The following is a 55,024-nucleotide window of genomic DNA, read 5'->3' as shown; positions in this document are numbered from 1 at the left end:
GGCCGCGTACCCTGTCCCCCAACCCATCGCCCTCGCATGAAGTGAGCCCCCGGCCATGCCCACAACTCCGGACATGACGACCGCCAGCGATCCCGGCCTCCTCGACACGCTGCAGCACCAAGTGGCCGTGTTCGCCCGCCGTGCGGAGCAGACCCGCCTCGGCGGCGTAGGACAGGTCCGCAACTCCATGGACCGCGCCGCGTACCTGCTGCTCAACCGCCTCGACAAGGAGGGGCCGATGGGCGTCAAAGCGCTCGCGGCGAGCATGGGCATCGACTCATCGACGGTCACCCGGCAGGTCGCCCCGCTGGTCGACACCGGTCTCGTCAAGCGCACCTCGCACCCCGAGGACGGCCGCGCCGTCGTGCTCCAGCTGTCGCCGCGTGGCGAGGCGCGCCTCAACGAAGTGCGTTCGTCACGGCGTGACCTCATGGCCGAGCTGACCGGCGACTGGTCCCCGGAGGAGCGCGAAAGCTTCTGCACGCTCCTCACGCGCTTCAATTCCGCGCTCTCCGCCCGCCAGACCTCGCAGCCGGCCCCGGACGCGCCCGCCTCGTAAGGCCGAAAAGCTCCGGGGCGCCCGCCTCTTGACCCGGGACACGTGCCTGGCCTCATATGAGACCGGGGGCCCGGTCCCCTCCAGGCGGGAGACGCGGTGCGCGAACGGCAGGCGTTCCTGAACGCCCGCCGGGCCCGGGAGTTCGAGGCGTTCGTCGCGGGCGCGGCAGGGCGGCTGCTGCATGCCGCGACGCTGCTCACCGCCGAACCCTCCGACGCCAACCCACGCGCGCGTGCCCTGCTCACCGCGTCCCTCGCGCACTCGTACGCGACCTGGGACCGGATGCGCGGCGAGGACCCGTACGACCGCACGCGCCAGCAACTGGCCCTGCGCTTCGCACGCGGGGCCTGGCGGCGCCACCGCGGCCACGGCGGCATCCTGGCCCGCCTCACGCCCCAGGAGCGGCTGATTCTCGTACTGCGGCTCTACGAGGGCGTCGCCGAGGAGCAGACGGCGGCGCTGCTCGGCCTGCCCGCCGACCGGGTGGAGGCGATCTGCGTCCGCGCGATGGAGACGGTCCTGCACCCGCCGCGCGGCCCGGCGCCGACGCTGCCCCTGGGAGAGGCGGCCCCGTCATGAACCAGTACGACCGCAAGGCAGACGCCGTCCGCCGACTCCTGGACGGCGGCGCACCCCCCTCGGCCCCGCCGGAGCTCTACGAGGAAGCCGTCCGCCGCGGCAGCCGCATGCTGCGCCGCAGAAATGCACTGCGCCGACTGCTGTGGCTGCTGCTGCTCGCGGCGGCGATCGCCTTCGTGGTCTGGGCGTCGGTCGAGCAGCCATGGGTGGAACCGCCGTCGGAGACGACTCCACCCCTCACCCGTTGGTGACCGGGGGCCGTGGCGCGGCCTAGCCAAGCGCCTGCTGCAAGTCGGCCAGCAGGTCGTCGGAGGACTCGATGCCCACGGAGAGGCGCACCAGATCCGCGGGGACCTCAAGGGCCGAGCCCACCACGGAGGCGTGCGTCATCCGCCCCGGGTGCTCGATCAGGGACTCCACACCGCCCAGGGACTCCCCCAGGGTGAACAGCTTCGCGCGGTCGCAGACGGCGACCGCCGCCTCCTCGCCCCCGGCCACCTGGAAGGACACCATCCCGCCGAACGCCTTCATCTGCTTGGCCGCCGTCTCGTGACCGGGGTGCTCCGGAAGCCCCGGGTAGAGAACACGCGTCACGCGCGCGTGCCGCGTCAGCATCTCGGCGATCTTCGTCGCGTTCTCGCTGTGCCGGTCCATCCGGACGGCCAGCGTCTTGATGCCGCGAAGCACCAGCCACGCGTCGAAGGGCCCGGCCACCGCGCCCATCGCGTTCTGGTGGTACGCCAACTCCTCGCCGAGCTCGGCGTCGTCGACGACCAGCGCACCGCCCACGACGTCCGAGTGCCCGCCCATGTACTTCGTCAGGGAGTGCACGACGACATCCGCGCCGAGCGCGAGCGGCTGCTGGAGGTAGGGGCTCGCGAAGGTGTTGTCGACGACGAGCCTGGCCCCCGTCTCCTTGGCGACCTGCGCGATCGCCGCGATGTCCGTGATGCCGAGCAACGGGTTGGAGGGGGTCTCCACCCAGATCGCCTTCGTACGGTCGGTCACCGCGGCCCGTACCGCCGCCGGGTCGGAGGTGTCGGCGACCGACCACTCCACGCCCCACCGGGAGACGACCTTCGCGAAGAGCCGGAACGTGCCGCCGTACGCGTCATTGGGGATGACCACGTGGTCACCGGGAGCGAGCAGCGTACGCAGGAGGCAGTCCTCGGCCGCCAGCCCCGACGCGAAGGCGAGCCCGCGCCTGCCGCCCTCCAGGGCAGCCAGGTTCTCCTCAAGGGCGGTACGGGTGGGGTTGGCGCTGCGGCTGTACTCGTAGCCACCGCGCAGCCCGCCGACGCCGTCCTGCTTGTACGTCGACACCTGATAGATCGGCGGGACGACCGCGCCGGTGAGCGGGTCGGCGGTGTTGCCCGCGTGGATCGCGGCGGTCTCGAAACTCTGGCTCCTGAACGTGTCACTCATGTGGCCAGAGCCTAGTCCGGGACAGGGAGGAGGCAGACGAGTTCGGGACTGGTTCGCCAAGTGTCAGAGCAGTCTGGTTCGCTTGTACTCATGGAGATTCTCTGGGTGCTGATGGCGGCGATCATGATCGGCGCGGTTCTGGGGCCGTTCCTGCTGCGCAGGCGCGGCGGAATCCGCCAGGTCGCCCCCGGTTCGCCGGACGCCGCGGACCCGGCGAACTACGGCTTCGCGCGCCAGGAGGAGCTGGACATCCGCATGCCGGGCCCGGACCACGACCTCCTGGACGTCCTCGACGTGGTCCAGCAGTCGCAGAGCTGGAAGGCGGCGTCGCAGCTGCTCGTGGGCACGGAGGTGCACGGCGAGGTGCGCTGGCAGCGCGTGCAGGCGTTCGCGGGCGCGGCGTCCCTGGAGCTGAAGGAGAGGCCCGGCGGGGTCAGCGACCAGCCCGGCGGGCAGTGGCTGCGGGTGTGGCGCGCCGAGGCGCCCAAGGACGCGGGCGGCGCCGCGGTGCACGCCGAGTTCCTGGTCCAGCAGGCCTGGCGCTCGTCCCAGCCCGGGACCGACGAGTTCCGGATCATCCTGGAGGAGGCGAAGGCGGCCTGCGCACAGGCGGCGCTCCTCTCCCCCGGCGACCCCGTCCCGTACATCATCGAGCTCTCCATCGCGCGTGGCCTCGCGTACCCGCGCGAGGAATTCGAGCAGCTGTGGCTGAAGATCCTGGACCGCGCGCCCGCGCACATGGGGGCGCATCTGGCGGCCCTGCACTACTGGTGCGAGAAGTGGCACGGCTCGCGCGAGCTGGCCGCCGACTTCACCGAGGCCGCGGCGGCCCGCGCCCCCAAGGGCTCGCTGCTGTCCGCGCTCCCGCTCTTCGCGGTGTACGAGCACATGCCCGAGGTGAATCTCGTCCGCGGCTTCTACGAGAGCGAGGTCGTCAGGAAGGCCATGGAGGGCGCGCTGTACGCGGTGCACTCGGCCCGCCCCGACGACCCGATGCTCGCCCATGTGCGGCACCTCCTGGTGTACTTCCTGGTCCGCAGCGAGCGCTGGGCGGAGGCGATGAACCAGCTGATGCACGTGGACGGCCACATCGGCGCCCTGCCCTGGACCGAGTCCCTCGACCCCGCCGCGGACTACGCGGTGTACCGCGCGCTCGCGGTCGCGGGGTACGAGGCGAACGGCGGCAGCCCGGCAACGCTGTCGCACTGAGCCCGGCCCAGGGGGCGCACCGAGCCCGGCCGAGGGACGCCCTCGCGGCGGCCGAGGGGCGCACCGAGCCCGGCCGAGGAATGCGGCTCGCCCCGCGCACGTTGACGTAAGAGCCGCGCGATCACGCTTCATCCCGCCTCAGGAGGAACGCCCCCATGCTCTTCGGCCGCACGCCCGAGCTTCCCGCCCCCGAGCAGGCCCTCAAGGGCCGAGCGACCCCCGAATTCGAGGTCCCCTCCCGCCACACGGTCCTCGGCAACTCCCTCCTCGGGCCGTACCCCGACGGCCTGGAGATCGCGGACTTCGGGCTCGGTTGCTTCTGGGGAGCTGAGCGCAAGTTCTGGCAGACGCAAGGGGTCTGGACGACGTACGTCGGCTATCAGGGCGGCTACACGGAGAACCCCTCCTACGAGGAGGTCTGCTCGGGCCTGACCGGTCACGCGGAGGTGGTCCGCGTGGTCTTCGACCCGGCCCAGGTCTCGTACGCCGCGCTCCTGAAGCTCTTCTGGGAGTCCCACAACCCCACTCAGGGCTTCCGCCAAGGCAACGACGTGGGCACCCAGTACCGCTCGGCGATCTACACCCACTCCGCCGACCAGGAAGCGGGCGCGGTGGCGTCCCGCGACGCGTACCAGCAGGTCCTCACCGCGGCGGGCCACGGCGAGATCACCACCACGATCCTCCCGGCGGCCCCCCGCCCGTTCTGGCCGGCCGAGGGCTACCACCAGCAGTACCTGGACAAGAACCCGGACGGCTACTGCGGAATCGGCGGCACAGGTCTCCGGCTGGACAGCCCGTCGGAGACGAACTGGGGCCGCGCCTGCCCGACGGGGATCGCTCCTGCCCCGGGGGCGACGGAGTAGCTCACGACACGGAGTAGCTCACGACCCGGGAGGCTCCGGGGTGCCCATCTTGCCGGGCTGACCGCCGTGTCTCGTCTCGTCGTACGGTTCCGTGTCGCGGCCCGGAGTCCTGACGTTGTCCAGCAGCAACTGCCCTTGCTGGTCGACGGTCCGGGTCACGATCTCCTGGAGGATTCCGAAGGCGGCTCCCCAGGCGATGATCTGCGTCGGGGTATCGAGAGCCGTCAGCCCCGGGAAGAACCTGCCGCTGAGCAGGATGATTCCGATGACCGCGGTCAGCGCCCCGACCGGAAGCCGGAGCAGGAGCAGGCTGGTCGCCACGTGGTAGGGGCCGGAGCTGCCGCGCACTCTTCGCAGTGAAACCGCTCCGGCGACCGCCGCCGAGAGCAGCCCGATGAACTCGATGAACCACACGCTTCGCCAGGTCGGCGTGGTCCCGAAGGGACATACTTCCTTCTTGGAATTGGGCTTGTCAGGGTTCTCGGGGAAGCAGAACAGCTCGCCGATGGACTTGTCCAAGAACGCCCACACAGCGAAACCCACGGCGATGAGCGCCATGGCGGTGGCCGCCGCGCACACGATGTGGGTGAAGCTGCGGACCTTCGCTCTCTCCGCCTCCTCCGCCTGGTAGGAAGCGTGCAGAGCGCTGGCGGCCAGCTCCCTGTCGGCTGCGACGAGCGGCGTGTACTTCCCGTCCGGAAGCAGCAGTTCCTCAAGGTGCCGCAAGCGCAGGTCCTCGGGGTCGAGGTGCAAGCGGGCCTGTACGAGTACGGACAGCCCCTTCCAGCGCAGTTCCTCCTGCGGCGCGATGCGCAGGAGCGCGACCTCGGCCTCGTGAACATTCGCCAGCGCCCGGTCGGTCGCCCCGCCGGTGGTCCGCGACCAGAGGCTGCTCTCCTGCAGGGAATCCCTGGCCGCCTTGAGTTGCATCGCGGCCTTGCGGAGGATCTCCGCATCCTGTGGTGAGTTCTCGGCGGCCTGCATGCCGAATCGGTTGATCTGGCCTTGCAGGTCGGCGATGTGGGCCGTGATGCGCTGACACCACGAGTTGTTCCTGTGTACGGCGACGTCGCCTTGGGCATCCGTTTTTTCCTGCATCAGGTCGCCTCTCCGAGGCCGGTGCCCGGCGCCGCGGCTAGTGGCCGCCGCCGCTGGGCTCGAATTGCGTCAGCATTTGTTCCAGGGCCGCCTGGTCCGGGCCCACGAAGGCCGTTTCGCCAGCCGCCGAGCCCAGGGTGTCGATCATCGACCCGGCGATTCCCACCGCCGGCGGCAGATGCGTGGAGAAGATGAACTCAGGTCCTCTGTCCCGTAGTTGCTGGAAGGTGCCGAGGAACTTCTGGGGGTCCACGTTGTGCACCCACGGGCTGTCGACCGTGGCCCACAGCAGCTGCGCCGCACGCAGGTCCTGCGGGGCGACGGCACGGACGTCGTCGGCCTGGGCCAGTTCGGCGCTGGGCAGCGGGCCTCCGAAGCAGTCCGAGCTGAAGCAGACTCCCGAGAGGTCGTCGAAGAAGCCGACGGTGGCCGGGTTGTCGAACAGCGGTGGCCGGAACCCGGTGAGGGTGCGGTCGCCCACGTCCAGGGTCTGGCCCGGGTTGAGCAGATAGACGCGATCCAGCGGCACCGGACGCTCGCAGGACATGATTCCGCAGGCCAGGAACGTGGTCACGAGGCGGGCCTCGGGCGCAGCGGCCAGCAGGTCGAAGATCGCGCCCGTGTGATCGCGGTCCGGGTGCGTGAGCCAGATCCAGCGCACGTCGGCGGGGTCGATGACGGACGCGACCTCGTCCAGGAAGTTCCGGTCGGGCAGCCCGAGGCCGGTGTCGACGACGACGGGCTGGGCGGCGTGCAGCACGAAGGCGTTGACCGGGATGTGCCCGATCCCCGGAACCTCGAGACTGTCGCTCAGGACGCTGACGTCCGGGCGAACCTTGCGCACGACCATGACGCACCTCCGAGCCCCCAGGGGTGGTGATCGCGCCGCGGCCTACCTCTCCATCGTCGGCCCATCCGACGGCCCCCGCATCCGGGCCCATCCGGGCCCATCCGGGCCCTCTGCCGTCAGCGAATCTGCCGCAGGCCAAGAAGTCTTACGCGGCGGGAGGGAGCGCCCGAAGGTGGTGGGACAGGAAAGACCCACCGTCAGGAGGACCCACGATGCCGACCGTCGTCAGTGCCCCGCGAGCAGCCTCCGAGGGCGAGACGCCCTCGACGCGGTTCGACGACCATCTGGCCGCGCAGCTGCTGACCCAGCGGATCATCTTCCTCGGGACCCAGGTCGACGAGGTGTCCGCGAACCGCGTGTGCGCGCAGATGCTGTTGCTCTCCGCAGAGGACCCGCGGACCGACATCAGCCTCTACATCAACAGCCCGGGTGGGTCCGTCACCGCGGGGCTCGCCATCTACGACACCATGCGGCTGATCCCGAACGACGTCTCGACCCTCGCCATGGGATTCGCCGCCAGCATGGGGCAGTTCCTGGTGACCGTCGGCACCGCGGGCAAGCGGTACGCCCTGCCCAACGCGCGGATCATGATGCACCAGCCGTCCGCGGGCATCGGCGGCACCACCGCCGACATCGCCATCCAGGCCGAGAACCTGGAGTTCACGAAGAAGTCCGTCGAGCGGATCACCGCCGAGCACACCGGTCAGTCACCGGAGACCATCTCGCGTGACGGGGATCGCGACCGGTGGTTCACCGCCGAGCAGGCCAAGGAGTACGGGATGGTCGACCGGGTGCTTGATTCGCTCGCCGATGTACGGCCTGCCGCGTCGAAGCCGCGTATGGGACTGGGGGTCTGACCGAGATGAGCCAGTACACGATTCCGACCGTCGTCGAGCGCACCCCTCAGGGCGAGCGCGCCTACGACGTCTACAGCCGCCTTCTCTCGGAGCGGATCATCTTCCTCGGGACCGAGATCGACGACGGCGTGGCCAACGTCGTCATCGCGCAGCTGCTGCACCTGGAGTCCTCGAACCCCGAGCGCGAGGTCGCCATCTACATCAACTCGCCCGGTGGATCGTTCACTTCGCTCATGGCCATCTACGACACCATGAGCTTCATCAGCGCCCCGATCTCGACGTTCTGCGTCGGGCAGGCCGCCTCCACTGCCGCCGTGCTCCTCGCCGGAGGCGACCCCGGCCGGCGGTTCGTCCTTGAGCACTCGCGCGTCCTGCTCGGGCAGCCCGCGAGCGGCGGGCAGCAGGGCACCGTCTCCGACCTCGCTCTCCAGGCCAAGGAGATGCTGCGGATCCGCTCGCAGGTGGAGGACGTCCTGTCCCGGCACTCGGGACACGATGTCGCCACGCTGCGCGCGGACATGGACCGCGACAAGGTCTTCACCGCCGAGGACGCGGTGGCGTACGGCCTCGCCGACGAGGTGCTCAGCCGGCGGATGCTCGCCGCGGCCTGATCCCGTCGGTCAGGCAGCCAGTCGGATGTCCCCCTGGCGCGGGCTCGTGCGCGTCGGCTGCGGGGAGGCGTGCCGGATCAACTCGGTCTGGGCCAGGGAGAGCAGGTCCGCCAGGCTCAGGCCGAGCGCACGGGCGCCGGCCGCGAGGACTTCGGAGGAAGCCTCCTTGCGGCCGCGCTCCAGCTCGGAGAGGTACGGCATCGAGATGCGGGCCGCCTCCGCGACGTCCTTGAGCGTACGTTCCTGGGCGAGGCGCTCGCGGCGCAGCACGTCACCGACCACGTCACGCCACAGGGGCTCTTTCGCCGCCGGTGTCACGGGAGTTGGCACGGGAGTTGACACCGGAGTCGGCACGGGAGTCGTGCGCACGGGGGCGGGGCGCTGCGGCGCGGTCCGCTCCGAGCGCGGGCGCGGGCGCAACGGGATGACGCGGGCCTGCTGCTCGGTCTGCCGGCCCTGCTCCGGTTCGTGGTACCGCTCTTGGCTGCTCACCCTCTCAGCGTAGGAGCCGCCCGGCCCTCCGGGCAGTGATCGGCGTTCCGCCCCCCGCGAACGCCCCCGCGGACGCCCCCGCGGACGCCCCCGCGCGAAGGCCTCACGTCAGCGCCTCCGCGAGCGCCTCGGTCGCCTTGACCACCCAGGCGGGGTCGCCGTGCCGCATCCCCCAGTGCGCCGCCGTCACCGCCCGCGCCTGCGCCCACCTCCTGGCCCGTTCGCGGTCGACCTCCGCCGCGTCGGCGAAGACGGCGAGTCTGCGCAGGGCCGCGGCCCGTGGATCGGGCGCGGTGAGCAGGGGCTCGAAGCGGGTGCGGAGCAGCGTGATCGAGTCGTACGCCGGGTCGCCGACGTAGCCCTTGGGGTCGATGGCGAGCCAGGGGTCGCGCTCCGGACCTTCCGGCCTCTGGCACCCCTCCGGCCTCTGCGACCTCAGTACGTTGGTGAAGTGCAGGTCTCCGTGGATGAGGGTGTCGGGCTGATCCTGGCCCAGTTCCCGCACGGTCCCGATCGCGGCGGCCACCACGCGGGCCGGCAGCGGTGAGCCCAACTCCCGGTCCTCGTCCCGCAGTTCACACTCCCACTCGGCCACGAGCGAGCTCATCCGCGGCAGTTCCGGCGGCGCGGGCACGGCGAGGCGGCGCGCCAGGCGCCCGGCCACGGCCACCGCCTCGTCGGTGTCCTCCACGTCGGCCAACGAACCCCCGCCCGCTCCGGCCGCAGCCCCGGCCCGCTCGAGGAGCATCGCAAACCGCGCGTCGTCCCGCTCGTACAGCCGGACCGCGCCCCGTCCCGACCACGCCGCGAAGGCGTCCGGCTCGTGCACGTTGCCGGGGTGCGGGAAGGAGATCTTCAGGATGGCGGGCGTCCCGTCGTGCGTCCGTCTCACGGGGACGATGATGCCGACCTGCCCGTGCGTGACCGCTTGCGTCGGCTCGCACTTCCAGCGCCGGAGCAGGTCACCGGTCAGCTCGGGAAGTGTCGCGAGCCAGGCCCTGCCCCGCTCGCCCTCCCGCTGGACCGTGCTCAGCGCGAAGCTCTCTGGTACCTCGATGGGTGTCCCGGTCATCCCGGCACCCTAGCGAGGACGGCGGATGGCTACGGTTCACCCCATGCCCTTCGCTGAAGCCGCCGACGGCACCGCCCTGCACTACGAGGTCCACGGCTCCGGCCGCCCCCTGGTCCTGCTCAGCGGGCAGTCCAACAGCCGCCGCTGGTGGGACCCGGTACGGGGTGGCTTCGACGCCGCGTACACGACCGTCGTACTCGACTGGCGCGGCACCGGCGAGAGCGGCCGCCCCGACACCGACAGCTACAGCACGCCCGGCTTCGCCCGCGACGTCGTCGCCGTGCTCGACCACGCGGGGATCGACCGCGCCCATGTGTACGGGACGTCGATGGGCGGCCGGGTCGCCCAGTGGTTCGCCGCCGATCATCCGGAGCGGGTGGACCGGCTCGTCCTCGGCTGTACGTCGCCGGGGGCGCCGCACGGCGTAGAACGCGGGCCCGAGGTGCGCGCCGCCCTCGGGCAGGGCGACGCGGCGGCAGCGCGCCGGGCCCTGCTGGAGCTGATGTACACCCCCGGCTGGCTCGCCCGGCAGGGGGAGCGGCAGGTGTTTCACACCCTCGGCGATCCGGGCATGCCCCCGCATGCCCGCCGGCGCCATCTGCGGGCCAGCGCCCGGCACGACGCCTGGGACGCGCTGCCGCGGATCGCGGCGCCGACACTCGTCGTGCACGGCTCCGACGACGCGTTCAACCCGGCTGCCAACGCGCCCTTGCTGACGGAACGCGTCCCCGGGGCGCGGATGCGGCTCATCCCCGGTGCGCGGCACGCGTACTTCGAGGAGTTCGCGGAGGTCGCGACGCCGCTCGTGCTCGGTTTCCTGGCGGAGGGCGGGTCCTAGCTTCCGCTGCCGTACGGCCTGGTGAGGATCTCCAGGCTGTGACCGTTCGGGTCGTCCCAGTACGCGCCACGGCCGCCGTCGTTGGTGTTGATCTCGCCCTCGACCGTGTGGTGCGGGTCGGCCCAGTAGGTGAGCCCCGCGTCCTTGATGCGGCCGAAGATGGTGTCGAAATCGTCCTCGGAGACCAGGAAGGCGTAGTGCTGGGGGGTGATCGGTCCGCCGCTCTCCATGTAGTCGAGCGTGACGCCGTTCGGGATCTCGACGGGGATGAACGGGCCGTACTGGGGGCTCACTTCGAGGCCCAGGATGTCGGCGAGGAACTGGGCGGACGCCTTCTTGTCCTTGGCGGCGACGATGGTGTGGTTGAGCGCGATGGACATCGTGCGACCTCTTCCCTGCTTCGTCCGAAGTGCCGTGCTGATGTCCACCACCCTAGGCAGGCGGCCTGCCCCCGGCATCGGTCACAGGGCCCCCACCTGGTGCGCAATGCGGCCTAGGGCCGCAGGCCGAGTCGAGTTCCGGCCATGCGGCCCCAGGCGGGAGCGGGCGTGCTCAGATCCGGGCGTGCTCAGATCGTCGAGGTGTCGATCACGAAGCGGTAGCGCACGTCGCTGGCCAGGACACGCTCGTACGCCTCGTTGATCCGGTCGGCGTCGATCAGCTCGATCTCCGAACCCAGGCCGTGCTCGGCGCAGAAGTCCAGCATGTCCTGGGTCTCCTGGATGCCGCCGATCATGGAGCCCGCGAGGGTCTTGCCGCCGCCGATCACGGAGAACAGGTTGAGCGAGACCGGCTCCTCGGGGGCGCCGACGTTCACGAAGGAACCCTCCGGGCGCAGCAGGCCCAGGTACTTGTCCAGGGGCAGCGGCGCGGAGACCGTCGAGAGGATCAGGTCGAACGAGCCGGCGAGCTGCTCGAACGTCGACTCGTCGCTGGTCGCGTAGTAGTGGTCGGCGCCCAGCTTCAGGCCGTCGTCCTTCTTGCGCAGGGTCTGCGAGAGGACGGTGACCTCGGCGCCCATCGCGTGCGCGATCTTGACGCCCATGTGGCCGAGACCGCCGAGGCCGACGACGGCGACCTTCTTGCCGGGGCCCGCGTTCCAGCGGTGGAGCGGGGAGTACGTGGTGATGCCGGCGCACAGGAGCGGCGCTGCGACGTCCAGGGAGAGGCCGTCGGGGATGCGCAGGGTGAAGGCCTCGTCGACGACGATGTGCGTGGAGTAGCCGCCGTAGGTGGGCTCGCCGCTCTTGTCGAGGGCGTTGTACGTCTGGATGTTGCCCTTGGCGCAGTACTGCTCAAGGCCTGCCTTGCAGTTGTCGCACTCGCGGCAGGAGTCGACCATGCAGCCGACGCCGACGCGGTCGCCGACCGCGAACTTGGTGACGGCGGAGCCGACCTCGGTGACGACACCGGCGATCTCGTGGCCCGGCACCATCGGGAAGATGCCCTCGCCCCAGCCGTCGCGCGCCTGGTGGATGTCCGAGTGGCAGATGCCGGCGTACTTGATGTCGATCAGTACGTCGGACGCGCCCACCGGGCGGCGCGGGACGGTGGTCCGCTCCAGGGGGGCCTTGGCGGAGGGCGCGGCGTAAGCGGAGACGGTGGTGGTGCTGGTCTGTGCGGTCATGCCATCCACCGTGCCAGCCTCGCGGGCATCTACCCAGGTCACGGCTTTGCGTACGTCCAGTGGTCCTACTACTGGTGGGGACAGGCTCAGGTGCGTACGACCCCGGATACTGGACTGTATGGACGCCGACCAGCCAGCGCACTCCCCCGCCCCCGGGCCGCCGGAGCCCCTCGACGGCCGCGCCGAGCTCAGCGAGTTCCTGCGCACCCGCAGGGCCCGGCTGCAGCCGGAGGATGTCGGCCTGCCGAACTTCGGGCGCCACCGGAGGGTGCCGGGGCTGCGCCGCGAGGAGCTCGCGCAGCTCGCGGGGGTGTCCGTGGCGTACTACACGCGGCTTGAGCAGGGTAACGGCCGCAACGTCTCGGGCGAGGTCCTGGACGCGATCGCCCGTGCCCTGCGCCTGACGGACGCCGAGCACGCCCACCTGACGCATCTGGCCAAGCCGAAGCAGCACAAGAGGAAGCGCGCGGCACGCCCGCAGCGTGTGCGGCCCGCGCTGCTCCAGCTCGTCGACGCGCTGGACGGCGTCCCCGCGTATGTGGCAGGGCGCCGCACGGACATCCTCGGCTGGAACCGCATGGCCGCCGCGCTCTTCGGCGACTGGGGCGCGCTGCCGCCGGAGGAGCGGAACTGGGCCCGGATCTGTTTTCTGCGGCCCGAGTCGCGCGTCCTGTTCCGGGACTGGGACCAGAAGGCGTCGGACATCGTGAGCTTCCTGCGGATGGACGCGGGCTGCTATCCGAACGACCCGCTGCTCTCGGCCCTGGTCGGCGAGCTCTCCGTGAAGAGCGAGGAGTTCCGGAGCCTGTGGGCCACGCATGACGTGCGGGAGAAGGGCCACGGCGTCAAGCGCCTGCATCACTCCCTGGTGGGCGATCTGACCCTGTCGTACGAGACGCTCCGACTCCCCGACGATCACGACCAGTCACTGATCACGTACCACGCGGAGCCGGACTCGGCATCGGCCGACGCGCTCCGGCTCCTCGCCAGCTGGGGAGCGGACGCCACCCGCGCGGGCGCGGCGGGCGCGGGGAAGTAGCTCTCCCGGGACGCCCGCCGGGCCTACTGCGCTGCTTGTTGGTAGACCAGTACCGGCACGTTCGGTGCGAACGCGGTGACCGCCGCATGAAGCGCCTCTGGGTCTACGCGCCAGAAGGTGATCGGGCGGCTGGCGAGGAGCAGGTCGTACTCCACGTGCGGAGCGACTCTCTCCGCCGATTGTGGCGTCATCTTGCTGTTCGGTCCGGCAAGGCGAGGAGCCCCCGGTCGGCGCCTTAGTCCTATGTGGTTGATTCCTTGACCGGCCGTTTTCTGGTACCAGAGGACCACCGACTCGATGTCTCCCCATGGCGCGAAAGCCGTTTGCTTCTTGTACTGAGCCGGGGCGCCACCGAGCAGGACACCTTCGCTGTCCACCCGAAAGGCCACCAGCTTCTTCCATCCCGCGCCGAACAGCAGTTGGAAAGGAGTGCGGGGGAATGTGGCCTCGTAGACGCGCGGATCATTGTCGGGCATGGGAAAACCTACCGGTGCGTTGATGGGTGTCAGGGCTGGTAAGGCGGCGCCGCTCCCCAGTTCCAGAGGGGGACCGGCTGGTTGGTGGGGCGGGCTGCTGTGGGGGACGAGAAGTGGACCGCCAGACGGGTGCCCCACTCTATGTAGGCGGCGAAAGCGGATCGGAACTCGGCGTCCGTCGGGAGGGACGCTTCGTCTGCCGCGTCCTGCATGAGGTTGACCCAGCGGCGGCGTTGCTGCTCGGTGATGCCCTTGCCGAGGTGCCTGCCGACCATCTCGGCGTGCCCGCCGTGTTCGGTCGAGTACGCGGCCGGGCCGCCGAAGACCTCGCCGAGCCACTGGGCGACGTGCAGGGCGTGCTCGGCGGGCAGGCCGGCGAAGAGCGGGGCGAGGAGGTCGTCTGCGAGCACCTTCTCGTAGAAGATCTCCGTCAGGCGCGCGAGGTTCTCCTCGCCGCCCGCCCACGCGTACAGGGTCGGTGTGGAGGCGCCCGTGCCGCGTACGGCGGTGGGTGTGTAGTGGCGCATCTCCTCGATGTTCTCGACGTACGGGCGGATCTCCGCGAAGAACTCACGGAAGAGCTCCGAGCCCCGGAAGCCCTCCAGGTGGTCCTTCGTCGACGTCCACGTGATGCGGAGGATGAAGTGCTCGAAGTCCTCTTCGCAGCGGGCGAGTTCGTAGTCGACGCAACTGGGGGACGCCGCGAGCGGGACGGCGGCGCGGGTGTACGCGGAGAGGAACTCCGCGGAGCGCTCGGAGGGTATGCGGTAGCGGATGTACTCGACGGTGTGAGCGGTCATGTGAGGTCGGCTTCCTCTGCGGTGGGTGGTGCCGGCACGCGCGCTCCCCAGTCCCACAACGCCTGTAGGACGGGGCCGAGTTCTTTCCCGTGGGGGGTGAGTTCGTAGGTGACCGTGGGGGGCCAGCCGGGTGTCCTGGTACGCAGGACCACACCCGCGGCGACCAGCTGGGCCAGCCGCTCCGTGAGCACCTTGTCCGACAACTCCGGCAGCGTGGCGGCCAGTTCGCTGTACGCGTAGGAACCGGCCCGCAGCAGTTCACGGACGATCAGGGTGGTCCAGCGCCCGCGCAGGGCGGCGAGGGTGATCTCCACGGGGCAGCCGGGGGTGGGTGCCTCGACGCGGGCCCTGGGGTCGTCGGGGAGCCCCTGGCCCGCGCCCTGGCTTACCGTTCGGTGAGTCACGAGGGCGCCTCCTACTGTGCGGTTGTCGAGCCGTCCCAGAAGGGTTGCCCATGCCGAACATTCCCCTGCCCACGCGCGCCGCCGACGTCCCCGCGGCCTTCGCCGAGCGGTTCAACAGCGGGGACCCGGGGGCGGTGCACGAACTGTACGAGGAGAGTGCCGCGTTCGTGCCGGAGTCGGGGGAAGCGGTGTACGGGCTCGCGGACATCGCGCGGGAGAACGGCCCGTTCCTCGCGATCGGACTGCCCATCTCCGTGCGCCCCCGCCGCGTCCACGTGTCCGGCGACATCGCGCTGCTCGTCGTCGACTGGGAGATCGAGGGCGTCGTGAAGTCCACCGCCACGGACGTGGCAAGACGCGGCGCCGACGGGTACTGGCGATACGTGATCGACAGTCCGTTCGGCGCCGCGCCCGGCGTGAGCGGCTAGCTCACGCGACGACCTGCCCGCGGTCTACTTGCCGTAGTAGGCGTTGTAGATCGACAGCGTCGACTTGTTCCCCTTCTTGTCCGTGATCTTGGCGTGGAAGGAGACCCCCTTGCCCGCGGCCGGGTTCTTGACCTTGATCTTGCCGCCGCTGACGGTGGCCTTCGTCCAGGTCTGGCCGTAGTCGTACGACACGTACGCGGCAAGGGACTTGAGGTTGGAGCCCGCGGCCGCGCCCTGCACCGTGACCGGCACGGACTGGGTCTCGCCGGCCTTGGCCCTGCTGCTCAGGTCGACCGCAGCGGCGAACCGCGCCGTGGAGACCGGCAGCTTCGCGTTGTCGGCCTTCTTGGAGCGGAACGTCCAGCTCGCGTCGATGCGGGTGGAGGCGGCCGCCACCTTGACGCTGCGCTTCACGGACGTGGAGAGCTTGTACTCGGCGTCGGCCGCCGGGACCTTGAACGCGGCGCCGCCGGCCACCGGGTCCTCGTTCTCGCCGATCTTGGTGTCGCCCTTGTACAGGGTCGTCTTGACCGACGAGTAGAGCGAGGAGCCCGCGTGCGTCTTGCCGTCGGCGAACAGCGGCAGCGAGCCGATGATCTCGTTGTCCTGCCGGAAGACGCCGTAGTCGCCGCCGACGCGCGGGCCGAAGACGGCCGTGTTGAACGTCTTCTCGTAGCTCTTGCCGGGTGCGAACGTCTGCGCCGCGCCCAGCGAGTAGCCCGCGTCCAGGATCGGCCAGCCGTCCGGGTCGACCCCGGTCTGCTGCTCGAAGGTCAGGCCCCACTTCACGGCGTCGGCCGTGGAGAGGTACAGCGTCCGGGTGGACGGCAGCGGCTGCGGCACGTTGATCGAGGAGCCGCCGGAGCTGCCGGGGAGGTAGCCCAGAGCGCCGATCGTGCCCTTCTTGCCCTTGGCCGCCGCGCCCATGCCCACCTTCACCGTGGCCAGTTCGGACGCCTTGAAGTGCTTGGTGTAGCCGGTCGCGAGCTGCTTGACCTTGCCGCCGAGGACGGTGTCGTACTCGGCGTCGTCACCCTCGGTCCAGTGCCCGTCCCACTGCTGGTGCAGCGAGCCGTCGGTGACCTGCGGGCCCAGGTGCGAGGTCCGGAAGTCGGTGTACGAGTCGAGAAACCAGCCGAAGGAGTAGCCGCCGCCGGCGGTTTCGACCGTGTAGTCGGGCGACGCGAACGACGACTTGGCGTCCGCCGACGGGACGGTCATGTCGACCGGCTTGCCCTTACGGGCGTCCAGCGTCACCGTCGTGTCCTTGGTGACGCTCAGCTTCGGCTGGGCGATCCAGTCGGCGCCCTTGGTGAAGTCCGCCGGGTCGGCGAACATGCCGGTGTTCAGCAGGTAACCGCCCTTGGGGACACGGATCTTGACCGTGCCGGAGGCGTCGAAGGGGTTGTAGGACTTGTCGGTGGCGAGCCCGGAGATCCCCTCCAGGTCGCTGTCGTAGTACTTCGGGGCCTGTCCGTCGCGCCCGATGTGCTTCAGGGTCAGCTCGTACGACTCGACCTCGCGCTCGACCGCGGCGGCCGTGCGCACGGTCTGCCCGCCGCCGGCCGCCACGACGTACGCGGAGTACGCGCCGTCGACCGTGCCGCCGAGCTTGGTGTCGATGGTCAGGTCGACCGAGGCCGTGCCGCCCGCGGGGACCTTCACCGTCTTCGCGCCGAGCTTGAAGAAGCCCGCGGGTGCCGGGGCGCCCTTGGGATTCGTGCCCGCGACGGTCAGGTCGAGGGTGACGTCCTCCTTGCCGAGGTTCTTGTACGTCACCTTCTTCGTGGCCTGCTTGTCGTCGGTGTGCGGCCACTGCTGCGGTGCGAAGGAGAGGGACACCGGCTCGGCGATGACCGTCTGCTCGATGGCCTTGTCGACGGCGATGCGGCCCGAACCCTGCTGGAACGGCGTGTACTTGAACCCGCCGTCCTTGGTGGAAGCGGTCAGCGCGCCCTTGAGCTCGGCGTACTTCCACTCCGGGTGCTGCTGCTTGAGCAGCGCCGCGGCGCCCGCCACGTGCGGGGTCGCCATCGACGTACCGGAGATCGTCAGATAGCCCTCGGGGTTCTGGCCGACCTCCTGGTCGATGACGCTGCCGGGGGCCGCCGCCGCGGTGATGTCCACGCCGGGGGCGGTGACGTCGGGCTTGATGGCGCCGTCGCCGACGCGCGGGCCCTGGCTGGAGAATTCGGCGAGCTTGTCCTTGTCGTCGACCGCGCCGACGGTGAGGGCGGTGTCCGCGCTGCCCGGGGAGCCGACGGAGCCGGGCGCTCCGTCGTTGCCCGCCGCGATCGCGAAGAGGATGCCCTTGTCCGCGGAGAGCTTGTCGACCTGGGCTTCGAGCGGGTCGACACCCGGGGTGTCGCCGCCGCCGAGGCTCAGGTTCACGATGTCGGCGCCCTGCTCGGCCGCCCAGTCCATGCCCGCGATGATCCCGGAGTCGTCGCCGTAGCCGCTGTCGTCGAGGACCTTGCCGTTCAGGAGCTTGGCGCCGGGCGCCACTCCCTTGAACTTGCCGCCCGACTTGGCGCCGGTGCCGGCCGTGATGGACGCGACGTGGGTGCCGTGGCCGTAGCGGTCCTTGGCGTCCGCCGCGGGCGTGAAGTTCTTCTCGCCGACGACCTGGTCCTTGAGGTCGGCGTGCGTGGCGTCGACGCCGGTGTCCAGGACGGCGACCTTGACGCCCTTGCCGTCGAAGCCGGCCGCCCAGGCCTTGTCGGCGCCGATCTGCTTGACGCTCTTGTCGAGGCGCGCCTTGCGTACGCCGTCCAGCCAGACGCGGCTCACGCCGGACGCGGTGGCGGCGCCCTTGTCCGCGATCAGGGCGGACCACAGGTCGCTGGCGTCCTGCTTGGGGGTCGTGATCGCGTCGGCGTTGAGGGACTTCAGGGTCCTGCGGACCGTGGTGTCACCCGCGGCGCGCACATCGGACCTGGCGCCGGCCGCCGCTCCCTGGTAGCCGACGATCAGCTTGAGGCCCTTCTTCTGGGCCCTGCGGTTGTCCTTCTTGCTCAGCTCGGTGATGTCGAAGAGCCGCTGGTCGAGCTTGCCGGTGGCTATCAGGCGCTGCGCGTCGGCCGGGATCACGAGTGTGTGACCGCCGACGCGCTTGGTCAGTACGGGTATCCGCTCGCGGCCCTTGGCCCGCTCGAAGGCGGTGACGCGGCCCTTGGAGTCGGCGGTGACGCGGTCGCCGGTGATGAGGGTGATGCGGTGCGTGGTCTGTCCGGCGCCCTGTCCGGCGCTCTTGAGGCCCGCCGCCTGTGCGGCCGCCGGGAGCGCGTCGGGCGACTGCTTCGCCGCCGACGCCGGGCTGGTCATGCCCGCGGCGAGGGCCACGGCCGCCGCTGTGGCGACCGTGGCCCCAAAGGCTCTCTTCACTTTTCTGCGCAAGTCTCCCCCTGGAGTCAAAGGGGCTCCCGCCCCTGGACGAGGAAGTATTGCCCAGAGCCGAACATCTGCTCAATAGTGCGTCAGAAGTTCAATAGTGCGCCGCAAGGGGCGAGTTGGTCACGGTACGGCCTGCTCCGTGACCTTGATCCGCCCGCCCCGGATCGTGGCGAGGCGCGGCGCCCTGCGGGCGATGGCGCTGTCGTGCGTCACCATCACGAACGTCAGGCCGTGCTCCTTCCAGAGCCCTTCGAGCAGCTCCATGATCTCGTCGCGCATGGACGCGTCGAGGTTGCCCGTCGGCTCGTCGGCGAGCAGCACCTTCGGCCGTTTCACCAGGGCGCGGGCGATGGCCACGCGCTGCTGCTGGCCGCCGGAGAGCTCGGCGGGCAGCTGGCTGCGGCGCTCGCCGAGGCCCACGGACGCCAGGGCATCGGCGGCGCGTTCGCGGCGGTCCGCGGCGCGCAGGCCCGTCGGGACGAGCGCCGTCTCGACGTTCTCCTCGGCGCTGAGCGTGGGAATCAGGTTGCCGGACTGGAAGACGAAGCCGATGGACTCGGCGCGCACCTTGGTCAGGCGCGCCTCGGGCAGCGCGGCCAGGTCGACGCCGTCGAGCTCGACGCTGCCGGACGTCGGCCGGTCGAGCCCGCCGAGCATCTGCAGGAGCGTGGACTTGCCGCCGCCCGTCGGGCCCTGGATGACGAGCCGGTCACCGTCGCCGATGGCCAGGTCCACCCCGGCGAGCGCGTCGACGGTCTCCTTGCCCCTGCGGTACCGCTTGGTGACGTCCTTGAGCTGATACATGCGGTGACTCCTGCGGTACGGCCACGGCGAGGGCCGTCGGCAAGCGTGCGTGTACGCGAAGCTAGGTACGCCCCCTGATGATCGGATAAGGGCGGCTTGAGAGAAGCATGAGAAGCCACAACGGCGGCGGCCCGCACCCCCGTTGAGGGGTGCGGGCCGCCGCCGTTCGTCGTGTGGTCGGCGTCCTAGACGGCCGAACCGGCCTTCCACTGGGCCCAGTCCATGACCCAGCCGTTGAAGCCGTTGTCGGGCTGGACCGTCTTGTCGCCGGTGTTCCGGACGTCCACGACGTCACCGACCATCGAGTTGTCGTAGAACCAGGCGCCCGGGGTGCTCTTGTCGCCCGCGCCCTTGGCGTCCTCGAGGCCGACACAGCCGTGGCTGGTGTTGGCGCCGCCGAAGATGGACTTCGCGCCCCAGTAGTTGCCGTGGATGAACGTGCCGGAGTTCGACAGACGCATGGCGTGCGGCACGTCCTTGATGTCGTACTCGCCCTTGCCGTCGTCGTCCGTGAAGCCGACCGTCGCGCCGTTCATCCGGGTCTCCTTGAACTTCTCGGAGATCACCATCTTGCCGTTGTACGTCTTGTTCTCCGGGGAGCCCGCGGAGATCGGGATGGTCTTGACGACCTTGCCGTCCCGCATGACCTTCATCTGCTTGGTCTTGGCGTCGACCACGGAGACCTGGTTACGGCCGATCTTGAACTGGACCGTCTTCTCCTGGACGCCGGTGACGCCGTCCGCGCCCTCGACGCCGTCCAGGGCCAGCTTCATGGTGACCGTGGAGTTGCCCTGCCAGTAGTCCTCGGGGCGGAAGTCCAGGCGGTTGTTGCCGAACCAGTGGCCGACGACTTCCTGGCCGCTGCTCGACGACACCTTGATGTGGGACTGGACGTCCTTCTTGTTCGTGATCGCCTTGTCGAAGTTGATCGACACCGGCATGCCCACGCCGACCGTGGAGCCGTCCTCGGGCGTGAAGTTCCCGATGAAGCTGTTGTTCGGCGAGACCGTCGTGAACTTCGAGTTCTCGTGCGCCTTGCGGCCGTCGGAGTCCTTGGCGGTCGCGGAGATCTTGTACGTGGTCGCACGCTCCAGCTGACCGCTGGGCTTCCAGCTCTTCTGGTCGGCAGCTATCTGCCCCTCGACCGCGGTGCCGGTCTCGGTCGTCATCGTGACGTCCGTGAGCGAGCCCTTGCTCACCGTGACCTTGGCCGCGCTGTTGATGCTCGCGTTGTCGGAGCCGTCCTTGGGCGCGATCTTGATGTCGGCCTCGGACGTCTTCTTGGCGGCGGCCTCGTCGACCTGGTTCTGCGACTCCTTGCCGCCGCCGGCACTGTTCTTGTCGCCGTCGTCGCTGCTACAGGCCGAGAGCACAAGGACGCCGCCGACCAGAGCGGACACGGCCGCAAGACCCTTGCGCCGTCCGCGCCGACGCCTACTGTCCGTCATCACACGCTTCTCCATCGTTGCCGAAATCCCCAACACGCCAAGAACGCCGGGAGTCCCCGTAATCCCGCATAACGTCCTGCCCGGTTCGTCCCGTTCCACTTCCGCGGAAGATGTGGGGAACACCACGTCATGCGGTGCGCCGGTGACAGCCGTGCACCTCTGAGACGACGGAACCCCGGGCGGCGGTTGCCGTCCGGGGCTGCGGGTTCCGTTTTTCCGTCCGGTTAGACGTAAGACCTCTCGTCCACCGTCTACCGCCTACAGCCCACGGCCACCAGCACCGTCCCGGGCCATGTCCTCGTCGGCCTCGTCGTCGTCATCATCCTCGTCCGGGTCCCAGTCCGGCGAATCGGGGTCGTAGTCGATCTGCTCGCTGCTCCAGGAGGCCTGCGAGAGCTCCACTCCCGGCAGGCTGCTGACCAGGTCGAACGGGTCCACCAGATAGGCGAGCGCCTCCGCGTCGTCCTCCTTGACGGCCGTCTCGGCGTGCACCCGCTCCTCGGCGGGCATGTGCTCGTCCTCCGCGATCCGGCGCAGGGCCGAGGACGCCAACTCGCCGGATCCGTCGGCCTCCACCACCAATTCGACGCGGAGCCGTACAAAACGTGATGTCTCAGGTGTGCTCATGAGTCGGAGCGTACGACCCAGGGCCCCCGCGACTTTCCCGCGACCCGCGCCTTTCATTACCATCGCCCCACACGGCCAATTCGCCAGCGCCACAAGGGGGATCCGATTCCGTGTCCGCACGTCGATCGTTGCTCACCGCCACCGCCGCAGGGGCCCTCCTCGGCGCCCTGTGGTTCGTTCCCTCCGCGAACGCGACGGCGACCTTCAGATCCCCGGAGGCGCCCGACGCCCCCCGGGTCGTCCACACCGAACAGCGCCGCGCGACGCTGAACTCGGAGAGCGCCGCCACGTCGGAGAACACCGCCGCCCCCACGGAGGACCACCTCGCCGACACGGGCGCCGGAGTCGACACCACCCCGTACCTGATCGGCGGGACAGCCTTCCTGGGCCTCGGGGCGGGCTTCGTCGCGTTCTCGGTACGCAGGGAGCGGCAGGGGCCGGCTTACTGAGGGCGCGCGATCGGGTGACCCTGGCCGCGCGGCAACTGCGCCTGATACGGGGCTGGGGCTAGGCATGCGGGTATGAGATTCGAGTCCCGTTTCAGCAAGAGCGGCGCACCGCGCGCCCGCAATCTCCGTCTCGTCGGTGCCGTGTGCGCCCTCGTGGCCTCGGCGGCCCTGGTGACAGGGTGCGGCGAGGACAGCGGCAAGGCGTCCGCGGAGGCGACCTCGAAGGCGGCGAAGTCCGTCCCGAAGGAGGCGCCGACCGAGAGCCCCACGGGCAGCGCGTCCCTCACGCAGGACCAGCAGGAGCGCAAGGCGCTGCTCGCCACCACCAAGGTCACCTACGACAAGGCCGCCACCACGGCGGTGGGGAAGGTCTCGGGCGGCAAGCTGACCGACCTCGACCTCGACGGCGTGGACGACGGTGACGACGACACCGACACCGACGATGACGACGCGAGCGCGAGCCCGAGCGCGAGCGGGAGCCCGAGCCCGAGCGGCAGCGCGAGCACGCCGCAGTGGGTCGCCGAGGTCGCCGAGAAGGACGGCACCGTGCACCACGTCCGCATCGACGCGGTCTCGGGCAAGGTGATCAGTTCCGCCCCCGACAGCGACCAGGACGCCGACGACAAGAAGGAGACGGCCGACTGGCTCTCCCGCGTCAAGCAGACGCCGGAGCAGGCGGCCAAGACCGCGACGGACAAGAAGAAGGGCACGGTCACGTCGATCGGCCTCGACGACAACGACAACAAGGCGCTCGTCTGGTCCGTCGACGTCGTCACCGACGACTGGAACAAGACCGACTTCGACATCGACGCGGTCAAGGGCAACATCACCCGCGAGCACGTCGACCGCGACTGACACTCCGTCACCATGCGGAAGGGGGCGCCGTCACCTTTGTGACGGCGCCCCCTTCCGCGTACGAGAAGCACTCTCCGTACGACCTGCTGTCGCTAGGCCAGCGGGCCGGTCACCGGCTCGACCGCGGCGAGCAGCGCGCCGGAGCGCACGAACGCGTCGGCCGCCGCGAGGTCCGGTGCGAGGAAGCGGTCGGGGCCCGGTCCCTGGACGCCCGCCTTGCGGACCGCCTCGATGACCGCCCGCGTCGCGGGGGCCGGGGTGAGGCCTGCACGGAGTTCGACCGCGCGGGTCGCCGCGTACAGCTCGATCGCGACGATGCGGGTCAGGTTGTCGACGGCCGTACGCAGCTTGCGGGCGGCGGACCAGCCCATCGAGACGTGGTCCTCCTGCATCGCGGAGGACGGGATGGAGTCGGCGGATGCCGGGACGGCGAGCCGCTTCATCTCGCTGACAAGCGCCGCCTGCGTGTACTGGGCGATCATGAGGCCGGAGTCGACGCCCGCGTCGTCCGCGAGGAACGGCGGCAGGCCGTGCGAGCGGTTCTTGTCGAGCAGCCGGTCGGTGCGGCGCTCGGCGATCGAGCCGAGGTCGGCGGCGGCGATCGCGAGGAAGTCCAGGACGTACGCGACCGGCGCCCCGTGGAAGTTGCCGTTCGACTCGACGCGGCCGTCGGGCAGGACGACGGGGTTGTCGACGGCGGCGGCGAGCTCGCGCTCGGCGACGAGGCACGCGTGCGCCATCGTGTCCCGGCCCGCGCCCGCCACCTGCGGGGCGCAGCGCACCGAGTACGCGTCCTGGACGCGCGGCGCGTCGTCCTGGTGGTGGCCGGTCAGCTCAGACCCTTCGAGAACGGCGAGCATGTTGGCGGCGGAGGCCCCCTGACCCGGGTGCGGGCGGATGGCGTGCAGCTCGGGGGCGAGGACCTTGGCGGTGCCGAGGAGCGCCTCCAGGGTCAGGGCCGCGGTGATGTCGGCGGACTTGTAGAGGGCGTCGAGGTCGGCGAGGGCCATGACCAGCATGCCGAGCATGCCGTCGGTGCCGTTCAGGAGGGCGAGGCCTTCCTTCTCGCGCAGCTCCACGGGGGTGATGCCGTGCGCGGCGAGCAGCTCGCCCGCCGGCTTCAGCTCACCGTCCGGGCCCTCCGCGTCGCCCTCGCCCATGAGCGTGAGCGCGCAGTGGCTGAGCGGCGCGAGGTCGCCGGAGCAGCCGAGCGAGCCGTACTCGTGCACGACGGGGGTGATCCCCGCGTTGAGCACGTCGGCCATGGTCTGTGCGACCTCGGGACGTACGCCGGTGCGCCCCGAGCAGACCGTCTTCAGCCGCAGGAACATCAGCGCGCGCACCACCTCGCGCTCGACGCGCGGGCCCATCCCCGCCGCGTGCGAGCGGACGATGTTGCGCTGCAGCTGGGCGCGGAGGTCCGGGCCGATGTGCCGGGTGGCGAGGGCGCCGAAGCCGGTCGACACGCCGTAGACGGGGTCGGGCTTGGCGGCGAGCGCGTCGACGATCTCGCGCGAGGCGGCGAGGGCGGTCACGGCTTCGGCCGAGAGATCGATGCGGGCGTTGCCGCGGGCGACGGCGATGACGTCCGCCGCGGTTGTCCCGGACGTCCCCAGGACCACGGTGTGCATATCCATATTCAGCAGCGTACGGACTGAATCCCAAAGTGTCACGACCGAAGCGGGACTGAGCCACTTACCGGCCCTTGCACCAGCCCCCGCCGGGGCCGGCGAAACGGCTGAGCCCGCACTCCCCTGCGGGCCGGTGGGGGGCCGCCCGCGCAGTTCCCCGCGCCCCTGCCGGGGCCCGACCACGGCACGCCGGCCCCCCACCGGCCCGCGAGGAATGACAACGCCCAGCCCCATCAGGGGCGCGAGGAACTGCGCGACAAGCCCCCACCGGCCCGCACGGGGATATGCACGCCCAAGCCCCATCAGGGGCGCGAGGAACGGCGCGACAAACCCCCACCGGCCCGCACGGGACACGCACGCCCAGCCCTGCCAGGGGCGCGAGGAACGGCGCGACAAACCCCCACCGGCCCGCAGGGGGAGGAGACCAACCCCCGCCCCCTACCCCCGCCCCCGCCCCCGAAAGCGCCGCCGCTCCCCAGCAGGCAGCGCCCCCGCGGAGTCCGCGAGTCGCACCACCGGATCGTCCAACCCCTCGCGCCCCGCAACCACCGGCTTCGGCGCGCGCGCAGCCTTCGCGCGGTACTGCGCCGCGTCCGCGAGGCGGAACAGGCGGCGGGCCGAGCGCACCTCGCCGATCGGATCCTCCGTGGAGGCGACCCCGCACGCGACCCCCTCCCCCTGCTCCAACTCGGCCGCCCGTACGCACAGTTCGTCCGCCACCCGCACCACCTCATCGGCGGAAGGCCCCACCGAGAGCAGGCAGAACTCGTCCCCACCGAGCCGCGCCGCCAGCGTCCCCGGCAGCATCGCCCCGCACAGCGAGAGCACCGAACCGAAGCGTTCGAGGAGGCGGTCGCCGACCGCGTGGCCCTGGGTGTCGTTGACCCACTTGAGGCCGTTCACGTCGCACACGACCAGACTCACCACCGTCCCCTCCGCCCGGTGCCGCTCCACCGCCTCCTCCAGACGGAGATCGACCGCACGCCGGTTGGCGAGGCCCGTCAGCGCGTCGGTGAAGGCGAGGCGGCGGGCCTCCTCCAGGCGCTCGGTCTGTGCGATGCCCGCCGCGACCACCGAGGCGAGCACCGTCGCGAAGTCCGCGTCCGCGCGGCCGAAGGGCAGCGCCCCCACCGGCCGCGCCACATACAGCTCGCCCCACGCCCGTCCGTGCAGCACGATCGGCGCGACCACACAGCAGCCACGCCCCCGCCTGCGCAGGGCCGCGACGCGCTGATGGCAGTAACCGGGCGCCGTGGCCTCCGCGGGCCCCCGCGCCGTCTCCACCCAGGCGTGCGGCTCACCGCCACCCGCCCACCGTTCGTGCAGAAACTCGGTGATCTCCGGGAACTCGTTCACCGGATACGCCTCGCGCTCCGGGAACTCTTCCTCCCCCTCGGCCCGTTCGCCCACGTTCACGAGCACCCTCAGCCGCCCGAGGTCACGCTCCCAGACGGACAGGGCCGCGAAACTCCCGGACAGCGCATGGCACGCGCCGCGGGCAGCCGCCCGCCAGGACTCACGCGGAGTGTGCGCGGCGGCCATCCCCTGCGCCAGCACGACCACGGCCCGCAGCCTGACATCCTCTCCCATCTCCCTAGGCTAGGAGATTTACGACAATTTGGGCGTTTGGAACATCACGCAGCGTGTGTGCCGCCGCTTACGCCCCCCCACACACACCAGGAGCGCCCCTCACTCCCCCGGCCACTGCGGCTTCCGCTTCTCGTTGAACGCCGCGACGCCCTCCGCCCGGTCCCCGGAGAAGGCCACCGAGCGCCAGGCGGCGTCCTCGACCTCGAGGCCGGCCCGCAGATCGAGCCCGTGCCCGAGTCGCAGGGCCCGCTTGGCGGCACGCAGCCCGACGGGCGAGTTGGCGGCGATCCGCTCGGCGAGCGCGAGCGCCTCCGTACGGTCCTCACCCTCGCCCACCAGCTGGTCGACAAGCCCCAACTCCCGCGCCTCGCCCGCCTCCAGACGCCGCGCGGTGAAGATCAGCTCGGCGGCCCGCGCCGCGCCGACCCGGCGCGGAAGCAGCTGCGTACCGCCGCCGCCCGGGATCACGCCGACCGACACCTCGGGGAGCCCGACCACGGCGGTCGGGTCGGCCACGATGAGGTCACAGGCGAGCGCGAGCTCGAACCCGCCGCCGAGCGCGAAGCCGTGCAGGGCCGCGACGGTCGGCATGGGCAGTTCGAGTACGCCGGTGTAGGCGGCCCGCGCGGTGGGCCGCTGCCGCACCAACTCGGCGTCGGAGAAGGAATTGCGCTCCTTCAGGTCGGCGCCGACACAGAAGGCCCGCTCATGGGTGGAGGTGAGGACCACGACGCGGGCGTCGGGGTCCTGAGCGAGGGCGTCGCAGGCGGAGCCGATGGAGCGGGCCATGTCCGTGGACACGGCATTCATGGCCTTGGGCCGGTCGAGAACGAGCTCGGCGACATAGGCGTGCCGCCTGACGCCGACGAAATCCCCGAACCGCTGCTCGCCACTCATCGCATTCCTCCACGTCAGGTTAACGACCGTTACCTCTTTGTACGAGGATCATGTCACCGTCACGGAGCGCCCCGTGGGCGGGCGGGCAAATTCCGGGTCAGCTGCGCCGGGCCAGCAGCCAGGGCTCGACGACACCGAGGCCTCGTACGGGCCGCTGCCACATCGGCTGCAGGGCGAAGCGGTAGGAGGGCGGCTCGGAGCCCTCCTTCTCGGCCAGCTCCGCGGCCTCCGCCGCCTCGGTCTCGGAGGCCGGCGCATCGCCCGTCCGCGTCAGTTCCTCGGCGAGCGCGCCGTCCACCAGGACCGCGTCCTTGGGCGCTATCGACGTGAGGCGGCTCGCGAGGTTCACCGTCGTACCGAAGACGTCGCCCATCCGCGTGGTGACCGTGCCGAACGCGATGCCGACGCGCAGCTCCGGCATCGTGTCGTCGTTGGCCATGGTCTCGATCAGCCGCAGCGCGATCTCCGCGGCGACGCCCGCGTTCTCGGCGGCGTACAGCACCTCGTCGCCCAGCGTCTTGATGAGCCGCCCGCCGTGCGCGGCAACCAGGTCCGCCGCCGTGGTCTCGAAGGCCTCGACGAGCTCGCCGAGTTCCTCTTCCTCCATGCGGCGGGTGAGCCGCGTGAAGCCGACGAGGTCGGCGAATCCGACGGCGAGGCGCCGGTCGACCATTTCCTCGTCGTCGGCGGCCTGGACGACCCGGCCGGTGGCGGCGGCGAGCTGGCGCCGCCACACGTAGACGAGGAACTCCTCCAGCTCGGGCAGGAGCAGCTCTATCAGCGGATACGTGACTTCGGTCCGCGTCATGCCCGGCTCGGGCGGCTCCGTCAGACCCTCCAGGAAGGAGTCGATCTGCCATTCGGCCAGGCGGGCGGTGGTCTGTCCGGTGGACCGGGCCACCTGTACCGCCATCGCCTCGCTGAGCAGTCCCGCCTCCACGAGGCCGGCGAGGCGGCGCAGTGCGAGGACGTCGGCCTCGGTCAGGGCCTTGGCCTGGCCGATGTCGGGAAAGCCCATGGCCCGCCAGAAGCGGGAGGCCAGCTCCATGGATACGCCCGCGCTGCGGGCCGCCTGGAACGGGGTGTAGCGGCGGTCCGCGCCGAGGATCAGCCCTTCGAGGCGCAGGGCGAGGGGGTCCTTCTCCGGATCGCCCGGCTTCTCGTCCCCGGCGTCCATCGAGTCGAACGCATCGACGGGCCCGGCGGTACGTCCGGGCTCACCGTCGGGGCCGGGGGATGCACCCGCTCCGGAGCCCGTGTCGTCGACGGTCACGCCTGCTGCCCTTCCGATCTGCCGCGGTCAGGTATCGACCGGCGCCAACTTTACGGCAGGTGTGCCGCAGCTCACGCCTTTCTCTGGCGGGGCGCCTTGGACTGGGTCCCCCGCAGCTGCCCCGCCGAACACCTCTTCCCCACCCACCCGCCCGTTTGCCCCGCATCCTCACCTGAACGAACAAACCTCTCCCACCCACCCACCCGATTACCCCGGGGTCTCCACAGGGGTCCGCAGGGCAGCCCCTGCGCACACCCCGCAGCCGGGAGCGCGATGACCCCGGGGCGTCCGCGAGGCACGCACGGCAGCCCTGGTGCACCCGCACCGGGAGCGCGCGATTACCCCGGGGTGTCCACAGGGCGGCCCCTACGCACCCGCAGTCGGCAGCGCTCGCGAGGGGGCGTGGCGGTATGTCTGCCCGGAGCACGGTTCGCGGCACTCCGGTGCCGAACAGCAGCTCGGCCACCGGACGATAGCGAGGACGGACATACCGGCGCGGCCCCGCACCCACAGACGGACCAGCCCCGCAGCCGCACGCACCCGCAGACGAACCGACCCGCCCCCCTACGCCCCCCGCAAATGCACAACATCCCCCGCCCCCACCGGCTCCTGCACCCCCTCCTCCGTAGCCAGGACGAGGCGGCCGTCGCCGTCCACCGCTACCGCCTCCCCCGTGATCGAACGGTCGCCCGGCAGTTCCGCCCTGACCTTGCGGCCCAGCGTCGCGCAGCCCGCCGCGTACGTTTCCTGGAGGCGGGAGGCCAGCGGATCGCCCTCCGCGGTGCGCCAGTCCCCGTACCACTGCTCCAGGGAACGCAGCACGGCCCGCAGCACCGTGTCCCGGTCCGTCGAAGCCGCACCGGCCAGCGCGAGCGACCCCGCCCCCGGCACCGGCAGTTCGTCCTCGCGCAGGGTCACGTTGATGCCGACGCCCACGACCACCCCGCCCCCGGAGCCGGAACCCGCCCGTTCCGCCAGAATCCCCCCGGCCTTGCGTTCCTCCCCACCCACCGTCACCAACAGGTCGTTCGGCCACTTGAGCGCCGTATCCACCCCGGCAGCCCGCGAAAGCCCCGTGGCCACGGCGACCCCGGTCAGCAGCGGCAGCCACCCCCACCGTTCGACCGGCACCGCGGGCCCCGGCTTGAGGAGTACGGAGAAGAAGAGGCCCGAGCGCGCCGGCGCGGACCAGCGGCGGTCGAGGCGGCCGCGGCCCGAGCTCTGCTCCTCGGCCACCAGGACCGCCCCCTCGGGCAGTTCGTCCGCACGGGCGGCCAGGTCCGTGTTGGTCGACCCCGTCGTGGGCACCACGTCCAGAGAGGTCCAGAGGCCCCCGTCCCGCACGAGCGCTCGCCGCAGCGACGCCACGTTCAGGGGCGGCCTTTCCAGGTCGGACCAGCGGTTGCCCTCAGGGAGGTCGGAGGAGTCGTCTGAAGCATCTCGCGGCGTCATGCAAGCCACCTTAGGTGTGGTAAACGCCGCACTGCCGAACCGTATGCGCGCCGATACCCTACGAGTCAGTAGCAAGCCAGCCGCAAGCAGCCAGTCGCCCCTTTGAGCAGGCAGGGAGCCATATCCCTATGTCCGAGCCGGAAGAGCCCAACGTGCCCGTGCAAAGCGCCGCAAGCGATACCCCCGGGACCAGCGCGGGTATCGACATCCACACGACTGCGGGAAAACTCGCTGATCTGCAGCGCCGCATCGAGGAGGCCAAGCACGCCGGTTCGGCTCGTGCGGTCGAGAAGCAGCACGCCAAGGGCAAGTTGACGGCGCGCGAGCGCATCGAACTGCTCCTCGACGAGAGCTCCTTCGTCGAGTTCGACGAGTTCGCCCAGCACCGCTCGACGGACTTCGGACTCGAGGCCAACCGTCCGTACGGCGACGGCGTCGTGACCGGTTACGGCACCGTCGACGGCCGCCCCGTGGCCGTCTTCTCGCAGGACTTCACCGTCTTCGGCGGTGCGCTCGGCGAGGTCTTCGGCCAGAAGATCGTCAAGGTCATGGACTTCGCCCTGAAGACCGGCTGTCCGGTCGTCGGCATCAACGACTCCGGCGGCGCCCGCATCCAGGAGGGCGTCATGGCCCTCGGGATGTACGGGGAGATCTTCCGCCGGAACACCCACGCCTCCGGAGTCATCCCGCAGATCTCCCTCGTCGTCGGGCCCTGCGCGGGCGGCGCCGTCTACTCCCCGGCGATCACCGACTTCACCGTCATGGTCGACCAGACGTCGCACATGTTCATCACGGGACCCGACGTCATCAAGACGGTCACCGGTGAGGACGTCGGCTTCGAGGAGCTCGGAGGTGCCCGCACCCACAACAGCACCTCCGGTGTCGCGCACCACATGGCGGGCGACGAGAAGGACGCGATCGAGTACGTCAAGTCCCTTCTCTCCTACCTCCCTTCGAACAACCTCAGCGAGCCCCCGGCCTTCCCCGAGGAGGCGGACCTGGAGCTCACGGACGAGGACCGCGAGCTCGACACGCTCATCCCGGACAGCGCGAACCAGCCGTACGACATGCACGGCGTGATCGAACACGTCCTGGACGACGCCGAGTTCTTCGAGACGCAGCCGCTGTTCGCGCCGAACATCGTCACCGGCTTCGGCCGCATCGAGGGCCGCCCCGTCGGCATCGTCGCCAACCAGCCGACGCAGTTCGCAGGCTGCCTGAACATCGACGCCTCCGAGAAGGGCGCCCGCTTCGTCCGCACCTGCGACGCGTTCAACGTCCCGGTCATCACCTTCGTCGACGTGCCGGGCTTCCTGCCGGGCGTCGAGCAGGAGCACACGGGCATCATCCGCCGCGGCGCCAAGCTCATCTACGCCTACGCGGAGGCGACGGTCCCGCTGATCACCGTCATCACCCGCAAGGCGTTCGGCGGCGCGTACGACGTCATGGGCTCCAAGCACCTGGGCGCGGACCTGAACCTGGCCTGGCCGACCGCGCAGATCGCGGTGATGGGCGCGCAGGGCGCGGTCAACATCCTGCACCGCAAGACCATCGCCGCGGCCGAGGCCTCCGGGCACGTCGAGGAGACCCGCGCCCGTCTCATCCAGGAGTACGAGGACCGGCTGCTCAACCCGTACACGGCCGCCGAGCGCGGTTACATCGACGCCGTGATCATGCCCTCGGAGACGCGTTCCCATCTCGTACGGGGCCTGCGTCAGCTGCGTACGAAGCGGGAATCCCTTCCCCCGAAGAAGCACGGCAACATCCCCCTCTAGATCCTGCCCCCGAGAGGAGACCGTTCATGATCAAGGTCGTACGGGGCAATCCGACCCCGGAGGAGCTGGCCGCCGCACTCGCGGTGGTCCAGGCGCGCGCCGCGGCGGTCGCGAACCAGCCGTCCGGCGCGCCCCAGGCCCTCGACGCGTGGGCGGATCCCGCACGCGTGGCCCGCCACCGGCTGCCCGCACCGGGGCCGACGTCGTGGGGCCGCAGCTACTGGCCCGGGTGAGCAGGGCCGCGCGGCGCGAGAATGAGTGAGACGGGCCGGGGCGCCTGAGTACGCGTACTCAGGCGCCGCGGCCCCACCGCGCGCAGTATCGGTGTCATGTTGTGGTCGGACCCGGAGAACAACCCGCCCAAGGACATGCGGGACATGCAGGCGAAGATGCGCCGTGCGGGACTCGTCCTCGCCCTGGCCATGGTCGTCGCGATGTTCGTCCTCGGCATCCACTGAGGCTCGCTAACCTGGCCCGCATGAGTGATCAGCCCCGACAGCCCCGCCGCCTCGTCCTCGCCTCCAAGTCCCCCGCCCGGCTCGGCCTCCTGCGCCAGGCCGGTCTCGCCCCCGAGGTGATCGTCAGCGGGGTCGACGAGGACGCGATCTCCGCACCGACCCCCGCCGAACTGGCCCTCGCCCTCGCCGAGGCCAAGGCGTCGGTGGTCTCCGCGCGCCCGGACGTGAAGGGCGCGCTGGTCGTCGGCTGCGACTCGGTCCTCGAACTGGACGGCCAGGCGCTCGGCAAGCCCGCCGACGCCGAGGAGGCCACGGCCCGCTGGAAGTCGATGCGCGGGCGCGCGGGCGTCCTGCAGACCGGCCACTGCGTGTACGACACCGTGGCGGGCCGCCACGTGTCGGCGGTCGCGTCGACCGTCGTGCGCTTCGGGGAGCCGTCGGACGAGGAGATCGCCGCGTACGTGGCGAGCGGTGAACCGCTGCACGTGGCGGGCGCGTTCACGCTCGACGGCCGCTCGGCCCCCTTCGTCGACTCGATCGAGGGCGACCACGGCAACGTCATCGGCCTTTCGCTGCCGCTGCTCCGCCGCCTCCTCGCCGAACTGGGCGTCGGCATCACGGAGTTGTGGGCGCAGTAGGCAGGACGGTCGAGGGCACGGACGCGGGCCCGAAGGGCTCAGGCGGGCTGTGGAGCGCCGTTCTCGGGGGCGCCGCTCTCCGAGGCGTCGCCGTCCGCCGCCGCCCCCTGCCGGTCGTACGCGACCAGGGTCAGGACGATCAGGCCGAGCACGATCATCATGAAGGCGAAGGCGGGCCAGCCCACCAGGCCCACCGAGAACGCCCCGAGCAGTCCGTGCACCACGGCGGCGCTGATCAGGAGCAGTCGGCCGAAGCGGCCCGGCGCCCGGTCCGTGATCGCCGAGCGCAGCATGATGACGCCGCACAGCGCGAGGTAGAGGCCGAAGACGCCGCCCGCGATCCACGTCGACACGGACATCGCGTGCGGGTCGAGCCCCGCGAGGGACATGTCCTGCTTGTTGACCACAAGTCCGAGGAACCAGTTGAGGAGTGCGATGCCGACCGCCTCCACCAGAAGCACGATCGCGCCCACCCAGGCCACCGGTCTACGCGCCACGGCGCCCACCCTCTTCCGCTGTTACCGCCAGTACGTGTCAGACATCGCGAACGCTACTAACGGGTAAACCCGGGGACAAGGCTTCTGCCGAAGGCAAAGAATCATTGGGCCATTCGTAGGGACTCCACAAAGATTGCCCCTCTGCCGCAGCACGCTCTCACAGAGACCTTGGCCACACCGGGACGTTAGTCTGCCGGTAAGGGACCCTGCGTACCGTGGTGCGACAAGGGATTTCGCGGTACGGGCAGGCCCGGATCACGCTCCGTGTGGGCAAGCTCACCATTGGGGACGGGTCGAAAGGTCGTGTCGGCAGTCCCTAAACTCGGCTTGTTTCAAGGAGGGAGCCATCGTGCGCAAGGTGCTCATCGCCAACCGTGGCGAAATCGCTGTCCGCGTTGCTCGGGCATGCCGGGATGCAGGGATCGCGAGCGTAGCCGTCTACGCAGATCCTGACCGGGATGCTCTGCATGTACGTGCGGCAGATGAGGCGTTCGCGCTGGGCGGTGACACTCCGGCCACCAGCTACCTGGACATTTCCAAGGTGCTTGCTGCGGCCAAGGACGCGGGGGCGGACGCGGTCCACCCCGGTTACGGATTCCTTTCGGAGAACGCCGACTTCGCGCAGGCCGTCCTGGACGCGGGTCTGATCTGGATCGGCCCGCCGCCGCAGGCCATCCGTGACCTCGGTGACAAGGTCGCGGCCCGGCACATCGCGCAGCGCGCGGGTGCCCCGCTGGTGGCCGGTACGCCGGACCCCGTCAGCGGCTCCGACGAGGTCGTGGCCTTCGCCCAGGAGCACGGCCTGCCGATCGCGATCAAGGCCGCCTTCGGTGGCGGCGGACGCGGTCTGAAGGTGGCCCGGACCCTCGAAGAGGTGCCCGAGCTGTACGACTCAGCGGTGCGCGAGGCCGTTGCCGCCTTCGGCCGCGGCGAGTGCTTCGTGGAGCGCTACCTCGACAAGCCGCGGCACGTGGAGACGCAGTGCCTGGCCGACAAGCACGGCAACGTGGTCGTCGTCTCCACCCGTGACTGCTCGCTCCAGCGCCGCCACCAGAAGCTGGTGGAGGAGGCGCCCGCGCCGTTCCTGAGCCAGGCCCAGAACGCCGAGCTGTACGCGGCGTCGAAGGCGATTCTGAAGGAAGCGGGCTACGAGGGCGCCGGCACCGTCGAGTTCCTCGTCGGCACCGACGGCACGATCTCCTTCCTGGAGGTCAACACCCGTCTGCAGGTGGAGCACCCGGTCACCGAAGAGATCACCGGCATCGACCTGGTCCGCGAGATGTTCCGCATCGCCGACGGCGAGGAACTGGGCTACGGCGACCCGGAGATGCGCGGCCACTCCTTCGAGTTCCGCATCAACGGCGAGGACCCGGGCCGCGGCTTCCTGCCCGCCCCGGGCACGGTGACCGTGTTCGACCCGCCGTCGGGTCCGGGCGTGCGCCTGGACGCGGGCGTGGAGTCCGGCTCGGTGATCGGCCCGGCGTGGGACTCGCTCCTGGCCAAGCTGATCGTGTCCGGCGCGACGCGTCAGCAGGCGCTGCAGCGGGCCGCGCGCGCCCTTGCGGAGTTCAACGTGGAGGGCATGGCCACGGCCATCCCCTTCCACCGCGCGGTCGTCAAGGACCCGGCGTTCGCCCCCGAACTGACCGGCTCCGCAGACCCGTTCACGGTCCACACCCGCTGGATCGAGACCGAGTTCGTCAACGAGATCCCCGCGTTCTCCGCGACGGCCGACGCCGAGACGGACGAGGAGCCGGGCCGCGAGACGGTCGTCGTCGAGGTCGGCGGCAAGCGCCTCGAAGTCTCGCTGCCTTCCTCGCTGGGCATGACCATCGCCCGCACGGCCGCCGCGGGCGGCGCCCGCCCCAAGCGGCGCGCGGCGAAGAAGTCGGGCCCCGCGGCCTCCGGCGACACCCTGGCCTCCCCCATGCAGGGCACGATCGTCAAGATCGCTGTCGAGGAGGGCCAGGAGGTGCAGGAGGGCGACCTGGTCGTCGTCCTGGAGGCCATGAAGATGGAACAGCCGCTGAACGCGCACCGCTCGGGCACGATCAAGGGCCTCACGGCGGAGGTGGGCGCGAGCCTGACCTCCGGCGCGGTGATCTGCGAGATCAAGGACTGACCCCTGAGAACGCCGGACGGGCTGGACAGATCAGCCCGTCCGGCGTTCGAGGACGAACTCGGCGAAGCCGGTGATGAACGGCGCGCACGCTTCGGGCACACTTGAAGCACGCGTACGTCCAGGGAGGCACGCCATGGCAGAGGCCAAGAGCCCGCAAGAGCGCCCCCGCTTGAAACGAGCGGACGCGCGCCGCAACTACGACAAGCTCCTCGCAGAGGCCCGCACCGCCTTCGCCGAGCACGGCACGGACGCCTCGCTGGAAGACATCGCCCGCCACGCGAACGTGGGCATCGGCACCCTCTACCGCCACTTCCCCAACCGCCACGCCCTGATGAACGCGGTCTTCGAAGAGGCGCTGAGCGATCTGCTCGTCCGCTCCCGCGCGCTGCTCGAAGATCCGCAGCCCTGCTCGGCCTTGGTGACCTGGCTGCGCGCCATCATCACTCATGCGGGTGAGTACCGCGGGCTCTCGCGCGCCCTCATGTCGGCGTCGCACGACGACAGTTCGGCGCTCTCGCAGTGCAGCAGGCCCATGCGTGAGGCGGGCACGGCCCTGCTCGTGCGGGCCCAGCAGGCCGGTGCCGTACGCCCCGGTGTCTCGATCGGCGACCTGTTGCAGCTGACCAACGCGATCGCGCTGGCCGCCGAAGAGACCCCGGACGACCCCGAGTTGGCCGACCGCCTCCTGATGCTGACCCTGCGCGGCCTGAAGGCCGAAGGATCGGCATCCGAAGACCGCGGTTCGGCCCCGGCGGCCACGGGCGGTTCAGCGGCGGCGTAGATCCGCCACCCGCGCGGCCCGCTCCCCGGGCTGCTGCTCCCCGAGCACCGCACTGCGCAACTGCGCCCCGGGGCCCGACCCGTGACCGCCGTGGTTACGGCGCTGTCCCGGCAGTGGCACGTCCCGGCGCGGCTGCCGCGCCGGGACGGAATCCACCCCCGGCCCGGAGTTGGGGCTCACCGTCCCGCCGGCGACGGCGATCTGCACTCCCTGGTCGGCCAGGGCCTGCAGTTCGGTGGCCGCACGGTCGTCGTGCGTGGGCGGTTCGTCCGTGACCAGGCGGGTGATGACGTCCGTCGGCACCGTCTGGAACATCGTGTCGGTGCCGAGCTTGGTGTGGTCGGCGAGGACCACCACCTCGGCAGCGGCCTGGACGAGCGCACGGTCCACGCTCGCCGAGAGCATGTTGGACGTGGAGAGCCCGCGTTCGGCGGTCAGACCACTGCCCGACAGGAAGGCGCGTGAGACCCGCAGGCCCTGCAGGGACTGTTCGGCCCCGCTGCCCACGAGCGCGTAGTTGGACCCGCGCAGGGTGCCGCCGGTCATGACGACCTCGACGCGGTTGGCATGGGCCAGCGCCTGTGCCACCAACAGGGAGTTGGTGACGACGGTCAGACCGGGTACCCGCGCGAGCCGTCGGGCCAGCTCCTGCGTGGTCGTACCCGCCCCGACGACGATGGCTTCGCCTTCTTCGACGAGTCCCGCCGCGAGATCGGCGATAGCCGTCTTCTCGGCGGTCGCGAGATGTGATTTCTGCGGAAAGCCGGACTCCCGCGTGAATCCGCCCGGCAATACCGCACCGCCATGTCTGCGGTCGAGGAGTCCTTCTGCCTCCAGCGCGCGCACGTCCCGCCGTACGGTCACTTCGGAGGTCTGGACGACGCGGGCGAGCTCCCGGAGCGATACCGCTCCGTTGGCCCGCACCATTTCGAGGATCAATTGGCGACGTTCTGCAGCGAACACGAAACTGACAGTAACCCCAACGACCGTCTGCTTTCAGCAGTTTGCGCCGAATTACAGAAGTTGTTCGCACAGCTGGGCGCGAAGTGGTATAGGTGCCTACTCACCGCGCCTATGCCGAGAGAATGGGCGACAACAGGCTGTGACCTGCGTGGAGTTGCCGCCCCGCGCGAATCCCGGTCAGTCGGCGTTCCACCGACCATCGGCCCGCGATCAGGCTTCGCCCGCCGACTTCCGCGTGTGCAGTTGACGCGCGACCTCGGCGATCGAGCCCGAAAGGGATGGATACACGGTGAACGCATTCGCGATCTGCTCGACCGTCAGATTGTTGTCGACCGCGATCGAGATGGGGTGGATCAGTTCCGAAGCGCGCGGCGCGACGACCACACCGCCCACCACAATGCCCGTACCGGGACGGCAGAAGATCTTGACGAAGCCGTCGCGGATGCCCTGCATCTTCGCGCGCGGGTTGCGCAGGAGCGGCAGCTTGACGACGCGGGCGTCGATCTTGCCGCCGTCGACGTCGGACTGGCTGTAGCCGACGGTCGCGATCTCGGGGTCGGTGAAGACGTTCGACGAGACGGTCTTCAGGTTCAGCGGCGTCACCGCGTCGCCGAGGAAGTGGTACATCGCGATGCGCCCCTGCATGGCGGCGACGGAGGCCAGCGCGAAGATCCCGGTCACGTCACCGGCGGCGTACACACCGGGGGCGGACGTCCTGGAGACCTTGTCGGTCCAGATGTGCCCGGAGTCCTTGAGCTTGACCCCGGCCTCCTCCAGGCCCATGCCGCTGCTGTTCGGGATGGCACCCACGGCCATCAGACAGTGCGTACCGGAGATGACACGGCCGTCGTTGAGGGTCACCTCCACGCGGTCGCCCACGCGCTTGGCGGAGGCGGCGCGTGAGCGCGACATCACGTTCATGCCACGGCGGCGGAAGACGTCCTCCAGGACGGCGGCGGCGTCCGGGTCCTCGCCGGGCAGCACGCGGTCGCGGCTCGAGACGAGCGTGACGTTCGACCCGAGCGCCTGGTAGGCGCCGGCGAACTCGGCACCGGTGACACCGGATCCGACCACGATGAGCTCCTCGGGGAGCTCGTCCAGGTCGTACACCTGCGTCCAGTTGAGGATCCGCTCGCCGTCGGGCTGCGCGTCGGGAACCTCGCGCGGGTGCCCGCCGGTCGCGATGAGCACGGCGTCGGCGACGAGGGTCTCCTCGGTCCCGTCGGCCGCGCGCACGACGACCTTGCGCGAGCCGTCGGTGTCCTGCTGACCCTCCAGGCGGCCACGGCCGCGCAGCACGCGGGCGCCGGCGCGCGTGACGGACGCGGTGATGTCGTGGGACTGGGCGAGCGCGAGGCGCTTCACACGGCGGTTGACCTTGCCGAGGTCCACGCCGACGACGCGCGCGGGGGTGTCGATGTGCGGGGTGTCGTCCGCGACGATGATGCCGAGCTCCTCATAGGAGGAGTCGAAGGTGGTCATCACCTCGGCCGTGGCGATCAGAGTCTTCGACGGGACGCAGTCGGTGAGCACCGACGCCCCGCCAAGACCGTCGCAGTCGACGACGGTCACCTCCGCGCCGAGCTGGGCGGCAACGAGTGCCGCCTCGTATCCGCCGGGTCCGCCGCCAATGATCACGATCCGAGTCACGTACTCCATTGTCCCGCACGCTTCAAGGTGCTTCGCCCCGGGGGCGCCATCCGGACGTTCTCCCTACTGGAGGGGCCTGCGCGCACCACTGGAGGGGCCGGTGCGCACCGGAGGGGCGCACGCGTCACCTGCCGTACCCTCGATCACATGTCGCTCTACGCCGCGTACGCCGGCAATCTGGATCCGCGGCTCATGTCACGCCGCGCCCCGCACTCGCCGCTGCGCCAGACGGGCTGGCTGAACGGCTGGCGGCTGACGTTCGGCGGGGAGCACATGGGGTGGGAGGGCGCGCTCGCCACCCTCGTCGAGGCACCGCGCTCGCAGGTCTTCGTCACGCTCTACGACGTCGCCCCCATGGACGAGGACTCCATGGACCGGTGGGAGGGCGTGGGGCTCGACATCTACCGCAGGATGCGGGTGCGCGTGGACACCCTCGACGGCGAGGAACCCGCTTGGGTGTACGTCCTCAACGGTTACGAGGGTGGCCTGCCGTCCGCGCGCTATCTGGGGGAGATCGCCGACGCGGCGGAGACCGCGGGGGCGCCGCACGACTATGTGATGGAGCTCCGCAAGAGGCCCTGCTAGACCCTTCCAGGCGCTCGCGGGATGCCCCGGGGACGCTCGCGGGATGCCCCGGGGGGCTCTCGTCGGAAACGACAAGACAACGATCCGAATCCCGTGAGCATCGTCATCTACGCGCGTAGGGCGAGAGCGGCTACTCTCGTCCGCGTGAACGCTTCAGTTATTTCGGATGACCAGGGCGACCCCTACGTCGCCGCCGACGCCGCCGCCACGCGTCTGCGTGAGCTGACGGGCGCCGAGACCCATGACGTAGCCCTTGTGATGGGCTCCGGCTGGGCGCCGGCGGTGGACGCGCTCGGCGAGCCCGACGCCGAGTTCCCCGTCACCGAGCTGCCCGGCTTCCCGATGCCGGCCGTGGAAGGACACGGGGGGCGTATCCGCTCCATCTCGATCGGGGAGAAGCGCGCCCTGGTCTTCCTGGGCCGCACCCACTACTACGAGGGCCGTGGCGTCGCCGCCGTCGCGCACGGCGTGCGTACCGCGGTGGCCGCGGGCTGCAAGACGATCGTGCTGACCAACGGCTGTGGCGGCCTGCGCGACGGCATGCGCCCCGGCCAGCCGGTCCTGATCAACGACCACCTGAACCTGACGGCCACGTCGCCGATCGTCGGCGCGAACTTCGTGGACCTCACGGACCTGTACTCGCCGCGGCTGCGCACCCTCTGCAAGGAGATCGACCCCACCCTCGAAGAGGGCGTCTACGCGCAGTTCCCCGGCCCGCACTACGAGACTCCGGCGGAGATCCGCATGGCCCGCACGATCGGTGCGGACCTGGTGGGCATGTCGACGGTCCTCGAGGCGATCGCCGCGCGCGAGGCGGGTGCGGAGGTGCTCGGCATCTCCCTGGTCACGAACCTCGCCGCGGGCATGACGGGCGAGCCCCTGAACCACGAGGAAGTCCTCCAGGCGGGCCGGGACAGCGCTACCCGCATGGGCGAGCTGCTTGGCGACGTCCTGGGCCGCATTTAATTTCTCCCCTGCGGGGGCTGCGGCCTGGCGGGGGCGTCGTCTTGCTGGGCGGGTTCCTTGCCTGGCGGGGCGACTTGCCCGGCGGGGTGCGTTGGCTGGGGGGCGCGTTGCTCTGGGGGGGGCTTCGGTCGGCCGGGGGCTTTCTCCCCGGGGGAGCGCCCCTGCACTGTGCCCTGGTGGCCCGAAGCGCTGGTGGCCGCACAGGCCTTCCCGCCCACCCACCCGATTGCCCCGCAGCGTCGAGCCTGTTGCCGGACGGGCTTTCCCACCCACCCACCCGATTGCCCCGGAGCGTCGGGCGGGTGCGTAAGCCCTTGCCACCGCGGGGTGAACGGGTGGGTGGGTGGGAAAGATCCACCGCGAAGCGGTGGTACGGAAAGGCCCCACCGGGCCGCACCAGACAGCCGCACACCCGGCCCAAAACAAGCAAGCTCCCCCGAACCGCAACGGGTAGACGCACCGGGGGCCACTCCAGAACCGCCCGGGCACCCCACCCCGCACCCGCCCCGGGCTCGGTTAGCCACACCCGGCCCGCACAGAACCCCGCATACGAGAGGCTGAAGAACCGTGCTGGACGACTCCGAACTCATCGCGCGGGCCCAGGCCTGGCTGGCCGAGGACCCGGACAGCGAGACCCGCGAGGAACTCGCGAAGCTCATCGACGCCGAGGACACCGCAGAGCTGACCGCCCGCTTCAGCGGCACCCTCCAGTTCGGCACCGCAGGCCTCCGCGGCGAGCTCGGCGCGGGCCCCATGCGCATGAACCGCTCCGTGGTCATCCGCGCGGCAGCCGGCCTCGCCGCGTACCTGAAGGCCCAGGGCCAGGCCGGCGGCCTCGTCGTCATCGGCTACGACGCCCGCCACAAGTCGGCGGACTTCGCCCGCGACACGGCCGCCGTGATGACCGGCGCCGGACTCAGGGCGGCGGTGCTCCCCCGCCCGCTCCCCACCCCCGTACTCGCCTTCGCCATAAGGCACCTCGCCGCCGTCGCCGGCGTGGAGGTGACGGCGAGCCACAACCCCCCGCGCGACAACGGCTACAAGGTCTACCTCGGCGACGGCTCCCAGATCGTCCCGCCCGCCGACGCGGAGATCGCGGCGCAGATCGACGCCGTCCCGAGCCTGCACGACGTGCCCCGCCCCGAGTCCGGCTGGCAGACCCTCGGCGACGACGTCCTCGACGCCTACCTCGCCCGTACCGACGCCGTCCTGTCCCCCGGCTCCCCCCGCACCGCCCGCACCGTCTACACGGCGATGCACGGCGTCGGCAAGGACACGCTCCTCGCGGCGTTCGAGCGGGCGGGCTTCCCCGCCCCCGTACTCGTCGACGAGCAGGCGGAGCCCGACCCGGACTTCCCGACCGTCGCGTTCCCCAACCCGGAGGAGCCGGGCGCGATGGACCTCTCCTTCGCGAAGGCCCGCGAGGCTGACCCGGACCTGATCATCGCCAACGACCCGGACGCGGACCGCTGCGCCGCGGCCGTCAAGGACGGCCCCGACGGCGCGGACTGGCGCATGCTCCGGGGCGACGAGGTCGGCGCGCTCCTCGCGGCCCACCTCGTGCGCCGGGGCGCCCGCGGCACGTTCGCCGAGTCGATCGTGTCCTCCTCCCTGCTGGGCCGGATCGCGCAGAAGGCGGGCCTCGGTTACGAGGAGACCCTCACCGGCTTCAAGTGGATCGCCCGCGTGGAGGGCCTGCGCTACGGCTACGAAGAGGCCCTCGGCTACTGCGTGGACCCCGAAGGCGTACGCGACAAGGACGGCATCACGGCTGCGCTGCTGCTGACCGAACTCTCGTCCGAGCTGAAGGAGCAGGGGCGCACCCTGCTCGACCTTCTGGACGACCTCGCCGTGGAGCACGGGCTGCACGCCACCGACCAGCTTTCGGTCCGTGTGGAGGACCTCTCCCTGATCGCGGACGCGATGCGCCGCCTGCGCGAGCAGCCGCCGACCGCGCTCGCGGGCCTGCCCGTGACCAGGGCCGAGGACCTCACGCAGGGCACGGAGACGCTGCCGCCCACGGACGGCCTGCGCTACACGCTCGACGGGGCCCGCGTCATCGTGCGCCCGAGCGGCACGGAGCCGAAGCTGAAGTGCTACCTGGAGGTGGTGGTCCCGGTGTCGGAGAAGTCCGGCCTGGCGGCCGCCCGCACCGAGGCCACGGAACTCCTCGCTGCGATCAAGCGCGACCTTTCGGCGGCCGCCGGCATCTAGCCCGATGGCCGATGGCTGACAGCCGATGGCCGACAGCTGACAGCCGATGGCCGACAGCTGATAGCCGAGGCGGACAGCGGCGGGGGGGGGCCACCCGTCCGGGTGGTTCCGTCGGCGCAGCTGCCGCAGCGACCCCGTGCGCTGCCGGTCCCCCAGGAAGGGTGACCGGCAGCGCACGATCACGTTCCGGGAGCTGCCGCAGTGCCGTACGGACCGACCCCAGAGACCTCCACCGCCCCGGCGTCCGCCGCCGCACCCCGGATCGTTCCCCCGGCCGGCCGTCCCGGCAGCGCGCCGCACCGCGACACGGGCCGCAGGGCACGCGCCACCCGCGCCCTGCGCCACGCGTCGCCCGCACTCCTCGCGTACGCCGTCGTACGCCTCTTCGGGGCCGTCGTCTTCGCCCTGTGGGCCCGCAGGGAGCACCGGGACGTCTGGCATCTTCTTGCGGAGTCGTGGGACTGCGACTGGTATCTGCGGATCGCCGACGAGGGTTACGCGAACACCCTGGGCACCCAGATCGACGCGAACAACCTCGCCTTCTTCCCGCTGCATCCGCTGCTCATCAGGGCGGGCAGCGTGCTCGTCCCGGAGCCGCGCGGCGCCGTGGGTCTCGCGGTCTCCGTCCTCTGCTCGTTCCTCGCGGCGTGGGGGATCTTCGCGGTGGGCGACCACTTGTACGGGCGCAGGGCGGCCGTCCTGCTCGCCGCGCTCTGGGGTTCGCTGCCCGTCGCGCTCGTGCAGTGGATGGGCTACACGGAGTCGCTCTTCACGGCGCTCACGGCATGGTCCCTGTACGCCGTGCTCACCGGCCGCTGGATCTGGGCGGGTTCGCTGGCCGCGCTCGCGGGCCTGACCCGCCCTACGGGGGTGGCGCTCGCGGCGGCGGTGTCCCTGACGGCCCTGCTCACGCTGTGGCGCACGCGCCGGGCGAAGGGCGACGGCAAGGTGCGCGTACACGCGCTTCTGGGCGCCCTGCTCGCCCCGCTCGGCTGGCTCTCGTACGTCGGCTGGGTGGGGCTACGACTCGGCCGCTGGGACGGCTACTTCGCCGTGCAGAAGCTGTGGCGCAACGAGTGGGACGGCGGGGTGGCGACCCTGCGGACGATGTACGACCTGCTCGCGGCCCAGCGTCCGCAGCTGTTCCTGATCATGGTGACCGCGACGCTGCTGGCGTCGGTGGCGCTGTTCGTCCTGTCGGTGGGCGACCGGCAGCCGCTGCCGCTGCTGGTCTTCACGGGCCTGCTGCTGCTGATCGTGCTCGGCAGCAAGGGGGTCTACTTCCCCCGTGCCCGCTTCCTGCTCCCCGGCTTCCCCCTGCTACTGCCGCTCGCGGCGGCGCTGGCCCGCGCACGGACGCGCGTGGCCGTGACGGCGATGGTGGCGGCGGCGGTGACATCGGCGGCGTTCGGGGGCCACATGCTGCTGGCGTGGATGGGACCGCCGTAAGCGCCGCAACCAACCCAGGGCGAAAACCGCAGCGAGCCGCACCGGCCACCACCGGCGCGAGACTCTCGTAGCCCCAGCGGACGCACGTGGCCGTGACAGTGACGGTAGTAGCGGCGACCACATCGGCGGCGTTCGGCGGCCACAGGCTGCTCGCATGGACGGGGCCGCCGTAAGCACCGCAACCAACCCAGGGCGAGAACCCCAGCGACCACCACCCCGACCACCACCGGCGCGAGACTCTCGTAACCCCAACGAACGCACGTGGCCGTGACGGTGACGGTGGTAGCGGCGACCACGTCGGCGGCGTTCGGCGGCCACATGCTGCTCGCATGGACGGGGCCGCCGTGAGCGCGGCCTCTAGCCGACGGCGAGAACCACCGCGAGCAGCACCGCCCCGGCCACGGCCGGCGCGAGGATCTCGTAGCCCCAGCGGACCACGGGCTCGCCTTGCGCGGACTCCGCGCCGGCGCGCTGCTCGGACAGGTCGCGCAGGTCGTCCATGATCTGGTCACCGGCGGCGCGCTGGGACGACGCCTGACCGGGCCGCATCGAAGCACGCAGACCCGGGCCCCCGACGCTCGGATCACCGGCGCCCACCCCCTGCGACCTCCGCCGCGCCGCCTTCTTGCGGCCGCGCAGGGAGACCGGGATGGCCCAGAGCTGGTACTGGGTGCCGGACTGGGTGAAGACCTCGTTCGAGTACCCGGAGCGCAGCCCTGAGACGGCCGCCCACGGGAGCGTGATCGTGCGGAAGGGGTTGCGGATGCGGAGCCGGTCGTCGTTGGCGTACACGGCGGGGCGCACCGTGAAGGCGACGACGAGCGGCACCGCCAGGAGCAGCCCGGCGAGCGCGAGCCACGGGGTGCGGCCCTCCCCCCTGATCAGCGCGTCGATGCCGAGCCAGCCGCCGAGGGCGAGCAGCAGGACGCCTCCGGCGATACCGCCGGACGACCGGAAGGTCCGATCCTTGTACTCGGGCTCAGCCTGGGGGTGCTGGGGCTCACTCATGGGTTGATTCTGCCTGAGCGCTTCACCGCGGGGTGATCGGGTGGGCGGGTGGGCGAGACGCGCCGCGAAGCGGCGGCCGGGCGGAAGAGGGCGGCGCCCCGCCGAAGGGGGAGCAACCCGCCCCCTGTACAGCCGCTACGCGCGTAGATATGCTCCCCTCGTGACCATGCCCCATGCATCCGCCCCCACCGCACACGCGCTGACGGACGCCACAGCGTCGGACCGCACGCTGCGCCACTTCCTCCACGGGCTGCCCGGCGTCGACACGGTCGGCCTGGAGGCACGCGCCGCAGCGCTCGGCACCCGTTCGATCAAGACGACGGCGAAGGCGTACGCCATCGATCTCGCCATCTCGATGATCGACCTGACGACGCTGGAGGGCGCCGACACCCCGGGCAAGGTCCGGGCGCTCGGCGCGAAGGCCGTGCACCCCGATCCGACCGACCGCGGCACGCCCAAGACCGCCGCGGTCTGCGTCTATCCGGACATGGTGGCCACCGCCAAGGAAGCCGTCGGCGACAGCGGCGTCAAGGTCGCCTCCGTCGCGACCGCCTTCCCCGCGGGCCGCGCCGCCATCGACGTGAAGCTCGGCGACGTCCGCGAGGCCGTCGCGGCGGGTGCCGACGAGATCGACATGGTCATCGACCGCGGCGCCTTCCTCTCCGGCGACTACATGACGGTGTTCGAGCAGATCCGCGCCGTGAAGGAAGCCTCCGGCGAGGCCCGGCTCAAGGTCATCTTCGAGACCGGTGAGCTGTCCACGTACGACAACATCCGCCGCGCCTCCTGGATCGGCATGCTCGCGGGCGCGGACTTCATCAAGACCTCGACCGGCAAGGTCGGCGTGAACGCCACGCCCGCGAACACCCTCCTGATGCTGGAGGCCGTGCGGGACTTCCGCGAGCAGACCGGGGTGCAGGTCGGGGTGAAGCCCGCGGGCGGCATCCGCACCACCAAGGACGCGATCAAGTTCCTCGTCCTGGTGAACGAGACCGCGGGCGAGGACTGGCTGGACAACCACTGGTTCCGCTTCGGCGCCTCATCGCTCCTCAACGACCTGCTGATGCAGCGCCAGAAGCTGGCCACGGGCCGCTACTCCGGCCCCGACTACGTGACGGTGGACTGACCCATGACTTCCCCACGCTTCGAGTACGCTCCCGCGCCGGAGTCCCGCGCGGTCGTCGACATCGCGCCGTCGTACGGCCTGTTCATCGACGGCGAGTTCGTGGAGGCCGCCGACGGCAAGGTCTTCAAGACCGTCTCGCCCTCCACCGAAGAGGTCCTCTCCGAGGTCGCGCAGGCCTCCTCCGAAGATGTCGACCGCGCGGTGAAGGCCGCCCGCAGGGCCTTCGAGAAGTGGTCGGCGCTTCCGGGCGCCGAGCGCGCCAAGTACCTCTTCCGGATCGCGCGGATCATCCAGGAGCGCAGCCGCGAACTGGCCGTCCTGGAGACCCTCGACAACGGAAAGCCCATCAAGGAGACGCGCGACGCCGACCTCCCCCTGGTCGCCGCGCACTTCTTCTACTACGCGGGCTGGGCCGACAAGCTCGACCACGCGGGCTATGGCGCGGACCCGAAGCCGCTCGGCGTCGCGGGCCAGGTCATCCCCTGGAACTTCCCGCTCCTGATGCTGGCCTGGAAGATCGCCCCGGCCCTGGCGACGGGCAACACGGTCGTCCTCAAGCCCGCCGAGACGACCCCCCTTTCCGCCCTGTTCTTCGCGGACATCTGTCGCCAGGCGGGCCTGCCCAAGGGCGTCGTCAACATCCTTCCCGGGTACGGCGACGCGGGCGCGGCCCTCACCTCCCACCCGGACGTGAACAAGGTCGCCTTCACCGGCTCGACGGCCGTCGGCAAGGCCATCGCGCGTCAGGTCGCGGGCACGGACAAGAAGGTCACGCTGGAACTGGGCGGCAAGGGCGCCAACATCGTCTTCGACGACGCCCCGATCGACCAGGCCGTCGAAGGCATCGTCACCGGCATCTTCTTCAACCAGGGCCAGGTCTGCTGCGCGGGCTCGCGCCTCCTCGTACAGGAGTCGGTCAAGGACGAGGTGCTCGACGCCCTCAAGCGGCGGCTGACCACCCTGCGCCTGGGTGACCCGCTGGACAAGAACACGGACATCGGCGCGATCAACTCCGCCGAGCAGCTCGCCCGCATCAAGGCCCTGACCGAGACGGGCGAGGCCGAGGGTGCCGAGCGCTGGTCCGCCCCGTGCGAACTGCCCTCGTCCGGCTACTGGTTCGCGCCGACGCTGTTCACGAACGTCACGCAGGCGCACACCGTCGCGCGCGACGAGATCTTCGGCCCGGTGCTCTCGGTCCTGACCTTCCGTACGCCGGAAGAGGCCGTCGCCAAGGCCAACAACACCCAGTACGGCCTCTCCGCCGGCATCTGGACCGAGAAGGGCTCGCGCATCCTCGCGGTCGCCGACCGCCTGCGCGCGGGCGTCATCTGGGCCAACACGTTCAACAAGTTCGACCCGACCTCGCCCTTCGGCGGCTACAAGGAATCGGGTTACGGCCGCGAGGGCGGTCGCCACGGCCTGGAGGCTTACCTCGATGTCTGAGCGTTTGAGTGTCTTCAAGACCTACAAGCTGTACGTCGGGGGCAAGTTCCCCCGCAGCGAGAGCGGCCGGGTGTACGAGGTGTCCGACTCGAAGAACAAGTGGCTGGCCAACGCCCCGCTGTCCTCCCGCAAGGACGCCCGTGACGCGGTCGTGGCCGCGCGCAAGGCGCAGGGCTCCTGGGCGGGCAAGACGGCCTATCTGCGCGGCCAGATCCTCTACCGCGTCGCGGAGATGCTGGAGGGCCGCAAGGAGCAGTTCGTCCGCGAGGTCGCCGACGCGGAGGGCCTGTCGAAGTCGAAGGCCGCCGCGGTGGTGGACGCGGCGATCGACCGCTGGGTCTGGTACGCGGGCTGGACCGACAAGATCGCCCAGATCGTGGGCGGCGGAAACCCGGTCGCGGGCCCCTTCTTCAACCTCTCGTCGCCGGAGCCGACGGGCGTGGTGACGGTCGTCGCCCCGCAGAAGTCGTCGTTCCTCGGCCTGGTGTCCGTCATCGCCCCGGTGATCGCGACGGGCAACACGGCCGTGGTGATCGCCAGCGAGAATTGCCCGCTCCCGGCGCTCTCCCTCGGCGAGGTGCTCGCCACCTCCGACCTGCCCGGCGGCGTGGTCAACATCCTCTCGGGCCGCACGGCGGAGATCGCCCCGTCCCTCGCCTCGCACCAGGACGTGAACGCGATCGACCTCGCGGGCGTCGAGGACGACGTACTGGCCAAGGAGCTTGAGGTCGCCGCGGCGGACAACCTCAAGCGCGTCGTCCGTCCACAGCCTGTGGACTGGTCGGCGGACCCGGGCACGCACCGCCTGACGGCCTTCCTGGAGACCAAGACCGTCTGGCACCCCACGGGTTCACTGGGCGCGTCCGGCTCCTCGTACTGAGGCCCCGCCACCCGACAGCACACCGAGCCGCTCCGCACGGCAAAGCCCCGGCCCTCCTCCGTCCAGGAGGTGCCGGGGCTTCGCCCTTTTCCGCGGCTCGGTCAGATGCCGAGCCGTGCCGCGATCCCGTCCAGGACGCAGTCGAGGCCCGTCTCGTACATCCAGGTGGCGTCGTCCTTGCGGCGCGACCGCATCCCGTAGCGCTGATAGGTGGGGTAGCGGCCGGTGTCCATGAGGTACGTCATCTGCGGCGCGAGGCCCATCCGGGTCTCCTCACCGGACGACCAGCCCTCCGACTCCGTCCAGCTGCGCAGGGCCACTTCGGACGAGGCGGCGCCGTGCGCGAAGGAGCTCACCGTCCGGAAGGCCACCATCATGGCGTCCTCGTCGAGGCCGATGCCGTCAAGCGCCGCCAACTGCCGCTCGGCGATGGCCATCCGGCCCGGCGTGAGCACGAACAGGGCCGTGGGCAGCTGACCCACCCACGGGTGGCGCAGCATCGCCTGACGGGTCAGCAGGGCGAAGGCCCGCAGCACCTCACGCCATTCGGTCAGCTCCTCGGGAATCCGGTGCTCGGCCGCCACCCGCTCGGCCATCAGCGCCCACAGGTCGTCCTTGCCCGAGACGTGCCGGTACGCCGCCATGGGCGCGACGCCCAGTTCCGTGGCGAGCCGCCGCATGGTGACGGCGGCGAGACCCTCGGCGTCGGCGACCTCCACCGCGACGGCTCCGATGCGCTCCAGGGACAGCGAGGCGCGGGGTGCCGTCGGCTGCTCCAGGCGCTCCCAGAGTGTCTTGTCGGGCACCGTCGCCTTGCCGTCCTTCTTCTGGCCAGCCACAGCAGGGCTCCTCTCATCAGGACGTGAGCGTACAACGTATCTGCGGGTGGACGCTGTACACACTGCCGTGTACGGTGTACACATTCAATACGCCGTACACACCACTCGCTTCCCGGGGGACCCCATGACCAGCAGCAACACCCAGCCTCTTCGCGTGGCCGTCCTCGTCGGCAGCACCCGCGAGGGCCGGTTCGCACCCGTCGTCACGCGGTGGCTGACGGGGCATCTCGCCCAGCGCGACGACCTGACGGCCGATGTCGTCGACCTCGCCGAGACTCCGCTGCCCACCGTCTTCCCCGCCTTCGGGCAGCCGCCCGCTCCCGGCACCGAGGAAGCACTCGCCCTGGTCTCACCCCGCCTGGCGGCGGCCGACGCGTTCGTCTTCATCACGCCGGAGTACAACCACAGCTTCCCGGCATCCCTGAAGAACGCCATCGACTGGCACAACGAGCAGTGGCACGCGAAGCCGGTCGGCTTCGTCTCCTACGGCGGCCTGTCGGGCGGTCTGCGCGCGGTGGAACAACTCCGCTTGGTCATGGCCGAGTTGCAGGCGACGACCATCCGCAACACGGTCAGCTTCCACAACGCGTGGGGCGGGTTCGGCGAGGACGGCACCGTCGACGACCCCCAGGTCGACACGGCGGCCAAGGCACTGCTCGACCAACTGACCTGGTGGGCCCACGCACTGCGGGACGCCAAGTCCGTTCGCCCGTACAGCGCCTGACGTCACCTCAACATCCGCCGAGGGGGAATCATGAGTCAACGTACGGAAGAGACGAGCATCCCGGGCACTCCGGAAACCCCGGGCGCCGAACAGCCGCCCGCCGAACCGGGCGGGCCGTCCAAGCTCGTCCTCTTCGGGCTGCTGCTCGGACTGATGCTCGGACTGCTCGACGGCACGATCGTGGGCACCGCCCTGCCCACCATCGTCGGCGACCTCGGCGGCCTCGACCACCTGTCCTGGGTGGTGACCGCCTATCTCCTGACGGCGTCCGTCTCCACTCCCCTCTGGGGCAAGCTCGGCGACCTGTACGGGCGCAAGGGCAGTTTCATCTGGTCGATCACGGTCTTCCTGGCGGGCTCGGTCCTCTCCGGGATCGCCCAGGACATGACGCAGCTCATCGCCTTCCGCGCCGTGCAGGGCCTCGGGGCGGGCGGTCTGATGGTCGGCGCCATCTCGATCATCGGTGTCATGCTGCCGCCGTCACAGGCGGGCCGCTCACAGTCGATGATCGGCGCGATGATGCCCGTGGCGCTGGTCGGCGGACCGCTGCTCGGCGGTTTCCTCACCGACCAACTGGACTGGCGCTGGGTCTTCTACGTCAACGTGCCCGTGGGCGTCCTCGCCCTGCTCATCATCGGCCTGCGGCTGCGCCTGCGCACCGAGCGGGTCACGGCCGCCCGCATCGACTTCGCCGGCGCCGCCCTCCTCTCCACGGGCATCCTCGCCCTGACGCTGCTCGGCAGTTGGGGCGGGACGACGTACGGCTGGGCGTCACCGCAGATCCTCGGGCTCGGCGTGATCGGCGCCGGCTGCCTGGTCTGGTTCGCGCGGGTCGAGCGGCGGGCGGCCGAACCGATCATCCCGCCCCGCCTCTTCGCCGACCGCAACTTCACGCTCGCCCAGGTCCTCACCTTCCTGGTGGGCGCGGCCATGCTCACCGCGTCCTCGTACCTGCCGCAGTACATGCAGTTCGTCCGCGGCGCCTCGTCCACGGCCAGCGGCATGCTGCTGCTCCCGCTGATGGCGGGCATGTTCGGGGCGCAGCTCCTGCTCGGCCGGATCACGTCCAAGGGCGGCGGCTACCGCGCCTGCACCATCATCGGCGGCGCGTTGACCGCCCTCGGCGGCCTCGCGCTCCTCGCGGTCGGCGCGGACACCCCCACCGCCGTGACATCCGCGCTGACGTTCGCGCTCGGCACGGGCATGGGCTTCTTGATGCAGAGCACGCTGCTCATCACCATCAACAGCGCGGACCCGCGCGACATGGGCGCCGCCACCGGCACCACCACACTCCTGCGCACCATCGGCGGCTCACTGGGCATCGCCGTCCTGGGCGCCGTCTACGCGAGCCGCCTGACATCGGGCGGCATGCCGGAGGGCGGTAGTTCCTGGACCCCCGAGGCGGTCAGGAACATGCCGGAAGGAGTGCGGGAAACGGTGCGCACGGCGGTCACCGGCGGCATGCACGGCGTGGCTCTCGGCGCCGCGTTGCTCGGTGCGGCGGCCTTCGCGGTGGCGTGGCTGGTGCGGGAAGTCCCCCTGCGGAAGGGGTGACAGGGGGAACCCCGCGTCAGCGGCCCTAGCCGGGCAGCACGCTCGTGGCGGGGCCGACCACCGGCAGGTCCTTGAGCGCCGCGCCCTGCGTCAGTGGAGCGGTCAGCGGCGCCGTCGAGACCGGCTTGAAGTCCGCGATCTGGGTGCCGAGAGCGTTGTCCAGCGGGTCGGACCCGGTGCCCGCGAGCGGGTTGAGCTTCAGCTCCTTGGTCGGCCCGAGTCCCCCCGCGGTGACCTCCTCGACGGCCCGGAGTACGCCCGCACCGGCCGCCGGGAGGTTTTCGGACGCCGAGGGCTCCGGAGCGGCGTTCGCCGTCGCCGCGCCGCCGATGCCGAGCGCCGTTCCTGCGACGGTGACCGTCAGGCCCGCCCGCAGCAGGACGCGGGAGAGGTGCTTGGAGGCTGTTGCGTGCCGTGCCATGGGTTCCGCCCTAATCCTCTTGAGTAATCAGATGCGCACGTAGCGTAGTTGAGGTGGGTTGCGGGCACCAAAGCCCTACCCGTCGGGTCGCCTGGGCGGCTCAATGCAGCAAACTGTTCTCTCGTGAGTTCCCATCCCCCGATACCCACCCGAGTCGTGCTGCTCGCCGGCCCCTCGGGCTCAGGCAAGTCGTCGTTCGCCGCCCGCTCCGGACTGCCCGTCCTGTGCCTCGACGACTTCTACAAGGAATGTGACGACCCGACACTGCCGCAGGTCCCCGACAGCACGGACATCGACTGGGACTCCCCCGACTCCTGGGACACGGACGTCGCCGTCGCCGCCATCGAGCAGCTGTGCCGCACGGGACGTACCCGCGTCCCCGTCTACGACATCGCCACCAGCTCGCGTACGGGCGAGTCCGCGATGGACATCGAGCGGACACCCCTCTTCATCGCGGAGGGGATCTTCGCGGCGGACATCGTGGACCGGTGCCGGGACATCGGCGTGCTCGCCGACGCGATCTGCCTCCGGGGCCGTCCCTCCACCACCTTCCGGCGGCGGCTCCTGCGGGATCTGCGCGAGGGACGGAAGTCCGTGACGTTCCTGCTGCGGCGCGGGTGGCGGCTGATGCGGACCGAGCGCGTGATCGTCGCCCGGCAGACCGCGCTCGGCTGCCACCCCTGCGGCAAGGACGAGGCCCTCGGACGGCTCGCGGCAGCCGCCGCCGGCCGGTGCGCGAAGGCCCGCGCCGAAGCCGCGTAACTCCGCGAGGGGAGCGGTTCACCCCGTACCAAAAGCAGAAGGACCGGAAAGACCCCCCGGCCTTCCGGTCCCGCCACTTGTTCCCCCCGTGGATCCCCCGTGATCCCCGTTTTCCCCCGTGTCCCCCCTGCCACCGCCGCCTCCCCCCGGGAGCGGCGGCCCCCCATGATCCCTAGGCGACCAACTCGCCGAAGGACTCTTCCTGGTCACGGCCGAAGCTGAGGACCTCGTCCTCGCGCAGCCGGCGCAGGGAGCGCCAGATGCTGGACTTCACCGTGCCCACGCTGATGTCGAGGATGTCCGCGATCTCGGGGTCCGTGCGGCCCTCGTAGTAACGCAGGACCAGCATCGTCCGCTGCAGTTCGGGGAGGCGGGCCAGGGCCTGCCAGAGAACCGCGCGGAGTTCGGTGCCCCGCATCGCGTCCGTGTCGCCCGCCGTCTCCGGCAGCTCCTCGGTCGGGTATTCGTTGAGCTTGCGGCGCCGCCAGGCGCTGATGTGCAGGTTGGTCATGGTGCGGCGGAGGTAACCGCCGACCGCGGCCTTGTCGCTGATCCTGTCCCAGGCGCGGTACGTCGAGAAGAGGGCGCTCTGGAGCAGGTCCTCGGCCTCGAAACGGTCACCGGTCAGGTGATAGGCGGTCGCGTACAGGGAGGCACGACGCTCCTGGACGTAGGCGGTGAACTCCGCCTCCGACACCGAAGTGCGCTCCCCCGTGTCCTCCCTGTACGCGGCTCCCCCGTGAGCCCCCCCATCGTCTCCGCGGGTCTCCCCCCGGAACGCGTCAACCACCGTCATGTACGTGGTGTGCTGACGCCCGGTGCCGCGAGCGCACCCCCGCCCGCTCACGGCACCGGACTTCTCGTGCCTCTCGGCAGGTCGGATCACGTCATGGAGACGCGTGATTACTGCGCTTGAGCTGGTGCTGTGCAGTGTGTTCATCTCGCGCCCCCCGTCGGTGGAGTCCGGCCTTTTCCGTGTGACCAAAACTCTGCCGGACCCACTTCATGACGGTGTCCGCCGACTGTCACAGGCCTGCAACAGCGCTTCTAGTTGTAGGGGGTAGGTGTGGGAGCACCTCAACAGTCGAACTGTGGCCTTGCCATGGGACAGAATGACCTCCGTGCCTTCCCTGTTGCTGATCGAGGACGACGACGCCATCCGTACGGCCCTTGAGCTCTCGCTCACCCGCCAAGGGCATCGGGTGGCTACTGCTGCCACCGGCGAGGACGGCCTGAAGCTGCTCAGTGAGCAGCGGCCGGACCTGATCGTGCTGGATGTGATGCTGCCGGGCATCGACGGCTTCGAGGTGTGCCGTCGCATCCGGCGCACCGACCAGTTGCCGATCATCCTGCTGACCGCACGCAGTGACGACATCGACGTGGTCGTCGGGCTCGAATCGGGTGCCGACGACTATGTCGTGAAACCCGTGCAGGGACGGGTGCTCGACGCCCGTATCCGCGCGGTCCTTCGCCGCGGTGAGCGCGAGGCCAACGACGCGGCGACGTTCGGGTCGCTCGTCATCGACCGTGCCGCGATGACCGTCACGAAGAACGGCGAGGATCTGCAGCTCACGCCGACCGAGCTGCGGCTGCTCCTTGAGCTGAGCCGCAGGCCCGGACAGGCCCTGTCGCGGCAGCAGTTGCTGCGTCTGGTGTGGGAGCACGACTACCTCGGCGACTCCCGGCTCGTCGACGCCTGCGTGCAGCGGCTTCGCGCGAAGGTGGAGGACGTGCCGTCCTCGCCGACGTTGATCCGTACGGTGCGTGGGGTCGGCTACCGGCTGGACACTCCTCAGTGACCAAACCGCAGGACAAGCTCCGCGGTTGGGCCGCGGCGCGCAAGGCGATCATGGCGGGGCTGCGCTTCACGAGCCTCAGACTCCGGCTCGTCGTGGTGTTCGGTCTGGTGGCGCTCACCGCCGCCGTGACGGCTTCCGGAATCGCGTACTGGCTCAACCGCGAGGCCGTCCTGACGCGTGCGCAGGACGCGGCCCTGAAGGACTTCCAGCAGGAGATGCAGACGCGCGCCGGCGCCCTGCCGCCCAATCCGACGCAGGACGAACTGCAGCAGGCCGCGGGGACGATGGCCAACAGCAGCCAGCGCTACAGCGTGCTCCTGATCGGGGAGAACACCGACGGTGACACGATCGTCGGCTACTCCGACCTGGACGCCTTCACGCTCGCCGACGTGCCCAAGTCGCTGCGCAAGACGGTGAACAAGGAGCAGCCGCTCACCTCAAGCAACAAGAGCCCGTACCACCTGTACTGGCAGCGGACCGTCGACGAGGGCACCCCGTATCTCGTGGGTGGCGCCAAGGTCATCGGCGGCGGGCCGACCGGTTACATGCTCAAGTCCCTGGAGCCGGAGGCGAAGGACCTCAGTTCGCTCGGCTGGTCGCTCGCGATCGCCACGGGGCTCGCGCTCATCGGTTCCGCGCTGCTCGCGCAGGCCGCCGCGACCACCGTGCTCAAACCGGTGCACCGGCTCGGGGTCGCCGCGCGGCGGCTCGGCGAGGGCAAGCT

At 70.7% G+C, this 55,024-nt stretch carries 56 protein-coding genes (1 of these 56 running past the window's edge); 30 read left to right on the top strand and 26 right to left on the bottom strand.

Translation table 11 applies throughout. The features are described from left to right. Positions 1–55: 55 nt before the first annotated feature. The 3 genes from ACIBCK_RS27815 (at position 56) to ACIBCK_RS27805 (ending at position 1,389) form a co-directional block, all read left to right on the top strand. Positions 56–559, top strand: a complete 504-nt coding sequence (locus ACIBCK_RS27815) for a MarR family winged helix-turn-helix transcriptional regulator (protein WP_399394550.1) — start codon at positions 56–58, stop codon at positions 557–559. A 96-nt stretch (positions 560–655) separates the two neighbouring features. After that, positions 656–1,138 carry a sigma factor-like helix-turn-helix DNA-binding protein gene (locus ACIBCK_RS27810; RefSeq protein WP_399394549.1) on the top strand — a complete coding sequence of 161 codons (483 nt, stop codon included), beginning with the start codon at positions 656–658 and terminating at the stop codon, positions 1,136–1,138. Then, positions 1,135–1,389 (top strand): hypothetical protein, encoded by a 255-nt coding sequence (locus ACIBCK_RS27805; protein ID WP_399394547.1) that lies wholly within the window; start codon positions 1,135–1,137, stop codon positions 1,387–1,389. The genes ACIBCK_RS27810 and ACIBCK_RS27805 overlap by 4 nt, the downstream gene beginning before the upstream one ends. 19 nt (positions 1,390–1,408) lie before the next feature. On the opposite strand, the gene ACIBCK_RS27800 is transcribed toward ACIBCK_RS27805, so the two are convergent. Beyond that, positions 1,409–2,563 (bottom strand): cystathionine gamma-synthase, encoded by a 1,155-nt coding sequence (locus tag ACIBCK_RS27800; protein ID WP_399394545.1) that lies wholly within the window; start codon positions 2,561–2,563, stop codon positions 1,409–1,411. Positions 2,564–2,653: 90 nt separating this feature from the next. Here ACIBCK_RS27800 and ACIBCK_RS27795 point away from each other — a divergent pair, with 90 nt between their 5' ends. Both ACIBCK_RS27795 and msrA read left to right on the top strand, forming a co-directional pair. Further along, positions 2,654–3,772 carry a hypothetical protein gene (locus tag ACIBCK_RS27795; protein WP_399394543.1) on the top strand — a complete coding sequence of 373 codons (1,119 nt, stop codon included), beginning with the start codon at positions 2,654–2,656 and terminating at the stop codon, positions 3,770–3,772. 155 nt (positions 3,773–3,927) lie between these two features. Continuing rightward, positions 3,928–4,635 carry a peptide-methionine (S)-S-oxide reductase MsrA gene (msrA, locus tag ACIBCK_RS27790; protein WP_399394541.1) on the top strand — a complete coding sequence of 236 codons (708 nt, stop codon included), beginning with the start codon at positions 3,928–3,930 and terminating at the stop codon, positions 4,633–4,635. An 18-nt stretch (positions 4,636–4,653) separates the two neighbouring features. Here the strand turns inward: msrA and ACIBCK_RS27785 are convergent, their stop codons facing one another. Next, positions 4,654–5,733 (bottom strand): hypothetical protein, encoded by a 1,080-nt coding sequence (locus ACIBCK_RS27785; RefSeq protein WP_399394539.1) that lies wholly within the window; start codon positions 5,731–5,733, stop codon positions 4,654–4,656. Positions 5,734–5,770: 37 nt separating this feature from the next. Continuing rightward, a complete protein-coding gene (locus tag ACIBCK_RS27780) occupies positions 5,771–6,583 on the bottom strand; it encodes an MBL fold metallo-hydrolase (protein WP_399394538.1) in 813 nt (270 codons plus the stop codon). A 212-nt stretch (positions 6,584–6,795) separates the two neighbouring features. Between ACIBCK_RS27780 and ACIBCK_RS27775 the strand changes: the two genes are divergently transcribed. Then, positions 6,796–7,440, top strand: coding sequence for an ATP-dependent Clp protease proteolytic subunit (locus tag ACIBCK_RS27775; protein WP_399394536.1), 645 nt, complete (start codon positions 6,796–6,798; stop codon positions 7,438–7,440). Between the two features lie 5 nt (positions 7,441–7,445). Continuing rightward, positions 7,446–8,051 (top strand): ClpP family protease, encoded by a 606-nt coding sequence (locus ACIBCK_RS27770; RefSeq protein ID WP_399394535.1) that lies wholly within the window; start codon positions 7,446–7,448, stop codon positions 8,049–8,051. Between the two features lie 9 nt (positions 8,052–8,060). Here the strand turns inward: ACIBCK_RS27770 and ACIBCK_RS27765 are convergent, their stop codons facing one another. Then, on the bottom strand, positions 8,061–8,543 hold the full coding sequence (locus tag ACIBCK_RS27765) for a helix-turn-helix domain-containing protein (RefSeq protein ID WP_399394534.1): 483 nt from the start codon (positions 8,541–8,543) through the stop codon (positions 8,061–8,063). A gap of 103 nt (positions 8,544–8,646) precedes the next feature. Then, positions 8,647–9,615: an aminoglycoside phosphotransferase family protein gene (locus ACIBCK_RS27760; RefSeq protein ID WP_399394532.1), complete on the bottom strand. Its 969-nt coding sequence runs from the start codon at positions 9,613–9,615 to the stop codon at positions 8,647–8,649. A gap of 43 nt (positions 9,616–9,658) precedes the next feature. Between ACIBCK_RS27760 and ACIBCK_RS27755 the strand changes: the two genes are divergently transcribed. Then, a complete protein-coding gene (locus ACIBCK_RS27755; protein WP_399394530.1) occupies positions 9,659–10,453 on the top strand; it encodes an alpha/beta fold hydrolase in 795 nt (264 codons plus the stop codon). On the opposite strand, the gene ACIBCK_RS27750 is transcribed toward ACIBCK_RS27755, so the two are convergent. Together ACIBCK_RS27750 and ACIBCK_RS27745 are read right to left on the bottom strand one after the other, a co-directional pair. Then, positions 10,450–10,833: a VOC family protein gene (locus ACIBCK_RS27750; protein WP_399394528.1), complete on the bottom strand. Its 384-nt coding sequence runs from the start codon at positions 10,831–10,833 to the stop codon at positions 10,450–10,452. The genes ACIBCK_RS27755 and ACIBCK_RS27750 overlap by 4 nt on opposite strands. A gap of 188 nt (positions 10,834–11,021) precedes the next feature. Beyond that, positions 11,022–12,080, bottom strand: a complete 1,059-nt coding sequence (locus tag ACIBCK_RS27745; protein ID WP_399394526.1) for an NAD(P)-dependent alcohol dehydrogenase — start codon at positions 12,078–12,080, stop codon at positions 11,022–11,024. 118 nt (positions 12,081–12,198) lie between these two features. On the opposite strand from ACIBCK_RS27745, the gene ACIBCK_RS27740 reads away from it, so the two are divergent. Further along, positions 12,199–13,119: a helix-turn-helix domain-containing protein gene (locus ACIBCK_RS27740; RefSeq protein WP_399394525.1), complete on the top strand. Its 921-nt coding sequence runs from the start codon at positions 12,199–12,201 to the stop codon at positions 13,117–13,119. A gap of 23 nt (positions 13,120–13,142) precedes the next feature. On the opposite strand, the gene ACIBCK_RS27735 is transcribed toward ACIBCK_RS27740, so the two are convergent. Genes ACIBCK_RS27735 through ACIBCK_RS27725 form a run of 3 tightly spaced genes read right to left on the bottom strand, consistent with a single transcriptional unit; the run spans position 13,143 to position 14,799 of the window. Next, a complete protein-coding gene (locus tag ACIBCK_RS27735) occupies positions 13,143–13,595 on the bottom strand; it encodes a hypothetical protein (RefSeq protein WP_399394523.1) in 453 nt (150 codons plus the stop codon). Positions 13,596–13,624: 29 nt separating this feature from the next. Then, a complete protein-coding gene (locus ACIBCK_RS27730; protein ID WP_399394522.1) occupies positions 13,625–14,395 on the bottom strand; it encodes a group II truncated hemoglobin in 771 nt (256 codons plus the stop codon). Beyond that, entirely contained in the window at positions 14,392–14,799 is a 408-nt protein-coding gene (locus ACIBCK_RS27725; protein ID WP_399394520.1) for a winged helix-turn-helix transcriptional regulator, read from the bottom strand. Before ACIBCK_RS27725 ends, ACIBCK_RS27730 begins: the two co-directional genes overlap by 4 nt. Before the next feature lie 50 nt (positions 14,800–14,849). Here ACIBCK_RS27725 and ACIBCK_RS27720 point away from each other — a divergent pair, with 50 nt between their 5' ends. Next, a complete protein-coding gene (locus ACIBCK_RS27720) occupies positions 14,850–15,227 on the top strand; it encodes a YybH family protein (protein ID WP_399394518.1) in 378 nt (125 codons plus the stop codon). 24 nt (positions 15,228–15,251) lie between these two features. Here the strand turns inward: ACIBCK_RS27720 and ACIBCK_RS27715 are convergent, their stop codons facing one another. The 4 genes from ACIBCK_RS27715 to ACIBCK_RS27700 all read right to left on the bottom strand — a co-directional run bounded on the left by ACIBCK_RS27715 (position 15,252) and on the right by ACIBCK_RS27700 (position 21,499). Beyond that, positions 15,252–18,611, bottom strand: coding sequence for a S8 family peptidase (locus ACIBCK_RS27715; protein WP_399394516.1), 3,360 nt, complete (start codon positions 18,609–18,611; stop codon positions 15,252–15,254). A 129-nt stretch (positions 18,612–18,740) separates the two neighbouring features. Further along, entirely contained in the window at positions 18,741–19,424 is a 684-nt protein-coding gene (locus ACIBCK_RS27710; RefSeq protein ID WP_399394514.1) for an ABC transporter ATP-binding protein, read from the bottom strand. 185 nt (positions 19,425–19,609) lie between these two features. Continuing rightward, entirely contained in the window at positions 19,610–20,872 is a 1,263-nt protein-coding gene (locus ACIBCK_RS27705) for an Ig-like domain-containing protein (RefSeq protein WP_399394512.1), read from the bottom strand. Between the two features lie 258 nt (positions 20,873–21,130). Then, positions 21,131–21,499 carry a hypothetical protein gene (locus ACIBCK_RS27700; protein WP_399394510.1) on the bottom strand — a complete coding sequence of 123 codons (369 nt, stop codon included), beginning with the start codon at positions 21,497–21,499 and terminating at the stop codon, positions 21,131–21,133. 110 nt (positions 21,500–21,609) lie between these two features. Here ACIBCK_RS27700 and ACIBCK_RS27695 point away from each other — a divergent pair, with 110 nt between their 5' ends. Next, entirely contained in the window at positions 21,610–21,948 is a 339-nt protein-coding gene (locus tag ACIBCK_RS27695) for a hypothetical protein (RefSeq protein WP_399394508.1), read from the top strand. Positions 21,949–22,020: 72 nt separating this feature from the next. Beyond that, a complete protein-coding gene (locus ACIBCK_RS27690) occupies positions 22,021–22,803 on the top strand; it encodes a PepSY domain-containing protein (RefSeq protein WP_399394506.1) in 783 nt (260 codons plus the stop codon). 92 nt (positions 22,804–22,895) lie between these two features. Here ACIBCK_RS27690 and hutH read toward each other — a convergent pair whose 3' ends face one another. The 5 genes from hutH to ACIBCK_RS27665 form a co-directional block, all read right to left on the bottom strand. Further along, the gene (gene hutH / locus ACIBCK_RS27685) at positions 22,896–24,434 is read right to left on the bottom strand and encodes a histidine ammonia-lyase (protein WP_399394636.1); all 1,539 of its coding nucleotides are present in this window, start codon (positions 24,432–24,434) and stop codon (positions 22,896–22,898) included. A 438-nt stretch (positions 24,435–24,872) separates the two neighbouring features. Continuing rightward, the gene (locus ACIBCK_RS27680) at positions 24,873–26,024 is read right to left on the bottom strand and encodes a diguanylate cyclase domain-containing protein (RefSeq protein ID WP_399394504.1); all 1,152 of its coding nucleotides are present in this window, start codon (positions 26,022–26,024) and stop codon (positions 24,873–24,875) included. Positions 26,025–26,123: 99 nt separating this feature from the next. Next, entirely contained in the window at positions 26,124–26,921 is a 798-nt protein-coding gene (locus tag ACIBCK_RS27675; protein ID WP_367044547.1) for an enoyl-CoA hydratase-related protein, read from the bottom strand. 97 nt (positions 26,922–27,018) lie between these two features. Then, positions 27,019–28,194 carry an adenylate/guanylate cyclase domain-containing protein gene (locus tag ACIBCK_RS27670; protein ID WP_399394502.1) on the bottom strand — a complete coding sequence of 392 codons (1,176 nt, stop codon included), beginning with the start codon at positions 28,192–28,194 and terminating at the stop codon, positions 27,019–27,021. 564 nt (positions 28,195–28,758) lie between these two features. After that, positions 28,759–29,646 (bottom strand): biotin--[acetyl-CoA-carboxylase] ligase, encoded by an 888-nt coding sequence (locus ACIBCK_RS27665; RefSeq protein WP_399394501.1) that lies wholly within the window; start codon positions 29,644–29,646, stop codon positions 28,759–28,761. A gap of 128 nt (positions 29,647–29,774) precedes the next feature. On the opposite strand from ACIBCK_RS27665, the gene ACIBCK_RS27660 reads away from it, so the two are divergent. The 4 genes from ACIBCK_RS27660 to ACIBCK_RS27645 all read left to right on the top strand — a co-directional run bounded on the left by ACIBCK_RS27660 (position 29,775) and on the right by ACIBCK_RS27645 (position 32,517). Further along, positions 29,775–31,421, top strand: coding sequence for an acyl-CoA carboxylase subunit beta (locus tag ACIBCK_RS27660; RefSeq protein WP_399394499.1), 1,647 nt, complete (start codon positions 29,775–29,777; stop codon positions 31,419–31,421). Positions 31,422–31,447: 26 nt separating this feature from the next. Then, a complete protein-coding gene (locus ACIBCK_RS27655) occupies positions 31,448–31,654 on the top strand; it encodes an acyl-CoA carboxylase subunit epsilon (RefSeq protein ID WP_399394497.1) in 207 nt (68 codons plus the stop codon). Positions 31,655–31,750: 96 nt separating this feature from the next. Further along, positions 31,751–31,879, top strand: a complete 129-nt coding sequence (gene mmpB / locus ACIBCK_RS27650; protein WP_272902837.1) for a morphogenic membrane protein MmpB — start codon at positions 31,751–31,753, stop codon at positions 31,877–31,879. A gap of 20 nt (positions 31,880–31,899) precedes the next feature. Then, a complete protein-coding gene (locus ACIBCK_RS27645; protein ID WP_399394494.1) occupies positions 31,900–32,517 on the top strand; it encodes a nucleoside triphosphate pyrophosphatase in 618 nt (205 codons plus the stop codon). A gap of 38 nt (positions 32,518–32,555) precedes the next feature. Here ACIBCK_RS27645 and ACIBCK_RS27640 read toward each other — a convergent pair whose 3' ends face one another. Then, positions 32,556–33,014 carry a hypothetical protein gene (locus ACIBCK_RS27640; RefSeq protein WP_399394492.1) on the bottom strand — a complete coding sequence of 153 codons (459 nt, stop codon included), beginning with the start codon at positions 33,012–33,014 and terminating at the stop codon, positions 32,556–32,558. 349 nt (positions 33,015–33,363) lie between these two features. On the opposite strand from ACIBCK_RS27640, the gene ACIBCK_RS27635 reads away from it, so the two are divergent. Together ACIBCK_RS27635 and ACIBCK_RS27630 are read left to right on the top strand one after the other, a co-directional pair. Next, positions 33,364–35,136, top strand: coding sequence for an acetyl/propionyl/methylcrotonyl-CoA carboxylase subunit alpha (locus ACIBCK_RS27635; protein WP_399394491.1), 1,773 nt, complete (start codon positions 33,364–33,366; stop codon positions 35,134–35,136). A gap of 133 nt (positions 35,137–35,269) precedes the next feature. After that, positions 35,270–35,917 (top strand): TetR/AcrR family transcriptional regulator, encoded by a 648-nt coding sequence (locus ACIBCK_RS27630; RefSeq protein WP_399394489.1) that lies wholly within the window; start codon positions 35,270–35,272, stop codon positions 35,915–35,917. On the opposite strand, the gene ACIBCK_RS27625 is transcribed toward ACIBCK_RS27630, so the two are convergent. Both ACIBCK_RS27625 and ACIBCK_RS27620 read right to left on the bottom strand, forming a co-directional pair. Next, positions 35,903–36,880, bottom strand: coding sequence for a DeoR/GlpR family DNA-binding transcription regulator (locus ACIBCK_RS27625; protein ID WP_367044535.1), 978 nt, complete (start codon positions 36,878–36,880; stop codon positions 35,903–35,905). The two genes, ACIBCK_RS27630 and ACIBCK_RS27625, sit on opposite strands and share 15 nt — an antisense overlap. Positions 36,881–37,090: 210 nt before the next feature. Next, positions 37,091–38,539, bottom strand: a complete 1,449-nt coding sequence (locus ACIBCK_RS27620; protein WP_367044534.1) for an NAD(P)H-quinone dehydrogenase — start codon at positions 38,537–38,539, stop codon at positions 37,091–37,093. A 138-nt stretch (positions 38,540–38,677) separates the two neighbouring features. Here ACIBCK_RS27620 and ACIBCK_RS27615 point away from each other — a divergent pair, with 138 nt between their 5' ends. From ACIBCK_RS27615 to ACIBCK_RS27600, 4 genes are all read left to right on the top strand, one after another. After that, a complete protein-coding gene (locus tag ACIBCK_RS27615; protein WP_367044533.1) occupies positions 38,678–39,115 on the top strand; it encodes a gamma-glutamylcyclotransferase in 438 nt (145 codons plus the stop codon). 144 nt (positions 39,116–39,259) lie between these two features. Further along, complete coding sequence (locus ACIBCK_RS27610; RefSeq protein ID WP_399394486.1) at positions 39,260–40,081, top strand: purine-nucleoside phosphorylase; 822 nt, start codon at positions 39,260–39,262, stop codon at positions 40,079–40,081. 570 nt (positions 40,082–40,651) lie between these two features. Then, on the top strand, positions 40,652–42,295 hold the full coding sequence (locus tag ACIBCK_RS27605; protein ID WP_399394634.1) for a phospho-sugar mutase: 1,644 nt from the start codon (positions 40,652–40,654) through the stop codon (positions 42,293–42,295). A gap of 201 nt (positions 42,296–42,496) precedes the next feature. After that, positions 42,497–43,744 carry a glycosyltransferase family 39 protein gene (locus ACIBCK_RS27600; protein WP_399394484.1) on the top strand — a complete coding sequence of 416 codons (1,248 nt, stop codon included), beginning with the start codon at positions 42,497–42,499 and terminating at the stop codon, positions 43,742–43,744. Positions 43,745–44,101: 357 nt separating this feature from the next. Here ACIBCK_RS27600 and ACIBCK_RS27595 read toward each other — a convergent pair whose 3' ends face one another. Next, the gene (locus ACIBCK_RS27595) at positions 44,102–44,752 is read right to left on the bottom strand and encodes a PH domain-containing protein (RefSeq protein ID WP_399394482.1); all 651 of its coding nucleotides are present in this window, start codon (positions 44,750–44,752) and stop codon (positions 44,102–44,104) included. A 166-nt stretch (positions 44,753–44,918) separates the two neighbouring features. On the opposite strand from ACIBCK_RS27595, the gene deoC reads away from it, so the two are divergent. Genes deoC through ACIBCK_RS27580 form a run of 3 tightly spaced genes read left to right on the top strand, consistent with a single transcriptional unit; the run spans position 44,919 to position 48,201 of the window. Further along, the gene (gene deoC / locus ACIBCK_RS27590) at positions 44,919–45,878 is read left to right on the top strand and encodes a deoxyribose-phosphate aldolase (RefSeq protein WP_399394632.1); all 960 of its coding nucleotides are present in this window, start codon (positions 44,919–44,921) and stop codon (positions 45,876–45,878) included. Positions 45,879–45,881: 3 nt separating this feature from the next. Then, on the top strand, positions 45,882–47,321 hold the full coding sequence (locus ACIBCK_RS27585; protein ID WP_399394480.1) for an aldehyde dehydrogenase family protein: 1,440 nt from the start codon (positions 45,882–45,884) through the stop codon (positions 47,319–47,321). Beyond that, positions 47,314–48,201 (top strand): aldehyde dehydrogenase family protein, encoded by an 888-nt coding sequence (locus ACIBCK_RS27580; protein WP_399394478.1) that lies wholly within the window; start codon positions 47,314–47,316, stop codon positions 48,199–48,201. The genes ACIBCK_RS27585 and ACIBCK_RS27580 overlap by 8 nt, the downstream gene beginning before the upstream one ends. 101 nt (positions 48,202–48,302) lie before the next feature. Here the strand turns inward: ACIBCK_RS27580 and ACIBCK_RS27575 are convergent, their stop codons facing one another. Beyond that, positions 48,303–49,040, bottom strand: coding sequence for a TetR/AcrR family transcriptional regulator (locus tag ACIBCK_RS27575; protein WP_399394476.1), 738 nt, complete (start codon positions 49,038–49,040; stop codon positions 48,303–48,305). A gap of 124 nt (positions 49,041–49,164) precedes the next feature. Between ACIBCK_RS27575 and ACIBCK_RS27570 the strand changes: the two genes are divergently transcribed. Together ACIBCK_RS27570 and ACIBCK_RS27565 are read left to right on the top strand one after the other, a co-directional pair. Beyond that, on the top strand, positions 49,165–49,764 hold the full coding sequence (locus ACIBCK_RS27570; protein WP_399394474.1) for an NADPH-dependent FMN reductase: 600 nt from the start codon (positions 49,165–49,167) through the stop codon (positions 49,762–49,764). A 30-nt stretch (positions 49,765–49,794) separates the two neighbouring features. Beyond that, positions 49,795–51,318 carry an MDR family MFS transporter gene (locus ACIBCK_RS27565; protein ID WP_399394472.1) on the top strand — a complete coding sequence of 508 codons (1,524 nt, stop codon included), beginning with the start codon at positions 49,795–49,797 and terminating at the stop codon, positions 51,316–51,318. A 25-nt stretch (positions 51,319–51,343) separates the two neighbouring features. Here ACIBCK_RS27565 and ACIBCK_RS27560 read toward each other — a convergent pair whose 3' ends face one another. Beyond that, positions 51,344–51,739 carry a hypothetical protein gene (locus ACIBCK_RS27560; RefSeq protein WP_399394470.1) on the bottom strand — a complete coding sequence of 132 codons (396 nt, stop codon included), beginning with the start codon at positions 51,737–51,739 and terminating at the stop codon, positions 51,344–51,346. A gap of 123 nt (positions 51,740–51,862) precedes the next feature. On the opposite strand from ACIBCK_RS27560, the gene ACIBCK_RS27555 reads away from it, so the two are divergent. Next, a complete protein-coding gene (locus tag ACIBCK_RS27555; RefSeq protein ID WP_399394468.1) occupies positions 51,863–52,501 on the top strand; it encodes a uridine kinase in 639 nt (212 codons plus the stop codon). A gap of 172 nt (positions 52,502–52,673) precedes the next feature. Here ACIBCK_RS27555 and ACIBCK_RS27550 read toward each other — a convergent pair whose 3' ends face one another. Next, on the bottom strand, positions 52,674–53,441 hold the full coding sequence (locus ACIBCK_RS27550; protein WP_399394466.1) for a SigE family RNA polymerase sigma factor: 768 nt from the start codon (positions 53,439–53,441) through the stop codon (positions 52,674–52,676). Between the two features lie 181 nt (positions 53,442–53,622). Between ACIBCK_RS27550 and afsQ1 the strand changes: the two genes are divergently transcribed. Together afsQ1 and ACIBCK_RS27540 are read left to right on the top strand one after the other, a co-directional pair. Next, positions 53,623–54,300, top strand: coding sequence for a two-component system response regulator AfsQ1 (gene afsQ1 / locus ACIBCK_RS27545; protein ID WP_030562528.1), 678 nt, complete (start codon positions 53,623–53,625; stop codon positions 54,298–54,300). Beyond that, a protein-coding gene (locus tag ACIBCK_RS27540) for an ATP-binding protein (RefSeq protein ID WP_399394464.1) crosses the window boundary here: on the top strand, positions 54,297–55,024 show its start. It continues 853 nt past the right edge of the window; only the first 728 of its 1,581 coding nucleotides appear in the window; the start codon lies at positions 54,297–54,299; its stop codon lies beyond the right edge, outside the window. The genes afsQ1 and ACIBCK_RS27540 overlap by 4 nt, the downstream gene beginning before the upstream one ends.

This window comes from Streptomyces sp. NPDC051218, assembly GCF_044455475.1.
Classification (GTDB): Bacteria; Actinomycetota; Actinomycetes; order Streptomycetales; family Streptomycetaceae; genus Streptomyces.
Note: the sequence above shows the minus strand (reverse complement) of the source record. Positions and strands in the feature narration are given on the sequence as shown.

Coding starts and splice junctions, on each gene's coding strand:
- ACIBCK_RS27560 (WP_399394470.1), bottom strand. CDS start 51,739: ATGGCACGGCACGCAACAGCCTCCAAGCACCTCTCCCGCGTCCTGCTG.
- ACIBCK_RS27735 (WP_399394523.1), bottom strand. CDS start 13,595: ATGCCCGACAATGATCCGCGCGTCTACGAGGCCACATTCCCCCGCACT.
- ACIBCK_RS27680 (WP_399394504.1), bottom strand. CDS start 26,024: ATGGGAGAGGATGTCAGGCTGCGGGCCGTGGTCGTGCTGGCGCAGGGG.
- msrA (WP_399394541.1), top strand. CDS start 3,928: ATGCTCTTCGGCCGCACGCCCGAGCTTCCCGCCCCCGAGCAGGCCCTC.
- ACIBCK_RS27585 (WP_399394480.1), top strand. CDS start 45,882: ATGACTTCCCCACGCTTCGAGTACGCTCCCGCGCCGGAGTCCCGCGCG.
- ACIBCK_RS27705 (WP_399394512.1), bottom strand. CDS start 20,872: ATGACGGACAGTAGGCGTCGGCGCGGACGGCGCAAGGGTCTTGCGGCC.
- ACIBCK_RS27700 (WP_399394510.1), bottom strand. CDS start 21,499: ATGAGCACACCTGAGACATCACGTTTTGTACGGCTCCGCGTCGAATTG.
- ACIBCK_RS27710 (WP_399394514.1), bottom strand. CDS start 19,424: ATGTATCAGCTCAAGGACGTCACCAAGCGGTACCGCAGGGGCAAGGAG.
- deoC (WP_399394632.1), top strand. CDS start 44,919: ATGCCCCATGCATCCGCCCCCACCGCACACGCGCTGACGGACGCCACA.
- ACIBCK_RS27630 (WP_399394489.1), top strand. CDS start 35,270: ATGGCAGAGGCCAAGAGCCCGCAAGAGCGCCCCCGCTTGAAACGAGCG.
- ACIBCK_RS27655 (WP_399394497.1), top strand. CDS start 31,448: ATGATCAAGGTCGTACGGGGCAATCCGACCCCGGAGGAGCTGGCCGCC.
- ACIBCK_RS27570 (WP_399394474.1), top strand. CDS start 49,165: ATGACCAGCAGCAACACCCAGCCTCTTCGCGTGGCCGTCCTCGTCGGC.
- ACIBCK_RS27580 (WP_399394478.1), top strand. CDS start 47,314: ATGTCTGAGCGTTTGAGTGTCTTCAAGACCTACAAGCTGTACGTCGGG.
- ACIBCK_RS27760 (WP_399394532.1), bottom strand. CDS start 9,615: ATGACCGGGACACCCATCGAGGTACCAGAGAGCTTCGCGCTGAGCACG.
- ACIBCK_RS27740 (WP_399394525.1), top strand. CDS start 12,199: ATGGACGCCGACCAGCCAGCGCACTCCCCCGCCCCCGGGCCGCCGGAG.
- ACIBCK_RS27770 (WP_399394535.1), top strand. CDS start 7,446: ATGAGCCAGTACACGATTCCGACCGTCGTCGAGCGCACCCCTCAGGGC.
- ACIBCK_RS27550 (WP_399394466.1), bottom strand. CDS start 53,441: ATGAACACACTGCACAGCACCAGCTCAAGCGCAGTAATCACGCGTCTC.
- ACIBCK_RS27595 (WP_399394482.1), bottom strand. CDS start 44,752: ATGAGTGAGCCCCAGCACCCCCAGGCTGAGCCCGAGTACAAGGATCGG.
- ACIBCK_RS27565 (WP_399394472.1), top strand. CDS start 49,795: ATGAGTCAACGTACGGAAGAGACGAGCATCCCGGGCACTCCGGAAACC.
- ACIBCK_RS27795 (WP_399394543.1), top strand. CDS start 2,654: ATGGAGATTCTCTGGGTGCTGATGGCGGCGATCATGATCGGCGCGGTT.
- ACIBCK_RS27615 (WP_367044533.1), top strand. CDS start 38,678: ATGTCGCTCTACGCCGCGTACGCCGGCAATCTGGATCCGCGGCTCATG.
- mmpB (WP_272902837.1), top strand. CDS start 31,751: ATGTTGTGGTCGGACCCGGAGAACAACCCGCCCAAGGACATGCGGGAC.
- ACIBCK_RS27660 (WP_399394499.1), top strand. CDS start 29,775: ATGTCCGAGCCGGAAGAGCCCAACGTGCCCGTGCAAAGCGCCGCAAGC.
- hutH (WP_399394636.1), bottom strand. CDS start 24,434: ATGCACACCGTGGTCCTGGGGACGTCCGGGACAACCGCGGCGGACGTC.
- ACIBCK_RS27775 (WP_399394536.1), top strand. CDS start 6,796: ATGCCGACCGTCGTCAGTGCCCCGCGAGCAGCCTCCGAGGGCGAGACG.
- ACIBCK_RS27800 (WP_399394545.1), bottom strand. CDS start 2,563: ATGAGTGACACGTTCAGGAGCCAGAGTTTCGAGACCGCCGCGATCCAC.
- ACIBCK_RS27815 (WP_399394550.1), top strand. CDS start 56: ATGCCCACAACTCCGGACATGACGACCGCCAGCGATCCCGGCCTCCTC.
- ACIBCK_RS27690 (WP_399394506.1), top strand. CDS start 22,021: ATGAGATTCGAGTCCCGTTTCAGCAAGAGCGGCGCACCGCGCGCCCGC.
- ACIBCK_RS27730 (WP_399394522.1), bottom strand. CDS start 14,395: ATGACCGCTCACACCGTCGAGTACATCCGCTACCGCATACCCTCCGAG.
- ACIBCK_RS27745 (WP_399394526.1), bottom strand. CDS start 12,080: ATGACCGCACAGACCAGCACCACCACCGTCTCCGCTTACGCCGCGCCC.
- ACIBCK_RS27720 (WP_399394518.1), top strand. CDS start 14,850: ATGCCGAACATTCCCCTGCCCACGCGCGCCGCCGACGTCCCCGCGGCC.
- ACIBCK_RS27645 (WP_399394494.1), top strand. CDS start 31,900: ATGAGTGATCAGCCCCGACAGCCCCGCCGCCTCGTCCTCGCCTCCAAG.
- ACIBCK_RS27805 (WP_399394547.1), top strand. CDS start 1,135: ATGAACCAGTACGACCGCAAGGCAGACGCCGTCCGCCGACTCCTGGAC.
- ACIBCK_RS27780 (WP_399394538.1), bottom strand. CDS start 6,583: ATGGTCGTGCGCAAGGTTCGCCCGGACGTCAGCGTCCTGAGCGACAGT.
- ACIBCK_RS27785 (WP_399394539.1), bottom strand. CDS start 5,733: ATGCAGGAAAAAACGGATGCCCAAGGCGACGTCGCCGTACACAGGAAC.
- ACIBCK_RS27755 (WP_399394530.1), top strand. CDS start 9,659: ATGCCCTTCGCTGAAGCCGCCGACGGCACCGCCCTGCACTACGAGGTC.
- ACIBCK_RS27675 (WP_367044547.1), bottom strand. CDS start 26,921: ATGAGTGGCGAGCAGCGGTTCGGGGATTTCGTCGGCGTCAGGCGGCAC.
- ACIBCK_RS27620 (WP_367044534.1), bottom strand. CDS start 38,539: ATGGAGTACGTGACTCGGATCGTGATCATTGGCGGCGGACCCGGCGGA.
- ACIBCK_RS27750 (WP_399394528.1), bottom strand. CDS start 10,833: ATGTCCATCGCGCTCAACCACACCATCGTCGCCGCCAAGGACAAGAAG.
- ACIBCK_RS27665 (WP_399394501.1), bottom strand. CDS start 29,646: ATGACGCCGCGAGATGCTTCAGACGACTCCTCCGACCTCCCTGAGGGC.